The organism is Pseudomonas sp. P97.38, from assembly GCF_001269745.1.
Lineage (GTDB): Bacteria > Pseudomonadota > Gammaproteobacteria > Pseudomonadales > Pseudomonadaceae > Aquipseudomonas > Aquipseudomonas chlororaphis_E.
Genome location: NZ_LHVJ01000011.1, coordinates 287,146 through 344,816, shown reverse-complemented (window position 1 = coordinate 344,816; position 57,671 = coordinate 287,146). Strand labels below are relative to the sequence as shown.

The 57,671-nt window shown below is 63.7% G+C and carries 46 protein-coding genes (2 of these 46 only partly in view); 19 read left to right on the top strand and 27 right to left on the bottom strand.

Annotated elements, in window-relative coordinates:
- The 6 genes from AD664_RS07010 to AD664_RS06985 all read left to right on the top strand — a co-directional run.
- Positions 1 to 370 carry the 3' portion of a Gfo/Idh/MocA family oxidoreductase gene (locus AD664_RS07010; protein WP_053145424.1) on the top strand. The gene continues 683 nt to the left of window position 1, outside the view, so the window shows 370 of its 1,053 coding nt (coding positions 684-1,053); its start codon lies beyond the left edge, outside the window; it ends in the stop codon at positions 368 to 370.
- Positions 371 to 706: 336 nt separating this feature from the next.
- Positions 707 to 1,633 carry a sugar ABC transporter substrate-binding protein gene (locus AD664_RS07005; protein ID WP_042731371.1) on the top strand — a complete coding sequence of 309 codons (927 nt, stop codon included), beginning with the start codon at positions 707 to 709 and terminating at the stop codon, positions 1,631 to 1,633.
- Positions 1,634 to 1,713: 80 nt separating this feature from the next.
- Entirely contained in the window at positions 1,714 to 3,267 is a 1,554-nt protein-coding gene (locus tag AD664_RS07000; protein ID WP_053145422.1) for a sugar ABC transporter ATP-binding protein, read from the top strand.
- A 146-nt stretch (positions 3,268 to 3,413) separates the two neighbouring features.
- Complete coding sequence (locus AD664_RS06995) at positions 3,414 to 4,436, top strand: ABC transporter permease (RefSeq protein WP_042731369.1); 1,023 nt, start codon at positions 3,414 to 3,416, stop codon at positions 4,434 to 4,436.
- 327 nt (positions 4,437 to 4,763) lie between these two features.
- A complete protein-coding gene (locus tag AD664_RS06990) occupies positions 4,764 to 5,168 on the top strand; it encodes a TraR/DksA C4-type zinc finger protein (protein ID WP_003202859.1) in 405 nt (134 codons plus the stop codon).
- Between the two features lie 170 nt (positions 5,169 to 5,338).
- On the top strand, positions 5,339 to 6,943 hold the full coding sequence (locus AD664_RS06985; RefSeq protein WP_047738869.1) for a methyl-accepting chemotaxis protein: 1,605 nt from the start codon (positions 5,339 to 5,341) through the stop codon (positions 6,941 to 6,943).
- A gap of 156 nt (positions 6,944 to 7,099) precedes the next feature.
- On the opposite strand, the gene AD664_RS06980 is transcribed toward AD664_RS06985, so the two are convergent.
- Together AD664_RS06980 and AD664_RS28140 are read right to left on the bottom strand one after the other, a co-directional pair.
- Positions 7,100 to 7,336: a DUF2789 family protein gene (locus tag AD664_RS06980; RefSeq protein ID WP_053145420.1), complete on the bottom strand. Its 237-nt coding sequence runs from the start codon at positions 7,334 to 7,336 to the stop codon at positions 7,100 to 7,102.
- A 94-nt stretch (positions 7,337 to 7,430) separates the two neighbouring features.
- A complete protein-coding gene (locus AD664_RS28140; RefSeq protein WP_371260948.1) occupies positions 7,431 to 7,667 on the bottom strand; it encodes a hypothetical protein in 237 nt (78 codons plus the stop codon).
- Between the two features lie 425 nt (positions 7,668 to 8,092).
- On the opposite strand from AD664_RS28140, the gene AD664_RS06970 reads away from it, so the two are divergent.
- The 3 genes from AD664_RS06970 to AD664_RS06960 all read left to right on the top strand — a co-directional run bounded on the left by AD664_RS06970 (position 8,093) and on the right by AD664_RS06960 (position 10,311).
- Entirely contained in the window at positions 8,093 to 8,542 is a 450-nt protein-coding gene (locus tag AD664_RS06970) for a hypothetical protein (protein WP_053145419.1), read from the top strand.
- Between the two features lie 187 nt (positions 8,543 to 8,729).
- Positions 8,730 to 9,740, top strand: a complete 1,011-nt coding sequence (locus tag AD664_RS06965) for an ABC transporter substrate-binding protein (RefSeq protein WP_047738866.1) — start codon at positions 8,730 to 8,732, stop codon at positions 9,738 to 9,740.
- Positions 9,741 to 9,873: 133 nt separating this feature from the next.
- On the top strand, positions 9,874 to 10,311 hold the full coding sequence (locus AD664_RS06960; RefSeq protein WP_042730573.1) for a DUF3995 domain-containing protein: 438 nt from the start codon (positions 9,874 to 9,876) through the stop codon (positions 10,309 to 10,311).
- Between the two features lie 164 nt (positions 10,312 to 10,475).
- On the opposite strand, the gene AD664_RS06955 is transcribed toward AD664_RS06960, so the two are convergent.
- From AD664_RS06955 to AD664_RS06925, 7 genes are all read right to left on the bottom strand, one after another.
- Positions 10,476 to 10,829 (bottom strand): Na+/H+ antiporter subunit G, encoded by a 354-nt coding sequence (locus AD664_RS06955; protein ID WP_053145418.1) that lies wholly within the window; start codon positions 10,827 to 10,829, stop codon positions 10,476 to 10,478.
- A complete protein-coding gene (locus tag AD664_RS06950) occupies positions 10,826 to 11,104 on the bottom strand; it encodes a K+/H+ antiporter subunit F (RefSeq protein ID WP_024780040.1) in 279 nt (92 codons plus the stop codon). Before AD664_RS06950 ends, AD664_RS06955 begins: the two co-directional genes overlap by 4 nt.
- Positions 11,101 to 11,589 (bottom strand): Na+/H+ antiporter subunit E, encoded by a 489-nt coding sequence (locus AD664_RS06945; RefSeq protein WP_053145417.1) that lies wholly within the window; start codon positions 11,587 to 11,589, stop codon positions 11,101 to 11,103. Before AD664_RS06945 ends, AD664_RS06950 begins: the two co-directional genes overlap by 4 nt.
- The gene (locus AD664_RS06940; RefSeq protein WP_053145415.1) at positions 11,586 to 13,271 is read right to left on the bottom strand and encodes a monovalent cation/H+ antiporter subunit D; all 1,686 of its coding nucleotides are present in this window, start codon (positions 13,269 to 13,271) and stop codon (positions 11,586 to 11,588) included. The genes AD664_RS06945 and AD664_RS06940 overlap by 4 nt, the downstream gene beginning before the upstream one ends.
- Positions 13,268 to 13,612 carry a Na+/H+ antiporter subunit C gene (locus AD664_RS06935; protein ID WP_003180540.1) on the bottom strand — a complete coding sequence of 115 codons (345 nt, stop codon included), beginning with the start codon at positions 13,610 to 13,612 and terminating at the stop codon, positions 13,268 to 13,270. The genes AD664_RS06940 and AD664_RS06935 overlap by 4 nt, the downstream gene beginning before the upstream one ends.
- A complete protein-coding gene (locus AD664_RS06930; RefSeq protein WP_053145413.1) occupies positions 13,612 to 16,533 on the bottom strand; it encodes a monovalent cation/H+ antiporter subunit A in 2,922 nt (973 codons plus the stop codon). Before AD664_RS06930 ends, AD664_RS06935 begins: the two co-directional genes overlap by 1 nt.
- Positions 16,534 to 16,661: 128 nt before the next feature.
- A complete protein-coding gene (locus AD664_RS06925; RefSeq protein WP_053145411.1) occupies positions 16,662 to 17,666 on the bottom strand; it encodes a DMT family transporter in 1,005 nt (334 codons plus the stop codon).
- A 12-nt stretch (positions 17,667 to 17,678) separates the two neighbouring features.
- Here AD664_RS06925 and AD664_RS06920 point away from each other — a divergent pair, with 12 nt between their 5' ends.
- Entirely contained in the window at positions 17,679 to 18,242 is a 564-nt protein-coding gene (locus tag AD664_RS06920) for a helix-turn-helix domain-containing protein (RefSeq protein WP_042730567.1), read from the top strand.
- 18 nt (positions 18,243 to 18,260) lie between these two features.
- Positions 18,261 to 19,709: an FAD/NAD(P)-binding protein gene (locus AD664_RS06915; RefSeq protein ID WP_053145409.1), complete on the top strand. Its 1,449-nt coding sequence runs from the start codon at positions 18,261 to 18,263 to the stop codon at positions 19,707 to 19,709.
- A 51-nt stretch (positions 19,710 to 19,760) separates the two neighbouring features.
- Here the strand turns inward: AD664_RS06915 and AD664_RS06910 are convergent, their stop codons facing one another.
- The 5 genes from AD664_RS06910 to AD664_RS06890 all read right to left on the bottom strand — a co-directional run bounded on the left by AD664_RS06910 (position 19,761) and on the right by AD664_RS06890 (position 30,387).
- The gene (locus tag AD664_RS06910) at positions 19,761 to 22,562 is read right to left on the bottom strand and encodes an RHS repeat domain-containing protein (protein ID WP_256207079.1); all 2,802 of its coding nucleotides are present in this window, start codon (positions 22,560 to 22,562) and stop codon (positions 19,761 to 19,763) included.
- Positions 22,559 to 26,890 carry a SpvB/TcaC N-terminal domain-containing protein gene (locus tag AD664_RS06905; RefSeq protein ID WP_053145407.1) on the bottom strand — a complete coding sequence of 1,444 codons (4,332 nt, stop codon included), beginning with the start codon at positions 26,888 to 26,890 and terminating at the stop codon, positions 22,559 to 22,561. The genes AD664_RS06910 and AD664_RS06905 overlap by 4 nt, the downstream gene beginning before the upstream one ends.
- A gap of 169 nt (positions 26,891 to 27,059) precedes the next feature.
- Positions 27,060 to 28,175, bottom strand: coding sequence for a Gfo/Idh/MocA family protein (locus AD664_RS06900; RefSeq protein ID WP_053145405.1), 1,116 nt, complete (start codon positions 28,173 to 28,175; stop codon positions 27,060 to 27,062).
- A gap of 351 nt (positions 28,176 to 28,526) precedes the next feature.
- Entirely contained in the window at positions 28,527 to 29,294 is a 768-nt protein-coding gene (locus tag AD664_RS06895; RefSeq protein ID WP_053145403.1) for an SDR family oxidoreductase, read from the bottom strand.
- A 25-nt stretch (positions 29,295 to 29,319) separates the two neighbouring features.
- On the bottom strand, positions 29,320 to 30,387 hold the full coding sequence (locus AD664_RS06890; RefSeq protein WP_053145401.1) for a phosphotransferase family protein: 1,068 nt from the start codon (positions 30,385 to 30,387) through the stop codon (positions 29,320 to 29,322).
- 173 nt (positions 30,388 to 30,560) lie between these two features.
- On the opposite strand from AD664_RS06890, the gene AD664_RS06885 reads away from it, so the two are divergent.
- Positions 30,561 to 30,956 (top strand): DUF4280 domain-containing protein, encoded by a 396-nt coding sequence (locus tag AD664_RS06885; RefSeq protein ID WP_053145399.1) that lies wholly within the window; start codon positions 30,561 to 30,563, stop codon positions 30,954 to 30,956.
- Positions 30,957 to 31,128: 172 nt separating this feature from the next.
- On the opposite strand, the gene AD664_RS06880 is transcribed toward AD664_RS06885, so the two are convergent.
- From AD664_RS06880 to tssB, 10 genes are all read right to left on the bottom strand, one after another.
- The gene (locus tag AD664_RS06880) at positions 31,129 to 31,671 is read right to left on the bottom strand and encodes a toxin-antitoxin system YwqK family antitoxin (RefSeq protein ID WP_053145397.1); all 543 of its coding nucleotides are present in this window, start codon (positions 31,669 to 31,671) and stop codon (positions 31,129 to 31,131) included.
- 13 nt (positions 31,672 to 31,684) lie between these two features.
- The gene (gene tssI, locus AD664_RS06875) at positions 31,685 to 33,694 is read right to left on the bottom strand and encodes a type VI secretion system tip protein VgrG (RefSeq protein ID WP_053145395.1); all 2,010 of its coding nucleotides are present in this window, start codon (positions 33,692 to 33,694) and stop codon (positions 31,685 to 31,687) included.
- A 4-nt stretch (positions 33,695 to 33,698) separates the two neighbouring features.
- Positions 33,699 to 34,346, bottom strand: coding sequence for an endonuclease/exonuclease/phosphatase family protein (locus AD664_RS06870; RefSeq protein WP_172679700.1), 648 nt, complete (start codon positions 34,344 to 34,346; stop codon positions 33,699 to 33,701).
- A gap of 54 nt (positions 34,347 to 34,400) precedes the next feature.
- The gene (gene tssH, locus AD664_RS06865; RefSeq protein WP_053145393.1) at positions 34,401 to 36,944 is read right to left on the bottom strand and encodes a type VI secretion system ATPase TssH; all 2,544 of its coding nucleotides are present in this window, start codon (positions 36,942 to 36,944) and stop codon (positions 34,401 to 34,403) included.
- A 1-nt stretch (position 36,945) separates the two neighbouring features.
- A complete protein-coding gene (gene tssG, locus AD664_RS06860; RefSeq protein WP_053145391.1) occupies positions 36,946 to 37,971 on the bottom strand; it encodes a type VI secretion system baseplate subunit TssG in 1,026 nt (341 codons plus the stop codon).
- Positions 37,935 to 39,725, bottom strand: coding sequence for a type VI secretion system baseplate subunit TssF (gene tssF / locus AD664_RS06855; RefSeq protein ID WP_053145389.1), 1,791 nt, complete (start codon positions 39,723 to 39,725; stop codon positions 37,935 to 37,937). The genes tssG and tssF overlap by 37 nt, the downstream gene beginning before the upstream one ends.
- Complete coding sequence (gene tssE, locus AD664_RS06850; protein WP_053145387.1) at positions 39,709 to 40,152, bottom strand: type VI secretion system baseplate subunit TssE; 444 nt, start codon at positions 40,150 to 40,152, stop codon at positions 39,709 to 39,711. The genes tssF and tssE overlap by 17 nt, the downstream gene beginning before the upstream one ends.
- 12 nt (positions 40,153 to 40,164) lie before the next feature.
- Complete coding sequence (locus AD664_RS06845) at positions 40,165 to 40,662, bottom strand: Hcp family type VI secretion system effector (protein WP_024776584.1); 498 nt, start codon at positions 40,660 to 40,662, stop codon at positions 40,165 to 40,167.
- A 176-nt stretch (positions 40,663 to 40,838) separates the two neighbouring features.
- A complete protein-coding gene (gene tssC, locus AD664_RS06840) occupies positions 40,839 to 42,320 on the bottom strand; it encodes a type VI secretion system contractile sheath large subunit (RefSeq protein ID WP_053145385.1) in 1,482 nt (493 codons plus the stop codon).
- A gap of 30 nt (positions 42,321 to 42,350) precedes the next feature.
- On the bottom strand, positions 42,351 to 42,911 hold the full coding sequence (gene tssB, locus AD664_RS06835) for a type VI secretion system contractile sheath small subunit (protein WP_053145383.1): 561 nt from the start codon (positions 42,909 to 42,911) through the stop codon (positions 42,351 to 42,353).
- A gap of 223 nt (positions 42,912 to 43,134) precedes the next feature.
- On the opposite strand from tssB, the gene AD664_RS06830 reads away from it, so the two are divergent.
- The 5 genes from AD664_RS06830 to tssA are packed head-to-tail and all read left to right on the top strand — an operon-like array spanning position 43,135 to position 50,681.
- Positions 43,135 to 43,587, top strand: coding sequence for a hypothetical protein (locus AD664_RS06830; RefSeq protein WP_053145381.1), 453 nt, complete (start codon positions 43,135 to 43,137; stop codon positions 43,585 to 43,587).
- A 49-nt stretch (positions 43,588 to 43,636) separates the two neighbouring features.
- Complete coding sequence (tssK, locus tag AD664_RS06825) at positions 43,637 to 44,968, top strand: type VI secretion system baseplate subunit TssK (RefSeq protein WP_053145379.1); 1,332 nt, start codon at positions 43,637 to 43,639, stop codon at positions 44,966 to 44,968.
- Positions 44,969 to 44,986: 18 nt separating this feature from the next.
- On the top strand, positions 44,987 to 45,748 hold the full coding sequence (locus tag AD664_RS06820) for a DotU family type IV/VI secretion system protein (RefSeq protein ID WP_053145377.1): 762 nt from the start codon (positions 44,987 to 44,989) through the stop codon (positions 45,746 to 45,748).
- The gene (locus AD664_RS06815) at positions 45,745 to 49,602 is read left to right on the top strand and encodes a type VI secretion protein IcmF/TssM N-terminal domain-containing protein (RefSeq protein ID WP_053145375.1); all 3,858 of its coding nucleotides are present in this window, start codon (positions 45,745 to 45,747) and stop codon (positions 49,600 to 49,602) included. The genes AD664_RS06820 and AD664_RS06815 overlap by 4 nt, the downstream gene beginning before the upstream one ends.
- Positions 49,599 to 50,681, top strand: a complete 1,083-nt coding sequence (gene tssA, locus AD664_RS06810) for a type VI secretion system protein TssA (protein WP_053145373.1) — start codon at positions 49,599 to 49,601, stop codon at positions 50,679 to 50,681. The genes AD664_RS06815 and tssA overlap by 4 nt, the downstream gene beginning before the upstream one ends.
- Before the next feature lie 40 nt (positions 50,682 to 50,721).
- Here the strand turns inward: tssA and AD664_RS06805 are convergent, their stop codons facing one another.
- On the bottom strand, positions 50,722 to 51,675 hold the full coding sequence (locus AD664_RS06805) for a 2-hydroxyacid dehydrogenase (protein WP_053145372.1): 954 nt from the start codon (positions 51,673 to 51,675) through the stop codon (positions 50,722 to 50,724).
- Positions 51,676 to 52,041: 366 nt separating this feature from the next.
- On the opposite strand from AD664_RS06805, the gene AD664_RS06800 reads away from it, so the two are divergent.
- On the top strand, positions 52,042 to 53,322 hold the full coding sequence (locus AD664_RS06800; protein ID WP_053145371.1) for a serine/threonine transporter: 1,281 nt from the start codon (positions 52,042 to 52,044) through the stop codon (positions 53,320 to 53,322).
- Between the two features lie 261 nt (positions 53,323 to 53,583).
- Here the strand turns inward: AD664_RS06800 and acnB are convergent, their stop codons facing one another.
- Positions 53,584 to 56,184 carry a bifunctional aconitate hydratase 2/2-methylisocitrate dehydratase gene (acnB, locus tag AD664_RS06795; RefSeq protein WP_042729181.1) on the bottom strand — a complete coding sequence of 867 codons (2,601 nt, stop codon included), beginning with the start codon at positions 56,182 to 56,184 and terminating at the stop codon, positions 53,584 to 53,586.
- Between the two features lie 407 nt (positions 56,185 to 56,591).
- Between acnB and AD664_RS06790 the strand changes: the two genes are divergently transcribed.
- A complete protein-coding gene (locus AD664_RS06790) occupies positions 56,592 to 57,062 on the top strand; it encodes a DUF1289 domain-containing protein (protein ID WP_053145370.1) in 471 nt (156 codons plus the stop codon).
- 140 nt (positions 57,063 to 57,202) lie between these two features.
- Here AD664_RS06790 and AD664_RS06785 read toward each other — a convergent pair whose 3' ends face one another.
- Positions 57,203 to 57,671, bottom strand: partial view of a universal stress protein gene (locus tag AD664_RS06785; RefSeq protein ID WP_053145369.1) — the 3' portion only. 395 nt of this gene lie beyond the right edge of the window; only the last 469 of its 864 coding nucleotides appear in the window; the start codon falls outside the window, past its right edge — the gene reads right to left on this strand; it ends in the stop codon at positions 57,203 to 57,205.

Genomic DNA, 57,671 nt, shown 5'->3' with positions numbered 1-57,671 from the left:
GCGCCCGCGTTTTCGGGTCAGCGGCACCCACGGCTGCTACACCGTTGACGGCCTGGATGGCCAGGAGGCCCAGGCGCTGGCCGGATTGAGCCCGGCCAGCGCGGGCGAACGCTGGGGCGCCGAGGAACATCGGCGCTGGGGCTGGTTCGAGCACGGCAACGAGCGGGAGAGGGTGACCTCGGAACGCGGTTGCTGGATGACGTTCTACCAGCGCCTGCAAAGTGCCCTGCAAGGGGACGGGCCGTTACCGGTGCAGGCCCGCGATGCCCTGGCGACCACGCGCATTCTGGACGCTGCCCGGCAGAGTGCCGAGCAGGGGCAGGTGGTGATGCTGTCCCCGCCCGTGGGCCATGGAATAAAAAACGAATAAAATTCTAAAACAGGTTGATATGGAAAATATTTTCCAATAAAGTCATTTCCAGGTTGCCGACATCCGGTTCCCATCCGAGCAAGCAGGTCTTAAACGGGTAGGGGACTTCACAAAAACAAGAAGCACAGCCAGGTACCGTCGATGAAAACCTTCAGCCGCTCTGCGTTTCAATTGCCAAGCCTGTCCTCTGTCGTATCCCTCTTCGGGTCCCTGTGCATCCAGCGCAAGGGCGCCGTGGTCTGTTGCATCCCCGGCGCGCCCATCGTGCGTTTGCCGCGTTCCTGATCCGCTACGCCTTATCCATAAAACCAACAAAAAAGTGGAGAAAGACCGTTCATGAAGACCAAGACCCGTATCGCCTCGCTGGCCCTGTCATTGATGCTCACCAGCGGCGCAGCCCTGGCGGACCTGAAGATCGGCGTCAGCATGTCCCAGTTCGATGACACCTGGCTGACCTACCTGCGTGAATCCATGGACAAGAAAGCCAAGTCCCTGCCGGACGGCGTCAGCCTGCAGTTCGAAGACGCGCGCAGTGACGTGGTCAAGCAACTGAGCCAGGTGGAAAGCTTCATCAGCCAGAAGGTCGACGCCATCATCGTCAACCCGGTGGACACCGCCGCGACCCAGCGCATCACCAAGGCCGCCGTGGCCGCCGGCATTCCGCTGGTCTACGTCAACCGGCGCCCCGACGATCTGAAGCTGCCGGCCGGCGTGGTCACCGTCGCCTCGGATGACCTGGAGGCCGGGCGGATGCAGATGCAGTACCTGGCGGAAAAAATGGGCGGCAAGGGCAACATCGTGATCCTGCTCGGTGACCTCGCCAACAACTCCACCACCAACCGCACCAAGGGCGTCAAGGAAGTGCTGGCCAAGTACCCCGGCATCAAGATCGAGCAGGAGCAGACGGGCACCTGGCTGCGCGACAAGGGCATGACGCTGGTCAATGACTGGCTGACCCAGGGTCGCGAATTCCAGGCAGTGGTCGCCAACAACGACGAAATGGCCATTGGCGCCGCCATGGCCCTCAAGGGCGCCGGCAAGGAGAAGGGCAGCGTACTGATCGCCGGGGTCGACGGCACGCCGGACGGCCTGAACGCGGTGAAGAAAGGCGAGATGGCTGTCTCGGTGTTCCAGGACGCCAAAGGGCAGGCCGACGGCTCGATCGACACGGCGGTGAAGATGGTCAAGAAGCAGCCGGTTGAACCCGCCGTGTGGGTGCCTTATCGCCTGATCACCCCGGAAAACGTCGACCAGTTCAAGTGAGGCCTGCCGTCCCCGCGGTTCCACCACAATAATAAGCAGGCAGGGTCGCGTCATCGACCTTGCCGAGGGAGTACCTGATCATGTTCGCTTCAGCGACTGCTTCGAGCCCCCCGGCGATGAGTGTCCAGCCGGGCGTAATACCTGACGAACCGTACCTGCTGGAAGTCGTCAATGTCAGCAAAGGCTTTCCCGGCGTGGTGGCCCTGTCCGATGTGCAACTGCGGGTACGTCCAGGCTCCGTGTTGGCCCTGATGGGCGAGAACGGCGCTGGCAAATCCACCCTGATGAAAATCATCGCCGGCATTTACCAGCCCGACGCGGGTGAATTGCGCCTGCGGGGCAGGCCGGTGACGTTCGACACACCCCTGGCGGCCTTGCAGGCCGGGATCGCGATGATCCACCAGGAACTCAACCTGATGCCGCACATGAGCATCGCCGAGAACATCTGGATCGGCCGCGAGCAACTCAACGGCCTGCACATGATCGACCATGGTGAGATGCATCGCTGCACCGCCCGGTTGCTGGAACGCCTGCGTATCAACCTCGACCCCGAGGAGCAGGTGGGCAACCTGAGCATCGCCGAGCGACAGATGGTCGAGATCGCCAAGGCCGTGTCCTATGACTCGGACATCCTGATCATGGACGAGCCGACGTCGGCCATCACCGAAACGGAAGTGGCCCACCTGTTCTCGATCATTGCCGACCTCAAGGCCGAGGGTAAGGGCATCATCTACATCACCCATAAAATGAATGAAGTGTTCGCCATCGCCGACGAAGTGGCGGTGTTTCGCGACGGCGCCTACATCGGCTTGCAACGGGCCGACAGCATGGACGGCGACAGCCTCATCTCGATGATGGTCGGGCGTGAGCTGAGCCAGTTGTTCCCGGTGCGGGAAAAGCCCATCGGCGAGCGCGTGTTGTCGGTACGCGACCTGAGCCTGGACGGTATTTTCAAGGGCGTGTCCTTCGACCTGCACGCCGGCGAGATCCTCGGCATCGCCGGGTTGATGGGGTCGGGCAGGACCAACGTGGCCGAGGCGATTTTCGGCATCACGCCGGCGACGGGCGGTGAAATCCTGTTGGACGGCCAGCCGGTGCGCATCAACGACCCGCACATGGCCATCGAGAAAGGCTTCGCCCTGTTGACCGAGGATCGCAAGCTCAGTGGCCTGTTCCCGTGCCTGTCGGTGCTGGAAAACATGGAGATGGCCGTGCTGCCCCATTACGTCGGCAACGGTTTCATCCAGCAGAAGGCCCTGCGCGCCCTGTGCGAAGACATGTGCAAGAAGCTGCGGGTCAAGACGCCGTCGCTGGAGCAGTGCATCGACACCTTGTCCGGTGGCAACCAGCAAAAGGCGCTATTGGCCCGCTGGCTGATGACCAATCCACGCATCCTGATTCTCGACGAGCCAACCCGTGGCATCGACGTCGGCGCCAAGGCGGAGATCTACCGGCTTATCGCCTACCTGGCCAGCGAAGGCATGGCGGTGATCATGATTTCCTCCGAACTGCCGGAAGTGCTGGGCATGAGCGACCGGGTCATGGTGATGCACGAAGGCGACCTGATGGGCACCCTCGATCGCAGCGAGGCGAGCCAGGAGCGGGTCATGCAATTGGCGTCGGGCCTGTCCTGATGCAGCCCGTTCAAAAAATAAAGTCGAGCGCAATTGTGGCGAGGGAGCTTGCTCCCGCTGGGCCGCGAAGCGGCCCCGTTTTCTAGGGTTGCTTACACATCCCAAAAGCAATCCCCCTCGCCAAAGAACAAAAAAGGTGAATGGCTATGAACGCAATACTGGAAAACAAACCCGCCGCCGCACCGGCCAGGACGCGCCGACGCCTGCCGACGGAGCTGAGCATCTTCCTGGTGCTGATCGGCATCGGCCTGGTGTTCGAGCTGTTCGGCTGGATCATGCGTGACCAGAGCTTTTTGATGAACTCCCAGCGCCTGGTGCTGATGATCTTGCAGGTGTCGATCATCGGCCTGCTGGCCATCGGTGTGACCCAGGTGATCATCACCACCGGTATCGACCTGTCGTCCGGCTCGGTGCTGGCGTTGTCGGCAATGATTGCCGCCAGCCTGGCCCAGACGTCGGACTTCGCCCGGGCGGTGTTCCCTTCGCTGACCGACTTGCCGGCGTGGATCCCGGTGGTGGCCGGGCTCGGTGTCGGGCTGTTGGCCGGGGCAATCAACGGTAGCATCATCGCCATCACCGGCATCCCGCCGTTCATTGCCACCCTCGGCATGATGGTCTCGGCCCGTGGCCTGGCGCGCTACTACACCGAAGGCCAGCCGGTGAGCATGTTGTCGGATTCCTACACGGCCATCGGCCATGGCGCGATGCCGGTGATCATTTTCCTGGTGGTGGCGGTGATCTTCCACATCGCCCTGCGTTACACCAAGTACGGCAAGTACACCTACGCCATTGGCGGCAACATGCAGGCGGCGCGCACCTCGGGCATCAACGTCAAGCGCCACCTGGTGATCGTCTACAGCATCGCTGGGCTGCTGGCAGGATTGGCCGGGGTGGTGGCCTCGGCGCGGGCGGCGACCGGGCAGGCCGGCATGGGCATGTCCTATGAACTGGACGCGATCGCGGCGGCAGTGATCGGTGGCACCAGCCTGGCGGGTGGGGTAGGGCGCATCACCGGGACGGTGATCGGGGCGCTGATTCTCGGGGTGATGGCCAGTGGATTCACCTTTGTCGGTGTCGACGCCTACATCCAGGACATCATCAAAGGGCTGATCATTGTGGTGGCGGTGGTCATCGACCAGTACCGCAACAAACGCAAGCTCAAGCGTTAAACAGCCCTGTGCTGCGACAAAGCGCCACGCCTGACCCGCGTGGCGCTGCCATTTGTCTTCTTAATACAGCCATTGCAGCGAATTTCTTGTTATAAACGCACTCCGATGACCGCCGAAAGCGTGTCAGAGAACATTTCCAGGGGTTGTCGGACATTTTCCCTATGTTTTCGGTTGCTGAGGCCTCCACTCGGCCTTAGACTGCCGCCCCTCGTAAATTGAGTGCCGGGTGGCGCTTGGAATAGACGGCGCCTTCCTGACGAGCGTGGCAGCTGCGCTGCGGGACGCTCCATAATTCGCCTTAATGCACGTTTTTTTATAGAGATATCAATGACAAAGGAAAAGTTGCTGGCCATGCCGGCGGATGACTACATGAACGCCGAGCAGCTGGCTTTCTTCACCAAGCTGTTGCAGAACATGAAAGTCGAAACCCACGAGCGCATCGAACAGAACCGAATCGCCATTGAGAGCCTGGACACCCCGGCTGACCCGGCCGACGCTGCTTCCGTAGAAGAAGAGCGCACCTGGCTGGTCAACGCCATCGACCGTGACCAGCGCATGCTGCCGCAACTGGAGCAGGCCCTGGACCGCATCAACGACGACAGCTTCGGCTGGTGCGACGACAGCGGCGAGCCTATTGGCCTCAAGCGCCTGCTGATCAGCCCGACCACCAAGTACTGCATCGAAGCCCAGGAACGTCACGAGCAGATCGATAAGCACCAGCGCCAGGCCTGATCCCTTCTCTTGAAAGATCGCAACCGTGCGCCGCAGGTTGCGATCTTCGCTCAATATCTCACCCTCCCTGCCGTTGACCTGATGCAAGAACCGCGACTAATGGACCATGGATAATGGCCTCATAGTGGCGTTTAATGCGCTCATAACAACGATAAGCGTGGGTGACGAACATGGCGACAGAAGGATCTCTGGCGGGTGCGGTGCCGGCCTCGGTACCGGTGACGAAAGGCCTGGCACGCTGGCTGACGCCGACCTTGCAGAGCCTTGCCCTGACCTTGCTGTTGTGTGGCATGACCCTGGGCGGCTGGTCGCTGTACCTGGGCCTGCCGTTGGTGATGCTCATCGTCTGGTTGCCGCGCCTGCGCTCGCGGGTGGCCACGGTCCAGGCGCCGGCGACCGACCGGCTGTCCGAGCTGACTCGCGACTTGTCCTACACCACCAGTCATAACGCGCTGTCGGCCGCCGGTGTCGCCTATTCGGTCAAGCAACTGGCCGGCAAGGTCCAGTCGCAACTCGATGCGGCGGCGCGGATCGTCAGCAACGCCGAATCGATGATTGCCACCGAACAGGCGACTTCACACCTCAGCCAGCAAGCCCTGGGCGCCGCCAGCGAGGCCCATCGCAGCAGCGTGGCCGGGCGCAGCGAGCTGGTGGAGTCCATCAGTCGCATGCACCAGCTCAGCCAGCGGGCCAACGACAGTCGCGAGTTGATCGAAGCCTTGAGCGTGCGCAGCGATGAAATCCAGCGGGTCAGCCTGGTGATCCAGTCGATTGCCAGCCAGACCAACTTGCTGGCGCTGAACGCGGCCATCGAAGCGGCACGGGCCGGCGAGCACGGCCGCGGGTTTGCGGTGGTGGCCGATGAAGTCCGCGGCCTGGCCGGACGTACCGCGGCGGCGACCGGCGAGGTTGGGGTGATGGTCGCGGACATCCAGCAGCGCACGGCCCAGGTGGTGGAGCAGATCCGTCAACTGGCCGATGACCTGGACAGCGGCGTGCAGCAGGTCGAGCACACCGGCCAGCATCTGGAGAACATTGCCCGGCTCGCCGAAGGCGTGGAAACCCAGGTGGGCGCTATCGCCCAAGGCACCGACGCCAACCGCGAGCAGCTCGACAGCCTGTTCCATGCCATCGAGCAAATGCGCGGCGACCTGTCCATCAGCGACCAGCAGACCCAGCGCCTGGCCGAGGCGGCGGTGCAGATGGAGGGCCAGGCCGAATCCATCAGCGAGCGCCTGGCTGAGGTGGGCCTGGATGACTATCACCAGCGCGTCTATGACCTGGCGCGGGAAGGGGCGAGCCAGATCGCCGCGCAGTTCGAGGCCGATATCGACCAGGGCCGCGTCAGCCTGGATGACTTGTTCGACCGCAACTACCAGGCCATTCCCAACACCCAGCCCGCCAAGTTCCAGACCCGCTTCGATCGCTACACCGACCAGGTGCTGCCGCCGATCCAGGAACCGTTGCTCGCCCGGCACGAAGGCCTGGTCTTCGCGATCGCCTGCACCCAGCAAGGCTATGTGCCAACCCACAACAAGGTGTTCAGCCAGCCGTTGACCGGCGATCCCCAGGTGGACACCCTGAACAACCGCACCAAGCGCAAGTTCTCCGACCGCACCGGCATCCGCTGCGGCAGTCACCAACAACCGGTGCTGTTGCAGACCTACACCCGTGACACGGGCGAGCTGATGCACGACCTCTCCGTACCGATCATGGTCAAGGGCCGTCATTGGGGTGGGTTGCGGTTGGGTTACAAGCCTGAGAAAGCGCGGTAGAAGGACCGCCTGGATCTGGACTCGGGTACACACCCGTGGCGAGGGAGCTTGCTCCCGCTGGGCCGCGAAGCGGCCCCGTCATTGGCGGCTGCTGCGCAACCGGGCGGGAGCAAGCTCCCTCGCCACAAACCCGGTCGGTATTGAATGGGCTGGGGGTTATTTACCATCGTGCAAACGCACGTTCAGTTGGTCCACCAGGACCGCTTCTTCACCGTCGGCCAGCAGCCATTCACGCAGCAGGGCTTTCTGCTGATCCGACCAGAAGTCGGCCTCCACCAGCTTGATCTCCGGCGCCAGCGGGTGGGCCACGATGAAATCGTCGATGGCTTTGCCGCCCGAGGGCAGGCCGAGTTGGTCGAACAGGGTACTGAGCTCGTGGGAAGGCTGTTCCATGGGGTTCTCCTTTGGCGGGCGCCGTCATGACGCCTGGGTTGCTTCTTTCTATCAGAGACAAGCGAGCGCCAGGAGTTCGATCGACATCAGGCCTTCATGCACTCTGTTCGAGACGCCTGGCCAGGTAGCAGGCCTCGTTATGGTCAGTGCGGAAACCTCTTACACGCCCAGTCGATGTTTCTTCAATGTGAAAGAAACACTTTCCGGCCAGGACAACCCGATAACGCGGTTGAATCAACGAAATGGGCAGGCAATCGACACCGTCGAAGGTGTCGGCTGTGTCGACGACACAAGGGACGATAGGGGGCAGGAGCGGGATGAAAGTAGCCATGCGAATTCCTTTTCTATGGTTTACCGACGAATTGTCGAGTGCTGCGAGTAGTCTCCACGCCTTCGGCTGCTCTAGAATCGGCAGTGTCGTGTAGACGGCTGCGCCTATCTAAAGCAATTTTTTTTGGGCTCGATGTCAGAAAAATGCTTTTCTAAGTGAGAAATTTCCCTAAAGTTAGTCGTCCCACTTTTCCGATGCTCAGCGTGGCGTTTTCCTTCAGCCTCTGACGCCCCCTCGGGAAAGACGGCGAGCGCGGCAACCTTTAGTCTGCTCTCGGCCGGGGATGGGGTGCGCCGTTCATTTCGAATTTCAAAGACAGGTCCATTGCGACACTACAGTCGGCACGGGTTCTCGTGGTCCGTCCTTTTAGCGGGTGGGCCGTTTTCAAAGATGGGGATGTTTCCTTGGCAGTAAGTAATCTGGACATGCATGCGTTGTTTGTACTCGGTGACCTGCGGGCAAAACTGGTCAAACTGTTCCAGTCGCGTTTCGTCTACATCACCGAGCAGACCCCGGAAGGGATCTATGTCGCCGAAATCGACACCGAGTCGGCCCTGGTGGTCGATGACAAGCCCAGGCTCGAACTCAAGATCGGTGATCATTTTCGCGCGGCGGTGTTGCCCAGTCGTGAGGGCGGCAAGTTTGAAATCCGCTTTCGCGAAATCAAGTTGACGGTCTATGGCCTGGGTGACTATGCCTTCGTCACGACGCCCGCGGGCCATGCGATCCTGTTCAAGGAAGGCCATAGCGTGGTGACGGTGTTCGCCGCCCACGAACAATTGCAGGAAGGCCTGACCAAGACCCTGAAAGCCGTCACCGCCAAGGCCGCCAAATGGCGCAAGGGCGAGCTCGTGACCTTCAAGGCCAGCGAGTGATACGGCTTCACCGCTGAAAATGCCTCGAAAACCGTTTGCGCGGTGGCCATTGCACCTGGTTCGCTTGCAGTTTCTCAGGGGCCCGCTGGAACCTCGGCTACAGTCAATTGACTGAACTATTCAGAGGCTTGCGTTCGCTGACGCAGGGCCGTTCGGTTATGTCTGTATCTGGCACGAGGTGCAAAGCATGAAACGAGTTCGACAGTGGCTGGCTGCCTGGGCCACCTTGGCTGTGTTGGGGGCGCCGTTTCCGGCGTCGGCGGCTTCGGCACCGATCCACTTCGCCGACCTGAACTGGGAAAGCGGCAGCCTGATCACCGATATCCTGCGGATCATCGTCGAAAAAGGCTACGACCTGCCGACCGACACATTGCCGGGGACCACCATCACCCTGGAAACCGCCCTGGCCAACAACGACATCCAGGTCATCGGTGAAGAGTGGGCCGGCCGCAGCCCGGTGTGGGTCAAGGCCGAGGCCGAGGGCAAGGTGGTCGCCCTGGGCGATACGGTCAAGGGCGCGACCGAGGGCTGGTGGGTGCCCGAGTACGTCATCAAGGGCGACCCGGCCAAAGGCATCAAGCCCGTGGCGCCGGACTTGCGCAGTGTCCAGGACCTGGCGCGCTACAAACACGTGTTCAAGGACCCGGAGAGCCCGGACAAGGGGCGTTTCCTCAACAGCCCCATCGGCTGGACGTCCGAGGTGGTCAACAAGCAGAAGCTCAAGGCCTATGGCCTGACGGACAGCTATGTGAATTTCCGCAGTGGCTCGGGGGCGGCGCTGGACGCTGAAATCACCTCGTCGATCCGCCGGGGCAAGCCGATCCTGTTTTATTACTGGTCACCCACGCCCTTGCTTGGCAAGTTCAAGCTGGTGCAGTTGCAGGAGCCGCCGTTCGATGCCGAGGCCTGGAAAACCCTCACCGATGCCGACAACCCCAATCCGAAGCCGACCCGGTCCCTGGCCTCGAAACTGTCGATTGGCGTCTCCACGCCGTTCCAGCAGCAACACCCGGACATCGCCGAGTTCTTCGCCAAGGTCGATTTGCCCATCGATCCGTTGAACAAGGCCCTGGCAGACATGAGCGAGAAACGCACACCACCGCGCGAGGCCGCCGAAGCGTTCCTCAAGGCGCATCCGCAGGTCTGGCAGGCCTGGCTGCCCAAGGAGGTGGCGGACAAAGTCGCGGCCAGTCTCTAAAGAATGGCCAGCCGTTCGAACTCTTGATCCTGGGCAATGCGTCTTTCGCCGCAAACGGGCAGTCTGCGCCCGTCCGGCGAATTGCCAAATTCGAGCTAGGATGATTGTTCAACCTTTTTCAGGAGGCTGGCGAATGACCCTTTTCTTGGCTCGGTCGCTGGTCGCAGTGTTTGCGACCATCAGCTTGATTCACTTGTATTGGGCCCTGGGTGGGCGTTGGGCGGTTTTGGCGGTGGTGCCCCAGGTGCCGGCCAAGCACGGCGAGGCGCTGCGACCGGCGTTTGATCCGTCGGGCTGGTTGACGTTGCTGGTGGCCCTGGCGCTGCTGTTGATCGCCGTTCTGGTGAGCCTGCGCGGTGGCCTGTTGGCACCACCGGTCACGCACCGAGCGCTGCAATGGCTGATCAGCGCGATCGCCCTGCTGATGTTCGCCCGCGCCATCGGCGAGTCGGAGCTGGTGGGTTTCTTCAAGGAGTTCAAGGAATCGACGTTTGCCAGGCTCGACACCTGGATCTATTCGCCGTTGTGCGTGGTGCTCGGGGCCGGGCTGCTGGCGGTGGCGTGGGTCTGAGGACAAGGCTGTTGTGGCGAGGGAGCTTGCTCCCGTTGGAGGGCGTAGCCCTCCCAGGCGTCTGAGCGCATCACCGGGATAACCATCGGGGCCGCTGCGCAGCCCAGCGGGAGCAAGCTCCCTCGCCACAAACAGAGGTAAGTGAGCAGAGTTTGGCGGGCTGTTCAGTCGGTCCGGCGACTGCTCACCTCCGCTGGCACATCATCCCCAGCCATGCGTTTGCGAAACAGCGCCGCCCGGGCCAGCAGCAGGGTGGTCACCGGTACGGTGATCGACAGCAGGATCGGGATCAGCCAGGCGTGCAACACCGGCCCAGACTTGAGCGCCGAAAAGTACAGGATCGAGGCCAACGCCACGCACCAGGCCCCCAGGGTGGACGCCAGGGCCGGCGGATGCATGCGTTGGAAATAATCCTTCAGCCGCACCAGGCCGATCGCCCCGGCCAGGGCGAACAGGCTGCCGAGCACCAGCAGGATCGCCACCGGGATTTCGATCCACATCGATAATTCACCGTTCATTCGATCACCTCGCCACGCAGCAGGAACTTGGCCAGGGCAAACGAGCCGACAAAGCCGAACAGGGCGATCAGCAGCGCCGCCTCGAAATAGGTGTCACTGGCGTAGCGGATGCCCAGCACCAGCATCATCAGCATCGCCACGATGTACAGGTAGTCCAGGGCCAGGACCCGGTCCTGCGCCGACGGCCCCTTGAACAGCCGCAGCAGGGTCAGCACCATCGCCAGGGAAAACAGGAACAGGCTCAGGAGAATCGCGTTGGACAGCAACGGGCTCATTCGAAAATCTCCATCAATGGGCGCTCGTAGGTGGCCTTGAAGTGCGCGATGAAGGCCGCCTCGTCGTCCAGGTCGAACACATGCAGCAGCAGGATGCTGCGGTCCAGGGCCAGTTCCGACCAGACCGTGCCGGGCACCACCGTGGTGATCATCGACAGCGCGGCCAGGCCGTTGGCATCGTTCAGGTCCAGCGGCACCTTGACGAAGCGCGAGCGCGGCGGGCGGCGACTGGCGTTCAGCACGCCCCAGGCCACTGCGAGGTTGGACACCAGTACGTCGCGGCCCACCAGCAGGAACAGCCGCAGCATCACCCACGGTCGGCGGATGCGGATCGGTCGCGGGCGCAACGGGCGCATCATCAGCGGGGCCAGGAAGCCCAGCGCGGCCCCCAGCAACAGGTGGCCGGGGCTCAGGGACAGGTTCATCACCAGCCATAGCAACCAGAGTGCCAGGGACAGCCAAGGGGCAGGGAACAGGCGCTTCATGGCTGCACCTCCAGCGTCGCGGCGCGCGCTTCGGGGCTGGGGATGGCGCGGGTGGCGAGCACTGACATCACGTAATGTTCCGGGTTGTTCAGCGCCTCGGCAGCGGATTGGGTATAGCGCAGCAGCGGTTCGGCCTTGAAGGTCAGCGCGATGCCCAGGCCCAGCAGGACGATGATCGGCAGGCATTCGAAGGGCCGCAGCAACGGCGACGGTCGTTCCTGTGGCGTCCAGAAGCGTTGCACGCCCAGGCGCGAGAACGCGATCAGCGAGGCCAGCCCGGACAGGATCAGCAGCGCCAGCAGGCCCCACGCCTGGTTCGACACCGGCGTCTCGGCGCTGGCCCCCAGCCCTTGGGGATTGAGCAGGGCGCTCAGCAGGCCCAGCTTGCCGATGAACCCGGACAGCGGCGGCATGCCGATGATCAACAGTGCACAGAAAATGAAGCTCAGGCCGAGGAACGCCATGGTCCAGGGAATCACTTGCCCGACCACGGCTTTCTGCTCGTCATCGAGGTTGATGCCTTTGGGCGGCTGCAAGGATTCCAGCGGGCGCGGCAAGTTGTCGAAATCGTCTTCCAGGGCCAGTTCATTGGCCGAGCGCGAGCGTTCGATCAGTTCGGCCAGCAGGAACAACGCGCAGAGCGCCAGGGTCGAGCTCACCAGATAGAACAGCGCCGCGGCCACCAGGTTCGGTTGGGCGAAACCGATGGCCGCCAACAGGATCCCGGCCGAGACCAGGATGCTCAGGCTGGCCATGCGCTCCAGTCGCTGGGCCGCCAGGATGGCGATGGCCGCGCAGACGATGGTCGCCATGCCGCCGTAGATCAGCCAGTCGGCGCCGAAATACGCCGAGGCGCCGGCCTGGCCGGAGAACAGCAGGGTCCACAGGCGCAGGATGGTGTAGACGCCGACCTTGGTCATGATCGCGAAGAGCGCGGCCACCGGCGCACTGGCCGCGCTGTAGGCCGGCACCAGCCAGAAGTTCAGCGGCCACATGCCGGCCTTGGCCAGGAAGGCCACCGCGAGGATGCCGGCACCGGCGTGCAGCAGGCCGCGGTCGGCTTCCGGCACCAATGGCACCTTCAACGCCAGGTCGGCCATGTTCAGGGTGCCGGTGACACCGTAGATCAGCGCCGCACCGATCAGGAACAGCGACGAGGCCAACAGGTTGATGGAGATGTAATGCAGGCCCGACGACACCCGCGCCCGTCCCGAGCCGTGGAGCATCAAGCCGTAGGACGCCGCCAGCAGCACTTCGAAGAACACGAACAGGTTGAACAGGTCGGCTGTCAGGAAGGCACCGTAGAGGCCCATCAGCTGGATCTGGAAAAGCGCGTGGAAACTGGCGCCGGCGCGGTCCCAACGCGCGGTGGCGAACAGCAGGGCGCTGACGCCGATGATCCCGGTCAGCACCAGCATCAGCGCCGACAGGCGATCGACCACCAGGACGATGCCGAACGGTGCCTGCCAGTTGCCGGGCAGGTACACGCCAATGGAGGCGGGCAGGTCCTGGCCCTGGGTCCAGGCCAGCAGCATCACGGCGATGCCCAGGCCGAGCAGGCTGGAAAACAGGTTGATCCGCGCCTTCAGCGGGCGGTGTTTCTCGCCGAGCATCAGCATCAATGCCGCCGTCAGCAGCGGCAACAGGATCGGGGCGGCGATCAGATGGGGCGTCAACGTCATTCCCGGGGCTCCCGACCGTCCACATGGTCGGTGCCGGTCAGGCCCCGGGACGCGAGCAGCACCACGAGGAACAGCGCGGTCATGGCGAAGCTGATCACGATGGCGGTCAGGACCAGGGCCTGGGGCAGCGGGTCGGTGTAGTGCAACAGATCCTGGGGGACGCCGTCCTTGATGATCGGCTCCTTGCCGATGAACAGGCTGCCCATGCTGAAGATGAACAGGTTGACGCCATAGGACAGCAGGCACAGGCCCATGACCACCTGGAAGGTCCGGGGCCGCAGCACTAGCCAGACACCGGAGGCGGCGAGCACGCCGATTGCGATTGCGATGACTTCTTCCATCAGGCAGTGGCTCCTTTGAGAGGGGCGGCTTTGGCCTGCAGGCCCGGTTTGTGCGCGCGCACCGATTGGTGGGCCAGGGCGGTGAGGATCAAGAGGGTCGAGCCGACCACCACGGCGTATACGCCAATGTCGAAGAACAGGGCGCTGGCCAGGTGAATGTCACCCAGCAGCGGCAGGTCGAAGTGCCAGGTGTGCGTGGTCAGGAACGGGTAGCCGACGGCCATCGCCCCCAGGCCCGTGGCGGTGGCGAACAGCAAGCCGGTGCCCATCCAGCGCAACGGCCGCAGGCTCATCTGGGCCTCGACCCACTGGGTGCCGGCCACCATGTACTGGAGAATGAACGCCACCGACATCACCAATCCGGCGACGAAACCGCCGCCCGGTTGGTTGTGGCCACGCATGAACAGATAGAACGAAACCACCAGGGCAATCGGCAGCAGCAGGCGCACCAGCACCGACGGCACCATCATGAAGCCCAGCGCGGTGTCGCTGGCCTGGCGCGGGTTGACCAGGTCGGTGACCACGTCCGGCGCCAGCAGGCGTTGTTGCGCCGGCAACTGCATGCTTTCCTTCGGCGGGCGGAAACGTCGCAGCAAGGCGAACACCGCCAGCGCCACCGCCACCAGCACGGTGATTTCCCCCAGGGTGTCGAAGCCGCGGAAGTCCACCAGCATCACGTTCACCACGTTGCTGCCGCCGCCCTCGGGCAGGGCCCGGCTCAGGTAGAACGAGGAAATGTCGTTGGGCGTCTGGCGCGTCAGCATCGCGTAGGACAACAACGCCATGCCGCCGCCCACCGCGATGGATAGCAACAAGTCCCGCAGGCGGCGAATGCGTGCGCGGCGTTCGCTGTTGGGCAACGGCGAGGCGTCTTCGATCCGTCGCGGCAGCCAGCGCAGCCCGAGCAGGATCAACACCGTGGTCACCACTTCCACCACCAGTTGGGTCAGGGCCAGGTCGGGGGCGGAGAACCAGACGAAGGTCACGCAGGTCATCAGCCCGCAGACACTGACCATGGTCAGGGCCGCCAACCGGTGGTACTTGGCCTGCCAGGCCGCGCCCACGGCACAGGCGATCGCCAGCACCCACAGGGTGACGAACACGATGGAGCCGGGGATCTTCGGCCGATCACCCCAGACCAGCGAGCTGTGCAGCATCGGGATCAGCCCCGCCAGCAGCGCGGCCAGGACCAGCCAGAACAATTGGGCTTGCAGGCGACGGGTGCTGATCCGCCGCTCCAGGCGCCGGCCCTGGCGCATTATCAACACCAGGCAGCGCTCGAACAGGCGCTTGCCGCTGAGTCGGCCAATGAATGGCGGGTGCTTGATGTGCCCCAGCCTGAACTGATTGCGCAGCAGCAGGTACAGCACGATGCCGCCGGACATCGCCACCAGGCTCATGATCATCGGCGCATTGAGGCCGTGCCAGATCGCCAGGCTGTACTCGGGCAGCGTGCCGCCCACCACCGGCAATGCCGCCGCCGCCAACAGGGAACCGACCACCTGGGCCGGGAAAATCCCCACCAGCAGGCAGGTGAACACCAGCAGTTCCACCGGTGCGCGCATCCAGCGCGGCGGCTCGTGGGGGGTGTGGGGAAGGTCGGTGGCGGCGGGGCCGAAGAACACGTCCACGGTGAAACGCAGGGAATAGGCGACGCTGAAGGTCCCGGCGATGGTGGCGATGATCGGCAGCGCCAGTTCGACCCAGGCCGTGGCGGAAATGAACACCGTCTCGGCGAAGAACATTTCCTTGGACAGAAAGCCGTTGAGCAGCGGGACCCCGGCCATTGCCGCGCTGGCGACCATGGCCAGCGTCGCGGTGAACGGGATCAACCGGACCAGGCCGCTGAGCTTGCGGATGTCGCGGGTGCCGCTTTCGTGGTCGATGATCCCGGCCGCCATGAACAGCGAGGCCTTGAAGGTGGCGTGGTTGAGGATATGGAACACCGCCGCCACGGCCGCCAGCGGGCTGTTGAGGCCCAGCAGCAGGGTGATCAGCCCGAGGTGGCTGATGGTGGAGTAGGCCAGCAGGCCCTTGAGGTCATTCTGGAACATCGCGCAATAGGCGCCCAGCAGCAACGTACAGGCTCCGGCGCCGCCGACGATGTAGAACCATTCTTCACTGCCCGACAGCGACGGCCATAGGCGCGCCAGCAGGAACACCCCGGCCTTGACCATGGTGGCCGAGTGCAGATACGCCGACACCGGCGTGGGCGCGGCCATGGCGTGGGGAAGCCAGAAATGGAAGGGGAATTGTGCGCTTTTGCTCAAGGCGCCGATCAGGATCAGCGCCAGCAGGATGGGGTAGAGGGCATGGGCCCGAATCAGTTCGCCGGCGGCCAGGACCTTGTCCAGGTCATAGCTGCCGACGACATGGCCGAGCAGCATCACCCCGGCCAGCAGACAGAGGCCGCCGGCCCCGGTCACCATCAAGGCCATGTAGGCGCCACGGCGGGCATCGGCGCGATGGTGCCAGTAGCCGATCAGCAGGAAGGAAAAGAGGCTGGTCAGTTCCCAGAAAAACACCATCTGGATCAGGTTGCCAGAGATCACCAGGCCGAGCATGGCGCCCATGAACGCCAGGAAAAACGCGAAGAAGCGCGGCACCGGATCGTCCGGCGACATGTAGTAGCGCGCGTACAACGACACCAGCGTACCGATGCCCAGCACCAACAATGAAAACAGCCAGGCGAAGCCGTCCAGACGCAGGGCGAAGTCCAGGCCCAGGCTCGGCAGCCAGGAATAGGTCTCGCGGATCACACCGCCGTCGGCGATCTGCGGGTACAACAAGGCCACCTGCACGGTGCCGACCAGGGCCACGAGGCCTGCCAGCAGCGATTCGGCGTTACGGGCGTTATGCGGCAGCAGTGCCGCGACACAGCTGCCGATGAAGGGCAAAAGCAATAGAACTATCAGTGACATAGGCTTCTATTCGGCGGTAGGTTCTCAAGGATCATACGTGCCCTGACCCGGATCACCAACCGCGAGGGTGTCGCAGAATCCTACAAGATAGGTGGAGTTTTCCGACTTTGCCGGTTCAGAGGGCTGTCTCAGCCCTCGCGCTCCAGAACTTCGTCCGCCTCGATCACGCCTTTGCCTCGGGTTTTCAACTCACTGACGATCACCGCCGCCACGATCAGCGCCGCGCCGAACAAGGCGATCGCCGGCAACCGCTCGCCCGCCAGGCGCCCGGCGATACCGGCCCAGACCGGCTCGCCGGCGTAGATCAGCGTGGCGCGGGTCGGCGAGACACTTTTCTGCGCCCAGTTCATCGCCACCTGGATCGCTGCGCTCGCTGCCCCCAGGCCGACGGCGCTGAACAGCAGCAGCCAGGAAAATTCCGGAAGCCTTTCCTGGGTGGGCACCACCATCAGGAACGCCAGCACGGCGGTGCTTGCCAGTTGCACCACGGTCACCCGGCGCACATCGACCTGGCCGGCATAGGCGCTGATCAGGATGATCTCGGCGGCAATCGCGATGGCGCTGATCAGCGTGGCGATTTCACCGGCGCTGAAATTCAACGAGGCCCCGGCCGGGCCCGATACCAGCATCAACCCGGTGAACGCCAGCGTGATGCCGATGCTGGGCATCAAGCCTGGCCGGCGGCCCAGCACCAGCCACTGCAACAGCGGTACGAAAGGCACGTAGAGCGCGGTGATGAACGCCGACTGGCTGCTGGGGATCGTCTGCAAGCCAACGGTTTGCAAGCCATAGCCGAGCATGATCGCCACACCGATGAAACCTCCGGCCTTGAGTTCGAACAGGGTCAGGTTTCGCAGGTGACGCCACGAGAACAGCGCCACGAACGCCGCCGCCGCGGCGAAGCGCAAGCCGACGAAAAACATCGGCCCGCTGACTGTCATGGCGTGCTGCACCAGCAGGAATGTCCCGCCCCAGATCATGGTAATCAGCACCAGCACGCATTCGGCCTTGCTGAATCGAGAGAAGCGGGGAGAAGCTTGAGGGGAATTCACCGATGCCATGACCTTGCGCGCTACATGAGGCAGACGCACAATGCGTCCGAAGTTGGGCAGTATAATGCGCAGCCCCAGCATGTGAGCAATATAGTGCACAAAGAATCCGGCCAGCGGGCGTCCGTCCTGCAACACGTCAGCCAGAATGTCCGTCGCCTGCGGCACGCCGCGCAGCTCAGCCAGAGTGCATTGGCGGAGCGGTCCGGGGTCAGCCGGCGAATGCTGGTGGCGATCGAAGCCGGCGAGAAGAATGTCAGCCTGACCACCCTGGACCGCGTCGCCGAAGCCCTCGACGTGGCCTTCAGCGACCTGATCCAGGCCCCCGATGCCCGTGACCCCAGCCGCATCAATGAACTGGCCTGGGCCGGTACTTTCCCCGGCAGCAAGGCGGTGTTGCTGGCCAAGGCCACCGCCAGCCGCGAGGTCGAACTCTGGGAATGGCGCCTGGAGCCCGGAGAGCATTATCCTTCTGAACCCGACGCCGACGGTTGGAGCGAGCAGCTCTATGTCTTCGAGGGTTGCCTGACGCTGCTGCTGGGCGACGAAGCGCGGCAGATCGGCGCCGGTGAGTTTTTCATGTTCGCCAGCAACCAGCCCCACGCCTATCGCAATGAGGGGCCGGTGGCGGTGCGATTTGTACGCAACGTGGTGATTTGAAGCCTGGGGGAGAGCGGTATGCAGACAGCGCCGGAGCAACAGGCGAACGACATCGCCCGTGAAGCCGATGTGATCATTGTCGGCGGCGGCCTGAGCGGTGCCTTGCTGGCGGCGCAATTGCTGCGCCTGCCGGGCCGCCGTGAGGTCCTGGTGGTCGAGCCACGCAGCGAGCTGGGCCGAGGCGAGGCCTACAGCGCCGTGGAACTGGGGCATACCCTGAACGGTAACGCAGCGCGGATGAGCGTCGATCCGGACAACGCCGATGACCTGACGCAATGGCTCAGCGCGTTCATCGAGGCCGGTGGCTGGCCCGAGTCGGACCAGCAGCACGTGCCGATCAGCGAACTGTTTCCACCACGGGGAATCTTTGGCCTGTACGTGCAGCAACGCCTGGACGAGGCTCGGGCGGTCGGCGCGCAGCACGGCTCCGTGGCCGAGCACGTGCGCGGGGAGGTGGTGGATCTGCAGCTTGTCGAGGGGGCGGTGTTGCTGACGCTCAATGACGGCCAGGTCCTGCGCGGGCGTTTCGCCGTGCTGGCCACCGGCATGTTCCCGGCGGCGCGCACGCCTCAGACCGAATCCAGCGGCTTGAATGCCGCCGCCCTGGACCCTTGGGACGTGGCCGCGATGCGCCAGCTCGATCCCCAGGCCACGGTGTTGATCATCGGCTCGGGGCTGACCATGGTCGATGCGGTGGTGTCGTTGGAACAGGCCGGGCACCGTGGGCCCATCGAAGTGTTTTCCCGCCATGGGCTGTTGCCCCATGTGCGCCGCCAACCGCCGGCGTGGGCGGACTTTCTTGCCGAAGACCACAGCCTGCGTTCGCCGCGCCAACTGATGCGCGCGTTGCGTCACCAGTGCCGCCAGGCCCAGGCCCAAGGCATCGATTGGCAGGCGCCGCTGGACACGGTACGCGCGCATATCGGGCGCTTGTGGAGCCAGGCCAGCGATGTACAGCGCCGACAGTTCGTGCGGCATGTCCGGCCCTGGTGGGAGAGCCATCATCACCGTTCGCCGCCGTTGAGTGCCGAGCTGGTGGCGCGTTTGCACGAAGAAGGGCGGTTGCGGATTCAGGCGGCGTCGTTCAAGGGGCTGGTCGAGTCGGCCGGGGGCCCCGTCGCAATTCGCCTCCGTCGGCGCGGCGAAGCCGGGACGACCGTGGTACAGGGCGCTGCGTTGATCAATTCCAGTGGCATCGAATACGACTGGCGCCGGGTGGCCCGGCCGTTGCCGCAGCAACTGTTGGCCCGTGGCCTGATCCAGCCCGGCCCGCTGGCCCTGGGTATCGCCGCAAGGCCCGACGGCGCGGTAATCAACGCCCGAGGCGAACCCGCCGACCGGCTGTTCGCCATGGGCCCGCCGCTGCGGGGGATGTGGTGGGAAAGTACCGCCGTGACTGATGTGGCGAGTCAGGCGAAGGTGTTGGCAGGGCGGTTGGTTGGGCTGCGAACCTTGACTTCAGATTAAACGCGTCCCCCCGGTGGTGGGGGACGCAAATCGTTTCACCCGTGGCACAGCCTAGGCGGCTTTACGTCCGAAAGCCCGCTGTAGAAAACTGCGTTTCACGCCAAAGTTCAACACTTCGCGATCAATCCCTCGCTGTACCGCCGCTTGCGTGTCTCTGATTCTTCCCAGAAAAGCGTTAGTTTCACCTTTTGACAAAGTTGAGTATTTTTCAGTAATCAAGCTTTTCCATTCCTTAATGCTGACGCTATTGAATTTCTCCCAACGCTCTGCGTCGAAAATATTTGCCAAATTGATAGTTTGCAGGTTGAAAACCGGGTTTTTTTGCTCGGAAAATGCAGCCTCATGATCGATCAAATAAACATTTTGATGAGCGTCCCACAACTGATTGCCCGAATTATCATCGAATTCATTGATCAGAAAATAGAAAAGCTTGGCGGACTCAGGCAGCGCTTTTTGTTCTTGAGTATTTTTTTTTATATTGATGACTCGTTGTTGAATCATTGATTTGGCTTTGTACTGGGTGGGTGGTACAAAATGAAAGCCCAGTCGTTCACTGACCTCATAAGCAAACGCCTCACTTTGGGATTCTTTCGGTGATTGCATTTTCTTGATGAGAAACTGTATTCCTTCCACGTCCGAATCAGCCTGATAAATGCTATTGCTGCTCCTTGACTGAAACACGGTCGTAGACGTCATATCAACCGAGGGTATAAGAGAATGCACCCATGCATTGATTACCGCAGCATCAGGAGCAGACTCGGCGCGCGCTCTTGAAAGAGCCTCGGGGTATCGGGCTTCGTTGACGAGCCCTCGAACTGCATCCGAAGCGATCAAGGCGGCTGGAAATTTCACGCCGCCTTGCTGATCAATAAAGTTCACGGGTGAGTTCGAGACAAAACAAAATAAATTCAAACCGTCCACGTTCCCCAGTGGATCTGGACTGATCCAACATTGCAACCAGGATGCGTAATACCTGAGCCCATAATAATAAAGCCCCGTCGCATCCCGCTCTTTCCCCGAATAACGCACTGTCTTGTAACTGGCCTCCACCTCACTGCGCCCGGCAAACCAGGCCGTACCGCCGAAGGGATGGTAGGTTTCCTGGCTGATCACCCCGGCCTCGCCATCCAGCTCCAGGCTGCTGGAACCCAGATGGTCGGTCAGGTTATAGCGATACTGATCGTTGCTTATACCGGTGGGTGGTGTGGTTTCCCAGTGCAGCACCTGCATGGCGCTGCGTCCGGCTTGCACGCAGATCACTTGCAACACTTCGCCCGTGCCTTCGTGCGTACGAATTTCCAGGCCTGGCAAATAGCGAACTTCCGAAATCAGCGAACGGGCATTGGTTTGGCTGGAGCGGACCTTGCGTCGCCGCATGCCATCGCCACCATAGAAGTACAGTTCGCGGTCATCGTCAGCGCTTTCCCGTTCGACGGGGCGCACCTCGTGCAGTTGATTGCGCAGGTTCCAAGTCATCGCTTGCCCCGGTTGCAGTGCCAGCAAGTTGCCGTTGCCATCGAACGCGGCGGCAATGTCTTCTTCGGTCGGCGGCCGGTCATCCAGGTCAGGCAGGCAACGGTTGCTGTGGCGAGCGGCCGTCAGTGTGCGGCTGTGGCGTTGCGGGCCGGTGTGGACCAGTTCCAGCAGGTTGCCACCTGCGTCGTAGCGGTAAGTTTGCTGGTAATTGGCGACTGCGCGTGGATCCGCGAAGCGGTCGAATTGCGGGCCTCGGCTGACGCTCCCGGCTTCCCAGCCGGTTGCCCTGATCAACTGATAGAGGCTGTCGTGCTCATAACGGTTGGCCGGTTCCACCCGCTGGTTGGCGAAGTAGCGAATGGGCAAGGCAGCGTCTTCGATGCTCAGCACATTGCCCACCGGATCGTAGGCGTAGCGAAGATCCTGCAGCGGACCCTCGGCATTGCGCTCGGCGTGCAACCGCAGAAGGCGTCCGTCCTCGGCACGGTAACCGAGGGTGCTGACAACGCCGTTACCGGCCGTTTTCTGTTCGACCTGGCCATAGGCGTTGTAGGCGATATCACTGACCAGCGTCTGAGGCGATGCCTGGCCGCTCAGTTGCAGATGGCTCGCGAACAGCAGGCCATCGACGGTGTAATCGAACAGTTGCCGATTGCCCTTGGCGTCCATCTGTTCCAGCACATCGCCCAGCGGACTGAAACGCGTCGCGCTGGTGGCCGCCTGCGCCGTCGGCTCCAGCAGCGTATCGCGCTCAGGCAGTGTGGGCGGCCAATCCGGCGTTTGCAGCGAGTGTAAAAACCGCTGGGTCTGTTCGAGCACGCCACCGGTCAGGGCGTACTCGTCCAATGTTTGGGTGCCCGCCGGATCATCATGCCGGATCATTTGCCCGCATTGATTGCGAGCAGCGAAATCGGTACTGGCATCAGCGTATTCATAACGTTCAATGCAACGCGAGGCTTCGCCCTGGCCCTGTTCGTAAATGGCCAATGGCCGCAGCAGATCGTCGTATTCGACCCATTGCTCAGTCTCTCGGCTGTCCCAGGTTTGGACCCGTTGGTCGCCATCGCCGAACAGGCTGATCCGTTCACCGGCATCGACACTGATCGAGCCCAGCACCTTGGCGGACAGCGAGTGGCGGTTGATCAGGTTGGGCGGCGTGGAGGCGTCTTCCCCAGTGAGCTGCCACAACCTCGGATCCCATTGTCCGGCCAGGCGACCCATCGCGTCATAGGCACTGCGGTTGACCCGCTCTTGGGCCTGCACGCCTTCGACGGATCGATAGTAATCCACCGTCCGCACGACAAGCCCGCGTGGGTCGGCGACCGTCAGCGTCGGCGTGTAGGCATGAACGCGCCCGGCTGCCTGGCTGTTCATCATGCACCCCCCGACGCCTTGTTCAACTGGGATTCTTCCAACGTGTCATTCTCATCCTCGGCAATGCCGTACCACCCCAGGTAACGTTGACGCCGCCAATAACCCATGGCGGTGATCGTCAGGGTCGGGCGTCCGAGAGGGTCGTAGAACTGCTGGTCGCAATGGCCGAACCGACGAAACGACTCATCGTTGACGTAGCGATAGCCATCGGCGAAGTACGGCCGGTAGACGCGCACCGCCAGCCCTTTGTTGTTGTATTCGACCCGTTCACTGACCCGCCAGCGCTCGGCGGCCGGCGCGCTCACCGGCTGGTCGTCGTCAAGCACCAGGCCGCCGTCCTCGTCAATCTGATAGGCCATGCCTGGTTCGACCTTCTGCTTGCTCTGCAGGCGGCGGCCAAAGCCATCCCAGCACTGCACGGCGATACGGATCTTGCGTCCGGGGTTGTCCGGTGGTTGCGGGTAGCGGTCGGCTTGCAGGATGGCCACGTGGACCGGTTCACGGCGCTGCATCCAACTGAAGGCATCGCGAAAACAGACGCTGGCCGCGCCTTGCAGGGCGGCGTCGGGGGCGGCGATGGCTTCGGCGGGCAAACGGATAACCGGCTGGTACTCGTCTATCGGATCGAACCCGACCTCGATGCCACGCTCAGTGCCATGGAAACTGCTGGCCAACAGTTCACCGAAGCCGTCAAAGCAAGCTTCCTGGGTGTTCTGGTTCGGATCGACGATGCGCCGGGGCAACAGGAACCGATAGTCAGCTTCGGCCATGCGTGTGCTGCATCCGTCAGCGGTGGTGACGCTGAGCGGCAGGCAATGATAGGGATCGAACACAACGTCCGTCGGCCCCTGGTTTTCAGTGGGGCGAACGCTGATCAATCGGTAGAACCCCTCCAGTGCGGCGTAGGTCATGAACCCCTTGCGCGTCGACCACAACACCCGGTCCGGTTCCGGCGGCAGGGCGGCGACCATGGGGCGGTAGCCGAGCCTGGGCAGTTTTTCCGCCAACTCATCGGGGCTGAGCACTGCCGCATAGGCCTGGAGCGCCGTCTCATCCAATTCGGCGGTTTCAAGGTAGTCGGCCAGTGCCTCGAAACTGGCCTGGCCAGCCGGCAGTGTCTGGCCGGCGTGTTGATAGCGCTGTTCGGCCAGTGCGCTCAGGACTCGCGGCCAGTCGTCCGAGGCCGGTGCATCGAGGCGCTCGAGCAGGCCTTCGTAGCTGATGTCTTGCGGTGGCAACGCGGTCTTTGGCAGAACCAGGACGTTGCCTCGGGACAGGTAGGGCAAGCTCCGGCGAACGGCTTGTGGATCGTCCAGATGAATGAACCGGGCCCGGTTTTCCTCCAGGTAGTGAAAGCGCTGCGCGTCGTCGTGGGCGGCCCGCCACCAGGTTTGCTCATGGGCTTCGCTGAACGGCGGTTCGTCATTGATATCCTTGCGCCGGGCATAGTGGACGGTCACGTCATGGATCAATCCCCCGTAGGAGTCCCAGGCCAGGTTGATGTGGTGCTGACAGCGCGGGTCGTCGGGTTGGCGTTCGTAGGTGTAGGCGATCGACTCCAACTCCAGCGGCTGCATCCTGCAATAGGGCTGGTGCTCGTCGCGCAGTTGCAACAGGCGCACGGCGTATCGGGATTGCTGCACCGAATAGGGCCGGGCTTGCAGCGGGTCATCGTCGGGGCCGAATACCTCCACCCGTAGCGGACTGCCTGCCAATGCGTAGGCCATGTCGTGCAGGGTCTCGTCATTGGCATCGCTGATGATTTCGTCCTTAGCGTCAGTTTTGGCAGCCAGCAGCAGGGCGCTGCCCAAGGGCACCGCCGCGTTGTCCGAAGGGTCGTAATCGAGCCCCGGCAGGTCGGGCATGCGCCCGGTGTGAAACCAGCTCTTGCGCAGCACCGGCGCGGTAAAGCCGGCTTGGTGTTGTTCGTCACCGGTGGTTTCGCTGTCGGTTTGCATGACCAGGCCAAAGCCGCGGAACTCGCGTTCCTGGCCGTCGTAAAAGCCCTGTCGGTACTCAAAGAATTGGGTCAGTTGATTGCCGGTGATTTCATCCAACTGGATCTGCCGGACGGACACGGGCATCGGAAACGGCACATGGCTGGCGACCTCCAGGTTCGCGGCCAGCAAGGCCTTTTTCTCATCGAGCCATTCCTGGGCCGAGCTGCGGTAGATCACTTCGCCGGCCGCGCCCATATTGTTGTTCGTGCGGTGCAGCAGGTACGGCTTGGCCTGGACAAAATCGCAGCGCCAATGGTGGGGCTTCATGTGCGGTACGGTCAGCACCAGGCTGGAACAGCCGAGGCCTTGCAAATCGGCGGCGCTGACTTGGCACAGTCGGTCATAACGCACGCCCGGTGGCCAGGGAAGGATCCGTGGGGTGGTCTCGAACCCCATGCCGGTGCGGTTCATGAAGATTTCAGCGTGTTCGTGGGTGAGATAGATCAGGTCGGCGGCGCCGGAACCGTCCAGGTCGGCAAGCAGTACCCGCGAAGCGTCGAAAGATTTGTAGGCGTAGGGGAGGTTTGCGAGGTGAATGCCCGGGTCGAAGCGACCGTGACCGCGATTGGGCCAGCAGACGATTTCGTTGTGGCGAATGCGCACCAGATGTTGCTGGCCTGTGCCCAGCACATCACTGAAGGCCACCAATTCGGTCTGCGCCTGGCTCAACAGGGGCAAGCGATCGTCGGGGGCTGTTTCGACGAAGTGCGTGACATCCTGGCCCGCTGCGAAACCTTCCTCTCGACGGTTGGCATACAACCGCACGCTGCGTGGGCCGATCAAGGCCAGGTCGGACAAGCCACCGCCCATCAGGTCGGCCAGTTGGCTTTGCGGATGAAAGAACTCCACGGGGAAGGCGCCGAAGGCGACGAACGTCGACCAGTGGCGATCCGGGGTGAGGGTGAAAAAGCCACTGACGCCGGGTTGTGCGATCACCCAATCCAGCCGGCCATCGCCGGTGAGGTCCATCAGTGACTGGCGCACCGGCTTGCGGCTGTCCATCACCGGTATGGCATCCAGGCGTTTCCAAGTGTCGTAGCTCACTTCATCAGCGGTTTGCGCCGTTTGCGCGCGCAGCGGCTCGCGATAGTACCAAGCCTTGTCGCTGCGATAGAGCACGCCGGGGATACCCTCGCCATACAGGTCAACCAACTGATATTGCTGGCCGTCGTTGAGGCCAGGCATGGCATCGAATGGCTGATACTCGGTGGCTTCGGTGGAAAATGCCGAATAGCTGAACGCCACCGGTGGGCGCGACTCGATTCGGCCCTGCTGGTCGTAGCCTTGCTGGTGCGCAGCGCACAGCAGGCTGTAGCCCAGGTCCGTGGTGTGGTACTCAAATAGCAGCCGCTGCACCAGCAGCGGTGCGCTCCCCAGCTCGGCGAACTGGTGGAACATCAGCACTTGCCGGCACAGGCGCAGGTTGCCCAGCAGGAAGCCATAGCCGTAGGTGGCAAAAGGATCACTGCGCACGGGCCACTCGCCCGTCGGCTCGTACGTGGGAATGTCCGTCAGCCCGGTGTCGCGCTCGCCATAATCGAAGATCAGGTCGAAGTGCCAGCGAGCTTGCCGGAGCGCTGTCGGTGCCCAGTGATAAAGGTGAGCGTTCGCCTCGGCATTGCCATAGCGCACTCGGCTCAGGTAGCACTGCGCGCGAAAGTCGCGGGGCGTATCGGCGGGCATGCCAGCATGATCTTCGCCAGCGTACTCATAAAGGATATGTTCGCCATGGGCATTGAGGCTTTCTTCCAGCAGCCACTCGCCGACACGCAGCGCGTCTTCGAGGTCGGTGCTGCGTGAGGAGGCGTTGAAACCGTACAAGTGCAGGCTGCCGTCGGCCCCGTGAATCAACCAGAATCCTGGGTGGTCTTCGGCTGAACGCCAATGTTCAATCCGTTCGAAGGTGCCCTCGATGCGTGGGAAATAGCGCGCCACCTGATAGACCGTACCCAGTTCCAGGCCTTGATAGGTGTCCACCGGTCGGCGAATGATCTGTGCGTCATCGTCGCGCTCCGGCATCCAGACGGTGCCGTCCGGGCCGAGCATGACATCGTCATCGGTGTAGGCCGGGACCCCTTTGCTTGTCCGCCGTGCCACGCAGCCCAGCGACAGTACCCAGCCGATCCCGAACAAGCTGTTGCCCACGCTGCTGCCGTAACCGAGCTGCAGGGCCGGGGCGAAACCGCGCCCTGGAGAGATCGGCAGTGGCAAATCGTAAAACGCCTTGCCGGTGGAGCCCACTTCGCCCCAGCCGCTGCCGATGCTCTGAATGGCACCGCCGCCCTTCGGCAGTGAAGGAGGGGTGATGCTCAAGCGGTCCGGTTGGTCCATCGCCAGGCTCTGTGCGGGTGTGCAGAGCGCTAATGTTGCGCGGATCAGGGGCTCTCCAGCCACTGTCAGAGTTGACAGTCTTCTAGCCATCAATGGAATAAGAAAATGGTGCGGGAGGTATATCCCCCCCCGCGCGAGCGCCGTTTACCTGCAGCCGGGGCTCAACCTTTCATTGTTCATCCACGTTGACCCAACGCTGCTCCCGCGCCGCCAGGCGAATCGCAGCCGCCAGGCGTTCCACCGCCCAGGCCTCTTCGAAGTCCGTGCCGTGGCCTGCTTCGCCGGCCAGGGCCATGAGCAGTTCCTGCACCTCCAGCGTTTTCAGTTCGTTGTAGCCCAACTGGTGCCCGGCGGCCGGACTGAAGGCGGCGTAGCCGGGGAGGTCCGGGCCGGCCAGCAGGCGCTGGAACCCGGTTTCGCCGGCGCGGCACAGGCGCAGTTCATTGAGCCGTTCCTGATCGAACGCCAAGGTGCCCAGGGTGCCGCTGATCTCGAAGGCCAGGTGGTTCTTGTAGCCGTGCTTGAGCCAACTGCTGCTCACCGTGCCACGTGCGCCATTGGCGAAGCGCAGCAGCGCGTGCACATGGTCGTCCACCGCGATGGTGCGCTGTTCGCGATTGCCAGCGCTGGCGGGGCGCTGGGTGTGCACGGTCTGGCTGACGGCACACACCGCCTCGACATCGCCCAGCAGGTGCCGGGCCATCGCCAGCAAATGGCTGCCCAGGTCCGCCAGGGCACCGCCGGCGTGGGCCGCTTCGCAGCGCCATGACCAGGGGGAGGCCGGGTTGGCCATGAAGTCTTCGCTGAACTCGCCCTGGAAACTGACGATCGAGCCCAGCTCCCCGCGCTGGATGATCTCCCGCGCCAACTGGATGATCGGGTTGTGCTGGTAGTTGTAGCCGACCCGGGTGACCACGCCCGCCGCCTTGGCCGCCTGGCGCATCTGGTCGGCCTGGTCGAGGGACACGGCCAGGGGCTTCTCGCAATACACCGGTTTGCCCGCCGCCAGCGCCGCCATGGCCATGGGGAAGTGCAAATGGTTGGGAGTGGTGATGGCGACCAGATTGACCTTGGGGTCTTCGATCAACCGTTGCCAGTCAGTGTGGGCCGTCTCGAAGCCCCAGCTCTGCGCGCATTGCCGGGCGCGCTGCGGGTCGGCGTCGGCCAGGGCCGCCAGTGTCAGGGGGTGGGGAAGGTCAAAGACCGCCTTGGCCTGGTGGAACGCCAAGGCATGGGCACGGCCCATGAAGCCGGTGCCAATCAGACCGATGCCGATTTCGCGCATGAGAAGAGCCCTTTGAGTTGTTATTGTCAGAGGGCTCTTTATGGAATAAATATTCGCTAATTGCAAATATTGGAATAAATATTCATTTGCGCGGTGGAAAAAACCCGGTGGGGAGCAGGCTTGCCCGCGAAGAGGCCGGGCCTGTCCAGCATCTTCATCGACTGATCCACCGCTTTCGCGGGCAAGCCCGCTCCCACAAGGGATCTACGGTGAACACCCATCCTGTGGCCGCCAAGGATCAACCTGTGGGAGCGGGCTTGCCCGCGAAGAGGCCGAGCCTGTCCAGCATCTTCATCGACTGATCCACCGCTTTCGCGGGCAAGCCCGCTCCCACATTTGGGACATGCAGTATCAGGAAAGAAACCCGCCATCCACATTCAGTGCCACGCCTGTGGTGTAGCTCGACGCGTCGCTGGCCAGGTACAGCACCGTGCCAGCCATTTCGCTTGGGTCGGCCACGCGCTTGAGCGGGATCTGGGCCAGGGCGGTCTTGAGGATGGTGTCGTTCTTGACCAGCGCCGAGGCGAACTTGGTGTCGGTCAGGCCCGGTAGCAGGGCATTGCAGCGGATGCCGAACTGCGCGCATTCCTTGGCGAAGACCTTGGTCATGTTGATCACCGCCGCCTTGGTCACCGAATAGATGCCCTGGAAGATCCCTGGCGAGATGCCGTTGATCGACGCCACGTTGATGATGCTGCCGCCGCCGTTCTCGCGCATCAACTTGCCGGCTTCCACCGACATGAAGAAGTAGCCGCGGATGTTCACGTCCACGGTTTTCTGGAAGGCGCCCAGGTCCGTGTCCAGGACGTTGCAGAACTGCGGGTTGGTGGCGGCGTTGTTGACCAGGATGTCCAGGCGCCCGAACTGCTCGCGGATGCCCGCGAAGACCTGGCTGATCTGTTCCATTTCACCGATGTGGCAAGCGATGGCGGTGGCCTTGCCGCCCGCGGCGACGATGGCGTCGGCCACCTGCTGGCAGCCGTCGAGCTTGCGGCTGGACACGATCACGTGGGCGCCTTGCTGGGCCAGCAACTTGGCGATGGCCTCGCCGATGCCGCGACTGGCACCGGAAACGAAAGCGATTTTACCGTCGAGGTCGAACAACTGAGTCTTGGACATGCGGTTTCCCTTGTTATAGGTGCGCTCAGAGCGTGGATTTGCGGATGACCTGCAGACTCATCTGCTCCAGCAGCTTGTTCATCTGAACGAACTGCGCGAAGCGTTTGTCCTGGGTCTGGCCGTGGTAGAAGCGGTAGTAGATCTGCTGGACGATACCGGCCAGGCGGAACAGGCCGTAGGTGTAGTAGAAGTCGAAGTTGTCGATGCGAATGCCGGCGCGTTCGGCGTAGTAGTCGACGAACTCGCGGCGGGTCAGCATGCCGGGCGCGTGGCTGGGCTGGCGCCGCATCAGTTGCACCGGCGCCGGGTCGTCGGCCTCGATCCAGTAGGCGAGGCTGTTGCCCAGGTCCATCAGCGGATCACCCAGGGTGGTCAGTTCCCAGTCGAGCACGCCGATGATCTGCATCGGGTTCTCGGGGTCCAGGATGACGTTGTCGAAGCGGTAGTCGTTGTGCACGATGCTGGACGTCGGGTGGTCGGCGGGCATCTTGTCGTTGAGCCAGTCCTTGACGGCCTGCCATTGCGGCGCGTCGGGGGTCAGGGCTTTTTCGTAGCGTTCGCTCCAGCCACGGATCTGCCGGGCCACGTAGCCTTCGGGCTTGCCCAGGTCCGCCAGGCCGCAGGCGTTGTAGTCGACCCGGTGCAGTTCCACCAGCCGGTCGATGAAGCTCTTGCACAGCGCTTCGGTGCGGGCGGCGTCGAAACCCAGTTCCGGCGGCAGGTCGGAGCGCAGGATGATGCCCTTGACCCGTTCCATCACATAGAACTCGGCGCCGATCACCGACTCGTCGGTGCAGTGCACGTAGGCTTTCGGGCAGTACGGGAAGCCCTCGCGCAACTGGTTGAGGATGCGGAATTCGCGGCCCATGTCGTGGGCGGACTTGGCCTTGTGGCCGAACGGCGGGCGCCGCAGGACGAACTCCTGTTCGGGGTACTCCAGCAGGTAGGTCAGGTTCGACGCGCCACCGGGGAACTGGCTGATCCGTGGCAAGCCGGTGAGGCCCGGAATGTGGGCCTTGAGGTACGGGTCGATCAGACTGGCATCGAGTTCTTCACCGTCGCGCACGCGGGTGGACTGATCAGTAAACGCCATGCTTATCCCTTCTGCTTATTTTGGAGGCCATCGATCATTGGCTAATCTAATGGCGCGTGGGAGGCGTCACAAGCACGCCAGGGTCTTATAGGTTAGCGTGTTGCTGGATAATCAGCGGGCCTGATGCGTCCAGGTGAGCTATGGTTTCGGGGTCGCTTCAAGGAGTCGCCGCGATGGGATGCCCGCAGGTCTGCAGCACCGCCACCTTGCAATGCAGCTTCGGCGCCGCGCCAGCGGTGCTCAACGTATTGCCGGTCAACCGAATGCTGACTGGCGGGATGCCGGCAGCGAACATCATGGATCACATTCCGTTGGTGAACGTCACCACGTTCGGCATGTGCATGAGCCTGGCCAACCCCACCGTCGCCGCCGCCACGGCCGCCGCCCTGGGCGTGCTCACCCCCATGCCCTGCATCCCCGCCACCGCCACCCCCTGGATCCCGGGCGGCCCACCGACCCTGTTGCTGGGCAACATGCCGGCCATCGGTGCCAACAGCACCCTGATGTGCTCCTGGGCCGGGGTCATCAAGATTGTCGTGCCGGGGCAGGTGCAGATGTTGATTCCCTGACTGGCTGGGTTGGCAGCTATCGGTGGTCTCCTGCGCAGGTGTGAGCAATGGCTGCGTACACCCCAAATCCCTGTGGGAGCGGGCTTGCCCGCGAAAGCGGCGTGTCTGCCATGAAGATGCTGAATGTGCCGCCCTCTTCGCGGGCAAGCCCGCTCCCACAGGGGGAGGGGCTTCAAGCCTGCGCCGGGTCGTTCCAGCGCCGCAGCCACCAGCGCAGCCGGGAGATCGGTTTGCCTTCGGCATCCAGCGGGCGGCCGTCTTCGGCGTAGGCGTGGGCCGGCTCCATCAGTTGGCCATTGAGGTAACGGGCTTCGACGGCGGGGTTGCCGTTGGCGTGCAGGCGACGGTAACGGCCGTCGCGTACGCCGTCGCGATAGAACTCGGCCTCGGCCAGTTGCCCGTCAGGGAAGTAGTTATTGGCTTCGCCGTGGAGCAAGCCGGCGCGGTAGGTGGCCTGGCGCTGCAAACCGCCTTCGGCCGCATAAAAACTCGCCACACCCTGCAGCTTGCCGTTGACGAAGGGCAGCACCGCCGAAACCTTGCCGTTGGGGTGATACAACGTACTGGTGCCTTGTAGTTCACCGCGGTGGTAGTTGAGTTTCGCCTGGGGGCGGCGGGCTTCTTCGATGTGCAGTGGGCCGTCGAGCCGGCCCTCGATCAACTGGCCGTTCAGTTGACTGTCGCCACGTTCCACGTCGAGTGTTTTCGAGGCCATCGATGCGCTCCCCTCAGTTGACTTTCACCAGGCCGCCTTTGATGGTCAGCATGCCACCGCCGTCCACGGTCTGTTCGGCGGCGGCCTTATTCACCAGGCTGATGCCGGCGTCGTTGGTCAGGGTGGTGCCGGCCTTGTTTTCCAGTGAAGTGCCGGCCTGGTTGCTCAAGGCCGTGCCGGCCTTCTGGCTGATGGACGTACTGGCCTGGGCCGCCAGGTCGGCGCCGCTCTTGATCGCGAAGCTGCCGCCGCTTTGCAGGGTCAGGGTGCCGCTGACCTTGATCGTCAGGTTGCCGTCCACCGTGAGGTCGTAGTTGCCGGTGACCTTGTGCGCGTAGTTGCCGCCGGTGCTGTGGGTCTGGTCCGAGCCCACGGTCACGCTGCGGGTGTCCTTCACGTCGAGGCTGTCGCTGCCGGTCTGGATCGTCACGCTGCGTTTGCCTTTTTCCAGAGTGACGGTCTCGTCGCCGTCCTTGACCGTGCGGGTGCGGGCGTTCTGCACCGTGAGGGTTTCATCGTGGCCAACGGTGGCGGTGGTGTCGTTGAGCACGTTGATGTTGAAGTCCTTCTGGGCCTGGAGGAACACTTCTTCGGCGTCCTTCTTGTCCTCGAAGCGCAACTCGTTGAAACCGCCGCCGCCCTTGGACGATTGGGTCTTGATCCCGGATTGGGTCTGGTTTGCCGGCAGCGCATAGGGCAAGGCGTTGTCGCCGTTATAGACGCAGCCGGTCACCAGCGGACGGTCCGGGTCGCCGTCGATGAACGTGACGATGACCTCCTGGCCGATGCGCGGTACGAACTGCATGCCGAACCCCTTGCCGCTCCAGGGCAGGACCACGCGTACCCAGCAGGAGGAGGTTTCATCGTTCTTGCCGGTGCGATCCCAGGGAAACTGCAACTTGATCCGCCCGTATTCATCGGTCCAGATTTCCTCGCCGGCCTTGCCCACCACCACCGCGGTCTGGGGGTGCATGAGCGGTTTTGGCGTCAGGCGGGCCGGTCGGTAGGCCGTGGCCTTGGGAATCGCCTCGAACCGATTGTGGTAGCTGTCGTGGCTGGCCTCGTGGCTGACCGAGGTCACCACCCAGTCGATGTTCAGCGCCGGGTCTTCATGCCCGGCCAGGGTGAACCAGTACCCCGGCACCAGCCAGCGGCAGTCGCTTTCGCCGACAAACCGCTGCGCCTGGCTGCGCAGGCCGTCGATTCGCTGCTTGGTCAGTGCGTCGCCCTGGGCCTTGGCGGTGTAGCCGCCCGGATGCTCGTACATCGAACTCGGCCCGGCCACGGCTTCGGCCTGGCTGTAGAGCGATGTGGTGGGGGTGGTGAATTCGTAGTCGGTCGCCTGGTAGACCCCGGCCACCGCTTGCAGGGACACGTGCCCGGCCCGGATGCCATGCAGTTCGCGGTCGCCAATTTTCTGCCCGAGGTAGTTCACCGTCGGTCCGTTAGGGATCGGCGCGAAGGCGTCATTGTTGTCGGCCAGTACCAGCGTGTGCGTGCCTTGCGCGTGGGTGAAGAACCAGAAGATCCCGTCCTCTTCCAGCAGGCGCGAGACAAAGGCCAGGTCGGTTTCGCCGTACTGCACGCAATACTCGCGGGGGCTGTAGCTGCCGGTGAGCTCGAGCTTGAAGTCGGTAAAGCCGTGGGCTTTGAAAATCGTCGTGACGATGTCCGATGTCGCGAGGTTCTGGAACACCCGATTGTTGCTGGCCAGCCCCAACCACCAGAGCCAGGGCCTGAGCAGCAGTTGATAGCGCTCGGCGGTGGCGTCGGCGGGCAACTGGCGGATTTCGGCCACCAGCAGGTCCAGCGGGCGCAGCAGCGCGTCCTTGTGCAGGGTCGTGGTGACGTGGCTACCGATGGCCGTGGTGAGGGTCAATGGGGCGCCGTCGTTGAGGCCGTTGAGGACGTGCGAACCCAGTGCGTTGAGACGCTCTTCGCCGGACAGCGAGTCCGGGTACAGTGCGGCCAGCGTCGCGGCAGTGAGGGAAAGGGTGGTGTTGCTGTCGGTGGAGCGGGGCATGCGCTCAGCCTCTGACATCGAACAGGATGGGGCGGTGATCGGGGCCGGACATATCGAACACGTGGGCGAGCCCCGTGATGTCGACCGGCGTGACAGCGACATCCACGGAGGCCAGCACCCAGTCGAGGATGCCGCCCTTGCTTTGGGTTTGTTGGCCGCCCCAGCACTCATAAGCCAGCCCGGCGGTGTCGAGTTCTCCCACCTTTTGGTAATCCAGGTTCAGATCGCCGGTCGCCACCCACTTGCCGCCCAAGGCGGTGCAGGACTTGAGCTGGCTTTTGGTCACACCGTTCTGTCCCGACTTGAAATGGGCAAGAAATACGTAGCCGGTGTAGCCCTTCACGCCGTGGGCTTCGACGGCAATCAGGTCCCTGTTCAAGGTGAAGAGGCTGCCCTGGCTGACCACCTGCAACCTCTCGAAGCTTTTGACCAGGACGATGTAGGCATTCGAATGACCGCCGGTGAAGGAATAGACGCTGTAGTTTTTGTAAATGGCAGCCAGGTTCGAACGGTAGTTATCGATCTGCGCCGAATGTATTTCACACAGGAAAACGATGTCCGCGTCCCAGTAATTGCTGGAGCAGCAGTTGTGAAGAAAGATATCCACCTGCGTCTGCTTTTCCAGCGTGGAGGACTTGCCGTTTTTTTCCACGTTGAAACTGCCAATTCTCATAAGGCCACCCCCTGCGCTGCATCGGCGTTGCGTTTATTCCAACGCCCACTGCGCCAACTTCCCCGTCACCTGCGTCATCAGCACATTCTCGATATCCCGCGCGCCGGCTGCGCTGCATTTGGCGAGCACGGCCTTGACGATGCCGGGGTCGAACTCGAACGGCTTGCCCGTTGCCGCCTTGTAGCGTGCACGCAGTTTTTCCAACTTCGCCAACACGATCCCCTCCAGCGTTGCCTCATCCAGCGGCCGGTACGCCACCACCGTCATGCGCGCCAGGAAGGCCGGACGAAACGCTTGCAACAACACCTTGCGCAAGGCTTCGTTGAAGGCATCGCTGCCCAGTTGTGCAGCCGGGGTGTCCAGCAGCAATTCGGCACCGACGTTGCTGGTGGCAAGCATCACCGTGTTCTTGAAGTCCACCACCAGGCCGGTGCCGTCCTCCATCAGGCCCTTGTCGAAGACGTTGTAGAACGCTTCGAGTACATCGGGGTGAGCTTTCTCGATTTCGTCCAGCAGCACCACCGAATAGGGTTTGCGCCGCACCGCTTCGGTGAGCACGCCACCGCTGCCGTAGCCGACGTAGCCGGGCGGGGCGCCTTTGAGCTGGCTGACGGTGTGGGCTTCCTGGTATTCCGAAAGGTTGATGCTGATCAGGTTGCGTTCGCCGCCGTACAAGGCATCGGCCAGGGCGTAGGCGGTTTCGGTCTTGCCCACGCCGGTGGGGCCCACCAGCAGGAACACCCCGACCGGTTTTTGCGGGTCGGTGAGACCGGCGCGGTAGGCTTGCAGGCGTTGGGCGATGGTGTCGAGCGCCGGGCCCTGGCCCATCACCCGTTGCCCCATGCGCTGGCCCAGGGTGCGCACGGCGTGGGCCTCGTCGGCGAGCATCTTGCCCACCGGGATGCCGGTCCAGCCGGCGATCACGGCGGCGACGGTCTTGCTGTCCACCTGTTCGGGCACCAGGGGATCGTCCTGGCGAATGGCATCGAGGCCGGCTTCCAGGCGCAGCAGTTCGGCGCCCAGGTGATCGATGCGGTTATCGACTTCGGTGTCGGGTTTTTCAGCATCGGCCCGTTCGCTCAGGGCCAGCAGTTCGCGCCGGGTGTCGAGCAGCTCGCGCACGGCTTCGCGTTCTTCGCCCCAGCGGGTTTCCAGCTCACGGATGGCCTGCACGTTGCTGGCCGATTCGCTTTCCAGCAGGGTGATGCGTTCGCGGTGATCCAGGCCGGTGGCCTGCTCGCGTCGCAGGCGCTCGACTTCATCCTTGAGGCTGTTCTGGCGGTGCCGCAGGCTTTCCAGCGGCGGCGGTACGTCGTGCTGGCCGAGGGCGACCCGGGCGCAGGCGGTGTCGAGCACGCTGATGGCCTTGTCCGGCAACTGGCGTCCGGAGATGTAGCGATGAGACAGCTTCACGGCTTCGTGGATGGCCGCGTCCAACACCTGCACGCCGTGGTGTTGTTCCAGTTTGGTGGCGACGCCACGGAGCATTTCCACGGCGGTGGGTTCGTCCGGTTCTTCGACCTGCACCAGCTGGAAGCGGCGGGTCAGGGCCGGGTCTTTCTCGAAGTATTTCTTGTACTCCAGCCAGGTGGTGGCGGCCAGGGTACGCAGTTCGCCCCGGGCCAGGGCCGGCTTGAGCAGGTTGGCGGCATCGCTGCCACCTTCGGCACCGCCGGCACCGATCAACGTGTGGGCTTCGTCGATGAACAGGATGATGGGTTTTTCGGCGCTGCGTACCGCGTCGATCACACCCTTGAGGCGTTGCTCGAATTCACCCTTGACGCCCGCGCCGGCCTGCAACAGGCCCAGGTCGAGCACCCTCAGCGTCACCTCTTGCAATGACGGCGGCACATCTGCGGCGGCGATGCGCAGGGCCAGGCCTTCCACCACGGCGGTCTTGCCGACGCCTGGGGCGCCCACCAGGATCGGGTTGTTCTGTCGACGCCTGAGCAGAATGTCGATGCATTGGCGGATCTCGCCGTCGCGTCCGACGATCGGGTCGATGCGGCCTTCCCGGGCGTCGGCGGTGAGGTCCTGGGTGTACTGGTCGAGTACCGGGTCCTGCTTCTGCGGTGCCTCGCCAGGCTTGGCGGCGCGTACGCCGCCGGTATGCTCGCGGGAGCTTTCGGTCCACTCCAGCAGGTGGGTGCGCAGGGCGTCCCGGGGGATGCGCAGCAGCGATGAGGCACTGTTGAGCAGCAGGCCGCGGCGCTCGTCGCGATCGAGCAGGGCCAGCAACAACAGCCCGGAGCGGATGCTGTCCAGGCCCAACACGCTGGCCTGCACCACGGCATCCTCCAGCAGGCCGATGGTCTGCGCCGACAGGGCGGGGGTGCGAGTGCTGCCGGACTTGAACAGGTCCAGGGCGCGGTTGGTTTCGGCCGCCACGGCGTCGCGTTCCAGGCCGAAGCGCGGCAGCAGGCAGGCGAAGTCGCCCCCTTCGATGTCCAGCAGCTCCAGCAACAGGTGTTCGATCTCGACGTAATGATGGCCGCGTTGCAGGCAGCGTTGCGCGGCCCGTTCCAAGGCGCGGCGGTTGTCCGGGTTGAGGCGTCCGATCAGGCTGGCCAGTTCCATTTCAGGCGATCTCCGGCTGACGAAGGCGGGTTTCGATGCGTTGCACGGCCAGGCTCGGCTGGCGTTGCAGGCCGCCGTTCCAATTCAGGCGCGGCGCCGTCGGGTGGCCGAGTTGCAATGGCCCCGCGCCACGGACCAGCAGCACCAGTGTGCAATCCAGGTCTGGGCCGAAATACAAGGCATAGAGACTGGCGAGCAGCGGATGGACGTCGCCGTCGGGCAGTAACCCGTTGGCTTGAGCGGTGTTCAGTGGGCCCAGGGTCAGGCGCACGCCGGCATGCTCGTCCCAGACCCGGGTCCCGGCCACCGCCGTGCGGCCCAGGCACAGGTTGCGTCCTCCGGCCTGCAAGCGGCTGCGGCTGGCCGGCGGGATTTCCCGCCATCCTCCGGCATAGCCGGTCAGTTCCACCGGCAGGCCGAATTGCTCACGGACAATGGCCGCGAAGCCGGCCAGGGAACGACGGCCGTCGGCGTACAGCGCGGTGCAGGCGAGCACGGCGCAATCGGGAGCGGCCTGGCGCTCCTGCAGGGCCTTGGGCAGCAGGCCGGTCAGCGCCCGCAACTGCGCCTGTACGGCCGAAGCTCCAGGGGCGGTAAAGCCCAGTGCAATGCGGTGCTTGCGCATCACCTTGTACAGCAGGCTGAGCAGGCGATGCTGGAACAGGTCGAGAAATTCCGCTGGGGCGTGGTCCCGCGCCCGTGCCCGTTGCTGCAGCCATTCCTGGTAGGCGTAGGGCAGCGGACCGTCCGGGCCGCCGAGGCCGAAGATCGGTGTGGTCAACGTCGGTGGTGAGTCGGCGTCCTGCTCCAGGCGCTCGACTTCGCTGGCGGCGAACACGGGCGTCAGCGGCCCGCGCAGGCGCAGCGCCTCGGCGTGCGGGGCAGTGCCGCTGCCGAGGGTTTCGGCCTGGGGATGCTCGCGTTCCAGCACCAATAGCGCCTGGAGCCATTCGAAGCGTTGTGGGTCGCGTCGCAGGCGTTGGCTCAGGTTCAGAGCGTCAGGGGCTTGCCGGCTTGGGGTTGCCATGTCTTCACCTCCTTGTCGGACTGGACCAGCACCGTGCGCACGAAGCGGTTGGCGGTGGCGTAGAGGGAAAAGAACTGCGCCAGCACCCCGGAGAACAGCACGGCGCTGCTGCCGACGAAATGCTGCGGGTCCAGTTGCAGGCGCACCTCCAGGCCATTGCGCCAACCGCGCCAAGCGTCCTGGCCGACATGGGCGATGACCCGTTCGCAGCCCAACCCCAGCACGCCGTCGATCTGGCGCCGGGCGTTGGCCTCGTCGCGCAGGTTATGCAGTTCGAGGATTTCACGCAGGGCATCGAGCGCCTGCGGGCCTTCCACCAGGGACAAATGGTTGAGGGTCAATTGCGACACCAGCCGCCAGCGCGATTCGCCGTCCAGCCGTGGCAGGCTCTGGGGGCTGGGTGGGTTGCGCAGGCGGGCCCAGGCCACCGGGCCCGGGCGCTCGAAGCCCAGCGGGGTGCCGGCGGGCAAGCTTTGGGCCAGGTGTCGGTTGGTGCAGAGTAATTCGGCGGTGAGGCTGTAGTCGCGGGTCTCGGCCAGTGGGTCGAACCGGGTGTCCACCAGGCTGACCATCAGGTCGGTGCCCAGCCGGTTCGGGCTCATGCCGCTGACCCGCCGCGCATGCCAGTAGCACGACGGCTCATTGCCGTGCTGGCTGCCGTAATAGGCCGGCACCGTGCGCACACCCTGGCTGGAGCTGGCGCGCATGCCACGGATGCTGTGGATCTCGACGCTGTTTTCCCGGTGACTGTCGGCCACCAGGCGGTATTCACTGCGAGTGCCGTCCGGGCGCAGCGGTTCCGAAGTCCTGGGGAACAGGTTGATCACCGGGGTGCAGCCCAGCGCGATGTCGCTGGCCTGGAGCGGCAGGCGGCTGGCCGGAGCGCGGTCGAACACGATGTAGAGGTACAGGGAGGCGACGTCGCTGTTCGCGCCGGCCAGTGGCAAGTCGAAGAAGCCGAATTTGTCGGGGAAGGCAAAGTACTCGGCCAGCAGACGCATGCCCGGGTGCACGCCGTCCTCGTCCGGCAGCAAGGCCTGGTCGCTGCCGAAACCGACAATTTGCGGCAGGCCGGCCAATGGCTCCGGCACGCTGCCGGGTGGCCCGGCGAGGACCTTGATAGCGTGGGCGCCCAACAGGTCATAGAGCCAGGCATTGATGATCGGCGAGGCGGCCAGGTGCACCCGCAAGTGCTCGATCCCCAGTGTCGACCACTGGCTTTCACCCAGGCAACGCAGGTTCAGGCGCAAGGCCGACCGGGCCTGGACCACCCCGGTCAGCGCCTGGGCCTCGTCGCTGCCCAGTAGCAGCGCCTCGCTGATTTCCAGCGGCCACAGGTGCACGGCGGCGGTGGTGCGAAAGTGAATGCTCTGGCCCTTGTCAGTGGTGACGAACAACGGCGTGTCGCGGGGCAGGGGGTAGCCCTCGTCGAGGTTACCCTTGCTCGGGTCGGGTTCGAACTGGACGATGGCACACGATGGCAACGGGCGCATGGCCAACGGGTAGAGCTGTTCGAGCAGGGCGTCGCTGAACTCGGCGTAATCGTCGTCCAGCCGACGTTGCAGGCGCGCCGCCAATAACGCGAAACCCTCCAGCAGGCGCTCGACGTGGGGGTCCGGGCATTCGCCGGGGGACAACTCCAGGCGCCGGGCGACCTTGGGGTAGCGTTCGGCGAACAGGCTCCCGGCGTGACGCAGCCAGGTCAGTTCGCGCTGATAATAGTCCAGCAGTTGCGGGTCAATCGAGTCGCTCATGGCGCACCTCAAGGCCGTCGTCGGCGGGCTCGATCACAAAGGCCACCGGCCAGGCGTGGGGGGCGCCGCGTAGTTCGCCCAGCAGCCGGATGCACAACTGTTGTGGCTGACCGGGCACCGGGCAGACCTGTACCTCGCCCAGGCGCAGGCGAGGTTCGAAGTGGCTGACCGCCTGGCGGATCTCCCGGGTCAGTTGGCGCCGGTCATCGCTGCGTTGCTGCTGCAGCGCGGTCCAGTCGGCAATGCCGTAGTCGAGGATGCTCGGCGGCTCGGTCAGTGCCCGTGGCCCGCGCCGGGTGTTGAACAGCCGCGACAGTTCGGTGTGGACCGAGTCCTGCAACGCCTGGCGATCGAACGCCCGACCCGTGTCGTCCGCCGGGCTGGCCAGGCGTTCGAACAGCGGCGGACGAAACCCGAAGCCGGCCATGGCGCAGCCTCCTTACTTGGTCATTTTGTTGGCCGCCAGGTCCCAGGTCGTGCCCGCCGTACCTTCCTTGGTGCCGTCGTCTTTCTGGGCGGTGAGCTCCCATTTGATCTTGGTGAAGTTCAGCGACAGGGTTTCCACCGGTTTGCCGCCGGTGCCGCCGCTGACACTGACGTTGGACAGCACGACGTTGGTGAGGGTGTAGACGATGAACGGCATGATCTTGCCGCTGCCCTCGGCGGCGTTGCGGCCGATGGTGATGACGGCCTGGGGGATCGGCTTGCCGGCGCAGCAATACTCGTTGAGCGAGGGCGTGGAGCTGTCGATGAACTTGGTCAGGGTGAACTCACCGATGTGCGGGCGGCCGGAGGTGCGCTCCGAGTTGCTGACGTCATTGGTGACCTGCATGGCCACGTTGTGGCTGTAGGACATGACCTCGATCTTGTCCGTGAAGCCCTCCAGCAGGCTGTCGCCCTTGATGTCGCCGCCGAGGTCGAGAATGATTGCATCCATGGTGTGGGACTCCAGAGAAGGGATATCGATTGATTAGGGCCAAGCACTGAATCTGTGGCGAGGGAGCTTGCTCCCGCTGGGCTACGAAGTAGCCCCAAAAATCTTGGGAGCGCTCCGCACTCCAGCGGGAGCAAGCTCCCTCGCCACAGGTTTCTCTGTCACGGTCCTATGCGTCGTCAGGCCGCAACCGGTGGCGGCAGGGTCGCCACCAGGCGGATCGACGCGGTCAGTTCCTCGAGCTGGAAGTGCGGCCGCAGGAACACCGTGGCCTTGTAGGCGCCCGGCTTGCCGGCCACTTCCGTCACGTCCACCCGCGCCTCGCGCAACGGGTACTGCGCCTTGATCTCCTGCGGCGCGTTGTCGTTGATCAGGACGTAGTCGGCGATCCAGTTGTTGAGGTAGGTCTGCACGTTGTCGCGGGTCATGAAGCTGCCGACCTTGTCGCGCATGATCACCTTCAGATAGTGGGCGAAGCGCGAGGCCGCCAGCACGTACGGCAGCATCGCCGAGATGCGCGCGTTGGCGTTGGCTTCATTGGTGTTGTAGAGCTTGGCCTTGTTGGTGGTCTGGCCGCCGAAGAACACCGCCACGTCGCTGTTTTTCTTGTGGCACAGGGAAATGAAACCGAGGTCGTTGAGTTCTTTTTCGCGGCGGTCGGTGATCGCCACTTCGGTCGGGCACTTGAGCGAGAGGTCCCCGGAGCTGGTGCGGAAGGTATGGGCCGGCAGGCCTTCCACCGCGCCACCGCCCTCGGCGCCGCGGATCGCCGCGCACCAGCCGTACTTGGCGAAGGCCTCGGTGATGCGTTGCGACAACGCCCAGGCGGCGTTGCCCCACAGGTACTTGCTGTGGTCGGTGCCGTTGACGTCTTCGACGTAGTTGATGCCTTCCACCGGCAGAGTGTCCGGCCCATAGGGCAGGCGCAACAGGAAGTGCGGCAGCACCAGGGACACATAGCGCGAGTCTTCGCTTTCGCGGAACGAGCGCCACTTGATCAGTTCCTGGCTCTCGAAAATCTTCGACAGGTCACGGGGCACCGCCAGTTCGGTGAAACTGGTCATGTCGAACAACCGGGGGCTGGCGGCGGCAATGAACGGCGCGTGAGCCGCTGCCGCCACGTTCGAGAGTTTTTCCAGCAGGCCGATGTCCTGCGGGTGCCGGCCGAAGGTGTAGTCGCCCACCAGCAGGCTGAACGGGTGCCCGCCGAAGGTGCCGTATTCTTCTTCGTAGATCTTCTTGAACAGCGCGCTCTGGTCGAATTCGACGGCCTTCTCCAGGTCGTTCTGCAGCTCTTTCTGGGTCACGTTGAGCAGGCGCAACTTGAGCCGGGTGCTGGTTTCAGTGTTCTGCACCAACAGGTGCAGGCCGCGCCAGGAGGCTTCGAGTTTCTGCAGCTCGGGATGGTGCAGCACTTCGTTGAGCTGGGCGCTGATCAACTGGTCGATCTGGCTGATGCGGTCATTGATCATCGCCACGGTGTCCTTGTCGATGGCCATGCCTTCGTCGAGGACCTGGGTGGCGAATTCGGCCAGCATGTCGCGGGCATAGTCCTGCTGGCTGTCGTCGTGGGCCATGCGGCCCTCGGCGATGATCTTGTCCAGCAGGGACAGGGTCTGGGTCGTGCTCTCGCTGGTTTGAGCGCTGGATGAAGCAGGCATGGCTTTATCTCCCTTGAATGATGAGCACGATCAGGCCTGTGGTTCGGCGGGGGCCGGGTCATCGTTGGCGGCTACGGCGGGCAGTTCCGGCGGGGCGTCCTGGGGCCGCGCCGACTTGATCTCCTGCAGGCCTTCGGTGTTGGCGATCACGTCGCGCAGCAGCTTGTCCAGGTCGTCGTTGCCATCGAGCTTGGTCAGCAGGTCGCGCAGGCGTTGGCGGGCTTCGAACAAGCGCCGCAGCGGGGTGACCTGTTCCACGACCTTGACCGGGTCGAAGTCGTCGATGTGGCGGAAGTTGAGTTCGATGTTGAGCTTGCTGTCGTCGCCGCTGAGGGTGTTGTTCACCTGGAGCGTGGCACGTGGGGAGATGGAGGCGAGCACCTCGTTGAAATTGTCCCGGTCGATCTCCGTGAAGCGCCGCTCATTGAGCTTGGGCAACGGGTCCAACGGCTTGCCCGAGAGGTCGGCCAGGATGCCGACCACCAGGGGCAATTCCTTTTTCTCGATGGCGTTGCCGATTTCCACGTCATAGGTGATCTGGACGCGGGGAGGACGAACTCGGTCGAGCTTGTGCTGGGTACTTTCTGCCATGGTGGCCGTCTCCGATGCATGTGGGGCGCAATGCATCGGGAGGCCCGCTCATCGCAATCCCTTGCTGATCCACAGGTTGCAAATGAAGGGCAGAAAACCTGTCATTCCCTTGACGAACCTGGCGCATTCGACCGTGCTGGCCGAACTATCCAAGACGCTAGAACAGGTCTATAAAAATGCAAGCAAAAACAATTTTTGACCGCTGAGAAAAGGAAGATTCATTTTGCGTGTGTTTTTTTCCGGATTTTTTTTGAGCCTGGTGCTCACCGGTTGCTCGCTCTTTGCTCCCAGCGTCGACCTGGACAGCCTGACCCTGGACGTCGCTTCCGGGGCCAATGACAACACGCCGATCGCGGTGGATTTCATCGCCGTCGAGGACCCGGACCTGCTCAAGCAGTTGTTGGGGATCACCGCCCGCCAATGGTTTGCCGAACGCGAACAGTTCCAGCGCGACTATCGTCAACGCATGGCGGTCTGGGGACTGGAGCTGGTGCCGGGGCAATTCATCGACCATCAGCCCTTCCCCTTGGAGGGGCGGCGCGCCGCTGGACTTTTGGTCTTCGCCAGCTATAACACTCCCGGAGCCCACCGGCTTCGGTTGGACGACCAGCGCACGGCCTGGCTGAAGTTCGAAAGTCGTGAGATGACACTGGTCAATGACGGCCAGCCCGAGTGACCGCGGGCCGCCCTGGGGGCGGCGACATTGAGATGTCGAAGGGAGTCGTATGAGTCTGTTACCTGACGCGGTGTGCTGGCATGAGGGCATGCAATTGCTGCCCCAGCATTTTCAATTGCAGGGGCTGCGCGCCGAGGCCCTGGCCGCGCATTTCGCCGGTGCCTGCAACCCCTGGTTCTGGGGTGTGAGTCAACTGGACGTCGACCCCTCGGCCCTGAGCGCCGGCCAGGTGCGGCTGCTGCAACTGCAAGGCACCTTGCCGGACGGGTTGGCGGTCAACCTGCAGGCCGGGGTCGGGCCGACCCTGGAGCTGGACATCAACGAGGCGGTCAACAAGACCGACGATGCCACCGTGACCGTGTACCTGGCCGTCAGTCCGCTCTGGCGTGCCGGGCAACTGCTGCCGCTCAAGGGGCGCCTGCAATCGGTGGTCGGCGAGGCATTGCCAGACCTGACCAGCGGCGAGTTTCCCGAGTCGATCACGGTCTGGCGACCCAACCCCAGGCTGTGCACGCAGTTGAGCCGGGCCGACTCGATCTGCCTGCCGCTGCTGCGCATTCGCAAGGAGGGCGGCGGCTTCTGGCGCGTGCCCTACACGCCACCGACGCCGGTCTTGTTGCCGGAATCGCTGTTGGGCCGGCGCATCGTCGGGCTGTGTGCCCGGGCGCGGGAAAAATGCATGTTCCTCGCCGGCCGGTTGCGCCAGGCCCAGGCCGCCGGCAACCAGGACGACGCCCTGGAGATCCGTCGACAATTGACGGCGCTGTGGGCGCGGCTGCCGGAAGTCGAAGGGGCGCTGAACACCCGGGTGGCGACGCCGCAATCGCTTTACGGCGCGCTGTTGGGGTTGGCTGGCGCGTGGTCGGCCCTCGATCCGCTGGCGGGCGTGCCGGCTTTCGCGCCGCTGGATTTCCTCGAATTGCAACGCGGCTACGAGCCGTTGCTCGACTGGCTGGAAACCACCCTGGAGTTGATCCGCGCCGGCTATCGCAGCCTGGCCTTCGAACGTAACGAACAGGTCTTCTCGATCCAGTTGCCCGACGACCAACCGACCCAACGCCTGGTGATCGGCCTGCGCATGCCCAACGGCGCCAGCGAGCAGGCGGCGGGCGAATGGCTGCGTGGCGCGATCATCGCGTCCGCGCCCCACGTGCCGCTGCTGAGCCGACAGCGCATGAGCGGGTTGCCCCACCAGGCCATGAGCCGCAATGAGCAGGTCGCCTACAGCGTCGGCGACGACACCCGTCTGTTTGTGGTGGCCGCCAGCGGGCAATGGTTCGACGGGCAATTGCCGCTGCACATCGTGGCGCCGGCGTCGGCCCAGGCCAGCAGCCCGTGGCAAGTGGTGTTGTTCGTGGCGCAAGCCGGTGAAAGTGCCTGATCGCAAAAGGGGAGTCGTATGCCAGACGGAAGTGGCGGGGCGGTTCGGGGTCTGCACGAGGCGCCGCTGAGCAGCGCTTTTCGCCAGGCCTGGCTGAAGTGGTCCCAGGAATGGCAGGACCTGCCCAAGGAAAGCGACCCCGCCGTCGTGGTCAGCCGCGTGGTGGAGTTTTCCGGGCGCTGCGCCCAGCGCCTGTGGCGAATGGCGTTCGCCACCGTTGGCGACGCCGCGAGCGAGCAGGTCAAGTCGGTGGTCTATGCCTTCGTCGCCCTGGTGGACGAAACCCTGCTGTTCACCCCGTGGCCAGGGCAACTGGCCTGGCAGCAGCATCCGCTCGAATCGCGAATGTATTCCAGTCGCCAGGCCGGCGAGCGCTTGCCCGCGGCGATCAAGAAACTGCTGGATGAGCAGATGCCCGGCACCCGCGACCTGGCCAATGTCTACCTGCAATGTTTGATCCTCGGTTTCCAGGGCCGCCTGCGGGGCGAGCCCGGCCAGGTCCAGCATGAAAAATGGCGGGTGGCGCTGTTCACCTTCGCCTGGCAGCACGAACCGGATTTTGTCGATGTCAGCGAGCGCCTGGCGCTGTCGGCGGCGGCGCCACCGCTGCGGATGCCGGCACAGCAATCGCTGCCGGACGGCTTGCGCCTGGGCCTGGCGATCCTGGCGATGGTGATGTTGCTGACCGGATTGGGGCAGGTGTTCTGGCGCGACATCCGTGGGGCACTCGAACCGGTGCTGCAACTGAACGAGTCGGTGGTCCAGGAGCAGGACTCATGAGCCCCTTGAGCATCGTCGCGCTGGTGGTGCTCGCCATTCTCCTGGTGCTGTTGGTGGTGGCAGCGGTCTGGTGGCTGCGCACCCAGGGCGGGGCGGCGATCCGCAGCTTCTATGGGGCCGTGCGCCACATGGAGCAGGAGCAAGGCGTGCGGGACCGCTACCAGATGCCCTGGCTGATGATGCTCGGCAACGACACTGACGGGGCCCAGCTGTGCGCCCAATGGCGCCTGCAACCGACGGACAAGGCGGCGTGGTTTGGCCGCTGGTGGTCGGATGCCGAGGGCGCGGTGCTGGTGGTGCCCCAGGCGTTGTTCCTGCCTGACGAGGGCATGAACCGGCAGCGCGGCAACTGGTGGCGCCTGCTGGGACTGCTCCTGCGCTTGCGCAGCAAGCGACCCCTGGATGCGGTGATCTGGACCGTGCCGTTCGACCGGCTCGACGACATCGAGCACACCGCCGACTTGAGCCTCAAGGTCCGGCGCAGTTTCATCGACCTGCTGCAGCGTTTCGGCCTGAGCCTGCCGGTGTACGTGGTGATTACCGGGATGCAGGAACTGCCCGGCTTTCAGGAACTGATCAGCGCACTGCCCGCCGAGGCACGGGAATCGACGCTGGGCTGGTCGTCACCCTACCTGCCGGACGCAGCGTGGCAGTCGCAATGGAGCGACCAGGCGCTGGATCAGGTCAACGCCGCGCTGTCGCAATCGATCATCGAGATCGGTGCGCTGTCGGGCCAGTTGAGCAGCGATCTCTATGGGCTGCCGGAGCGCTTCGAAGGCTTGCGCCGAGCCTTGCAGATTCTTCTGGAACCGGTGTTCCAGGGCAATGCCCAGGGCGAGGCGCCGCGTTTGCGTGGTGTGTATTTCACTGCCAGCCAGGCACTGGCCACTGGCGCCGACGCCGTGACCGCCAGCGACAGCGTCCTGCGCCAGACGGTGTTCGCCCGGCAGTTGTGGGCACGGCGGTTGGTGGCCGAGCGCGGCCTGGCCCAGCCGGTGCCACGGCTGCTGCGTCTGCGCCAGCGTTGGCATCGGTTGGCCGGTGCGGTGGCGCTGGTGGTTGGATTGGCCTGGATGGGGGGCATGGTCTGGGTCTGGCAGGACTCGATCGAACAGGCCGAGGAGCTCTCGCAACTGATCCTCAGTACCCACAAGAACCACTGGGTGCTCGACCCGGACAAGCCGCGACTGGAACCGACCCGGCACAATGTGCAGAACTATTGGAACATGCTGGAGAAAGCTCCGCGCTGGCGCTTCGTCTCGGTGGCGTTCCCGACGTCGTGGTTTTCCTCGGTGGACACGCAATTGGAGGAGGGCTTGCGCCTGACGGCCCGACACCATTGGATACTGCCGCTGCGCGACCTGCTGGCGGCGGACCTGGAGCAGCTCAAGGCGATTCGCAACACCGAGCGACGTGGCAACGTGCAAAGTGAAGACCCGGCGCAATGGCAGAGCTACGTGAAGGCCAAGGACCTGGTGGAGCGGGCGGTACGCCTGGAGCAGCACAACCAACTCTTCAACCAGGCGGTGAACAACCCCAAGGCGCCGCTGGATGAACTGGTGCAACTGAGTGACAACGCGTTGTCGCTGAACCTCAACACCGGCACCTTGAGCCGCGCACGTTTCTACAACCGGGTGCTGTTCGACGCCCACAACGATGATTTGAAGGGGCTGGACCTGAACGCCGCGCGACCGGTGGTCTCGGACAATTTCACCGGCCTGATGCAGCGCTGGCTCGATCATTACTTCCTGGCGGACAACTTCGTGCGCCAGGCCGGCTACCTCAAGCTGCACCTGCAACGGCTGGAGGCCGGTGGCGGCAACTCCTTGAGCGAGCTCGAAGACCTGATGGCGCTGATCGACGATCTGCAAACGCTGGTGAGCCTGACCAATGCGGCCTGGGGGCGCGGCAAGGGGCAGGACCTGGTGCCCGGTTACACGCAACTGATGGACAAGGTCGGCCACAGCACGCTGCTTGGGCCCGACATCGAGCAGGACCTGGAGAGCCAGGCGGCGAAATTGCAGCAGAGTTTTCGCGACCAGTGGATTGTCCAGGCCGGTTCCCGGGACAACTTGCTGGTGCAGCAGGGCAGTGGGCTGTTGGTGTTGCAGGATCACGTCACGGCGCTGAACGGCGCGGTCCAAGCCTTGTTCAAACGTGATTTCGTCGCGTTGGCCTTGCAGAAGGCCCCGTCGGACAGCGACACCGATCCAACAGGGCAGGGCAGCGGCAGCGATGACTTCAGCGTGGCCCTGAATTACTTCGCCAGCTACAAGAGCTACACCAACGAGGAACTGTCGCGCATCCCGCCGGTTTACCGCGAGGCCCTGATCCAGGCAGCTGAAGGCGCCGCGGCCCGGGCGATGTGGCTGAGCCTGGATGAGAGCGACGAACAGTTGCCGGGCATGCCCTTCAACGTGCAGACCAGCCAGGCAGTGGCCTTGCAGAAAGCCTTCATGGACGTGCACCGCAGTGATCTGGCGACGCGCTTGCAGCGCTTGCTCAATCGCCGCGCCCTGGCGCAGATCAGGAGCGCCCAGCAGGAGATCGAAGCCCAGCCGCTGTTCAGCCAGCGGGCGGATGTCCAGCGCTGGAACGGGTCGAAGAACTTTGGCCTGCAACTGTACGGCGCCACCGATCCCCAGGACCTGAAGCTGAACCTCAACCAGCAGTTCGCCGCCATGTTGCAGATCGCCGAGCAGCGTATGCCGGCGCTGGAATGGCTGATCGTCCAGCAGGACAACCTGTCGGCCCTGGAGCATGACCAGGTGGCGCGGTTCATGGCCCTCAATGACGAGTTGCTCAAGTACAAGAGCCAGAATCCGGCGAGTTCGGCGGCGCAGTTCGAACAGTTGGTGAGCCGCGACTTCATCGAGATGGACACGGCGTCTTGCGCGCAGATCCTGCAGACCTCCAACCTGTCCGGTGGGCGCGGTGACGTGGCCCAGCGCGCGGTCGCGTTGCAGCAGAGTGCCTTGCAACGTTGCCTGTACCTGCAGCAGGACCAGGCGGCGACTGCCTGGAATGACCTGGCCAACTACTTCAATCAGTACCTGGCCGGACGCTTTCCGTTTTCCCAGGATGTGCGCGCCAGCGACGCCGACCCGGCGCGGGTGCAGCGATTGCTGGAGTTGATCGACAGCCGCTTGCCCCTGGCCCAGGCCGGGCTGACCCTGAGCCAGACCCCGGACCGCCTGGCCGCCGAAGACTTCCTCAACGGTTTGAAACAGGCCGGTACCTGGCTCGGGCCGCTGTTCGTGCGGGACAAGAGTGGCCTTCTCGGCGTAGAGATGGACGTGCGCTGGCGCACCGATCGCGAACAGGAACGCGGCGCCGATCAGGTGATCGCCTGGGGCTTGAGTGCCGGCAACCAGCAGATCAACTACCCGGGCGAGGCCCAGCAGAACCTGCGCTGGATGGTCGGGCAACCTGTCAGCCTGACGCTGCGCTGGGCGCGCAACGGCTACCAGCGTCCGGCCAACGATCCCCTGCAGCCGAACCTGGTGGTGCGCGACCTGGAAGCGGGTTGGCAGTACCAGGGGCCGTGGTCATTGCTGCGCCTGATGCGCTCGCTGGTGTCGGCCCAGCGCCAACCCAACGTTGACTACACCGATTTCCCGTTGACCTTGCAGTTGCCGGTGATTGCCCGCAACCCGACGCAGGCCCCGCAGCCTCAAGGCCTGGCCCAGGATCGTGTCGCCCAGCAAACCCTGATGTTCGTGCGCCTGTCGCTGATGAGCCAGGGCTCGAAGCTGCCGTTGTCGATGCCGCCGCTGCCGACCCGGGCGCCCCGTTCGCCGTTCATGGCGACCTCGTCGACATCGACCATCGCCACCCGTGAGGAAGCCCCATGAGCTTGCCGATCAGCCCATTGCCCGAATTGGTCACGCAACTGCTGGAACCGCTCGACGCCCAGGCGCCCTGTGGCCAGGATCTGCGCTACGAATCGGTGTACGACCGATTGCGCGAGTTGCGCCGCGAGGACGACACCAGCCTGCCTGCCGGTGTCTGGGAGTCGCCGATCAAGCGCGCCCAATGGCCGGAGCTGGAGCGGCTCGCCACCCTGATGCTGCTTGAGCGCAGCAAGGACCTGATGATCAGCGCCTGGCTGGGAGAGGCCTGGCTGCACCTGTCGGGCCTGGAGGGCTTGCCGAGCGGCCTGGCGTTGGTGGCGGGCCTGTGCGAACGCTACCCGGAGCACTTGCACCCCCAGGCCGAGGACGGCGACTGCTCCTGGCGGGTGATGCCGTTGGAGTGGTTGGTACGACGCTACAGTGAGGTGCTGCTGACCCGGGTGCCGTTGCTCAATGGCGATGACCCGACCTACGCCAATTTCTGCCTGCATGACTGGCAACGCCTGCAACGTCAGCAGGTGCTGGGCAATGACAGCAAGAGCGCCAAGGTCGCGGTCGAGACGGCGCGGACCGATCAAAAGAAACTCGACGAACTGATTCGCGGCACGCCGTTGTCGTTCTGGTTGCATCGCCAGAGCAGCCTGATGTTGAGCCTGCAACACCTGCAACGGCTCGAAGCCTGGAGCGATGCCTGCCTGGGTCAATTGGCCCCGAGCTACAAACCCCTGCAGGATGTGATGCAGGCCTGGCTGGCCTTGGTAGAGGAGTTCATTGCGATGCACCCACAACAACCCAGCGTCGCGCCGGCACCCGCTGCGCCGACGGCGGCGACGCCGACCGAGCCGTCACAGGTGGCGCCGGCCCAGGTCTTCCAGGAACCGGCCAACCGCGAAGAAGCCTATCGCCAACTGCTGGTCATTGCCGGTTACCTGGCTCGCACCGAGCCCCACAGTCCAGTGCCCTATTTGATCCGGCGGGGCGTGGAGTGGGGCAACAAACCGTTGAGCGAGCTGCTGGGCGAGTTGATCAGCGCCGACGCTGAATCCCGGCGGCTGTGGACGTTGCTGGGGGTACTGTAAACCCTGTCCTGTGGCGAGGGCGCAAGCGCCTCTACCACGATCAGTTGTAGGGCTCGGGCAGCGGGACCGGGGTCAGCACCGGTTTGCCTGAAAAGAACGCGTCCAGGTTCTGGCCGACCAACTCGACCGTGCCACGGGTCGCTTCCGGTGACAGGCCGGCCACATGGGGAGTCAGGACCACGTTGGGCAGGCTTTTCAGCGCATCCGGCACTTCTGGCTCGTGATCGAACACATCCAGGGCCGCTCCGGCGATCCGCCGGTGTTCAAGGGCGCTGATCAATTCTGCGGTGACAACCACGCTGGCTCGGGCGATGTTCACCAGAAAACCGTTTGGGCCCAGGGCATCGAGGGCCTGCTTGTTGATCAACTGGCGCGTATCCAGGCCGCCGGGCGTGGCGACGACCAGGAAATCCGAAGCCCGTGCCAGTTCCGTCGGCGTGGCGCAGAAGGTATAGGGCACGTCGTTGCGCATCCGGCGATTGTGGTAGCTGACGCTCATGTCGAAGCCGAGGGCGGCCCGTTTGGCAATCGCCATGCCCACGGCGCCCAGCCCGAGCACGCCCAGTCGCTTGCCGGCCAGGGACGGGCGCATGACCTTGGACCACTCGCCCCGGCGCACGCTGGCGTCGGCCCGGGGGATGTCGCGCACCAACGCCAGCAGCAGTGCCATGGCATGGTCGGCCACCGAGGAGGCGTTGACCCCGGCGCCGTTGGTCACCACGATGCCGCGGCTGCGCGCTGCCTGCAGGTCGACCTGCTCGTAGCCGGCGCCGATCACGCAGATGATCTGCAGGTTGGGCAGGGCGGCCATTTCCTCCGCCGTCAAGCCCAGGGGGCCGCGGGTCAGCACCGCGTTGAACCGTTCGCCATGTTCGAAAATCGCGGCCTTGCGCTCGGCCGGCGTCGGTGCCAGTTCCAGGTGATAGCCCTGGCGCTCGAGGATCGGCAGGTATTCATTGACGGTTTCAACCAGTACCAGGACGGTGACGGGCATGCTGTGCTCCTTTGGGCTTTGGCGCGATCGGGCGGGCTCAATCAGCGTGGGAGCGAGCCTGCTGGCGAAAGCGGTGGGTCAGTCGATTCAATGCTGGCTGACACGCCACCTTCGCGAGCAGGCTCGCTCCCACAGGTTTCGTGCATTCTGTCCTGAGTGTAGGAGCTGGTGTAAAGCGGCGATAGCCTGGCCAGCGCGTGCCCCGGCATTTTTGTTGTGATGGGCAACCACTCCTCAGCTAAGCCTTTGCTTCTGCTCGCTAATCCCGGACAATCGCGCCCCTGTTTCGGCCAGGGCGCTGCCTGTCGGGCTTTTCCGACTCGTCCTGGCCGGGTGCATGTGACCGGAACGCGGAGATCCGACCGGATGAATGATCAGGCCAATAGCGTCCAAGAGCGCTTTGAAACGACAGCCCCAGCCACTCTCGATCAATGGAGTCGCCAGGACACGACCTGGATGCTCGGGCTGTTTGGCACCGCCATCGGTGCGGGCACGCTGTTTTTACCGATCAATGCGGGCCTCGGCGGTTTCTGGCCGCTGCTGATCCTGGCCCTGCTGGCATTCCCCATGACGTTCTATGCCCACCGTGGGTTGACCCGCTTCGTGCTGTCCGGTCGTGATGGCGCCGACATCACCGAGGTGGTGGAAGAGCATTTCGGCATCAAGGCCGGTGCGCTGATCACGCTGCTGTACTTCTTCGCGATTTTCCCGATCCTGCTGATCTACAGCGTGGCGCTGACCAATACCGTGGGCAGCTTCCTGGAGCATCAACTGCACATTCAGCCGCCTCCCCGGGCGGTACTCTCGCTGGTGCTGATCCTCGGTCTGCTGGCGGTGGTGCGTTGTGGCGAGCAGGTGATCGTCAAGGCGATGAGCCTGATGGTCTACCCGTTCATCGTGGCGCTGCTGTTCCTGGCGGTGTTCCTGATCCCGCACTGGAATGGCGGCATCCTGAGCACCGCGTCGACGGTGCCTGAGCCTTCCGCGCTGCTGCACACCTTGTGGCTGGCGATCCCGGTGATGGTGTTTTCGTTCAACCATTCGCCGATCATCTCGGCGTTTGCGGTGGACCAGAAGCGCCGTTACGGCGCCAATGCCCAAGCGCGCAGCGCGCAGATCCTGTCGCGTGCCCATGTGTTGATGGTGGTGATGGTGCTGTTCTTCGTGTTCAGTTGCGTGCTGACCCTGTCCCCGGCGCAACTGGCCGAAGCCAAGGCGCAGAACCTGTCGATCCTGTCGTACCTGGCCAACCACTTCAGCAACCCGACCATTGCCTTTGCGGCGCCGTTGATTGCGTTCGTGGCCATCTCCAAGTCGTTCCTCGGGCACTACATCGGCGCGAGTGAAGGCCTCAAGGGGCTGATCGTCAAGAGCGGCCGTCGTCCCGCTCCCAAGACCCTGGACCGCCTCACGGCCGCGTTCATGCTGGTGGTGTGCTGGATCGTCGCCACGCTCAACCCGAGCATCCTGGGCATGATCGAGACCCTGGGCGGCCCGGTGATCGCGGCCATCCTGTTCCTGATGCCGATGTACGCCATCCGCAAAGTCCCGGCCATGGCCCGTTATCGTGGCCGGGCGTCGAATGTCTTTGTGGTGTTGGTGGGCCTGGTGGCGATCACTGCGCTGGTCTACTCCCTCGCTGCCTGACCTGCAACCCTCACCTTGTGGGAGCGGGCTTGCTCGCGAAAGCGTTGGATCAGTCACGAAGATGTAGGCTGAGCTGACGCCTTCGCGGGCAAGCCCGCTCCCACAGGGAGTGGGGGTGAACCTGATTCTCACCAACACCACAAAACCACTGTAGGAGCGGGCTTGCCCGCGAAGGCGATGGTTCGGCTGGCACCAACCTACAGGCATAAAAAAACGCCGCCCCTCGCAAGAAGGGCGGCGTTTCAGTCGAGCGTCTAGGCCTTAGGCTTGAACGACCGGGATGTTGGCGTTTGCAGCCGCTTCACGGAACTCGGCGATCTGGTCGAAGCTCAGGTAGCGGTACACGTCCGCTGCCATGCTGTCGATCTTGCCGGCGTATTCCAGGTACTCCTCGACGGTCGGCAGGCGACCCAGGATCGAAGCCACGGACGCCAGCTCGGCCGAAGCCAGGTAGACGTTCGCGCCGTCGCCCAGACGGTTCGGGAAGTTACGGGTCGATGTCGACACCACGGTGGAGTTCGGCTCCACGCGTGCCTGGTTACCCATGCACAGCGAGCAACCTGGCATTTCCATCCGTGCACCGGCCTTGCCGTAGATGCCGTAGTAGCCTTCTTCGGTCAGCTGGTGAGCGTCCATCTTGGTCGGCGGCGACAGCCACAGGCGGGTTGGCAGCTGGCCCTTGACCTGATCCAGCAGCTTGCCGGCGGCGCGGAAGTGACCGATGTTGGTCATGCACGAACCGATGAACACTTCGTCGATCTTCTCGCCAGCAACGCTGGAGAGCAGACGGGCGTCGTCCGGGTCGTTCGGCGCGCAGAGCACGGGCTCGCTGATGTCGGCCAGGTCGATTTCGATGACTTCGGCGTATTCGGCGTCGGCATCGGCTTCCATCAGCTCAGGGTTGGCGATCCAGGCTTCCATCGCTTGCGCACGACGTTCCAGGGTCCGGGCATCGCCGTAGCCTTCGCCGATCATCCAGCGCAGCAGGGTGATGTTGGACTGCAGGTACTCGGTGATCGACTCTTTCGACAGCTTGATGGTGCAACCGGCGGCGGAACGTTCGGCCGAGGCGTCGGAGAGCTCGAAAGCCTGTTCCAGAGTCAGGTTTTCCAGACCCTCGATTTCCAGGATGCGGCCGGAGAAGGCGTTTTTCTTGCCTTTCTTCTCGACTGTCAGCAGGCCTTTCTGGATGGCGAAGTAAGGAATGGCATGAACCAGGTCACGCAGGGTGATGCCAGGTTTCATCTTGCCTTTGAAGCGCACCAGGATCGATTCCGGCATGTCCAGCGGCATGACGCCGGTGGCCGCGGCGAACGCCACCAGGCCAGAACCGGCCGGGAACGAGATGCCCATCGGGAAGCGGGTGTGCGAGTCACCACCGGTGCCCACGGTGTCTGGCAGCAGCATGCGGTTCAGCCACGAGTGGATGATGCCGTCGCCCGGACGCAGGGAAACGCCGCCGCGGGTCATGATGAAGTCAGGCAGGGTGTGGTGGGTGGTCACGTCGATCGGCTTTGGATACGCCGCGGTGTGGCAGAAGGACTGCATCACCAGGTCAGCGGAGAAGCCCAGGCAGGCCAGGTCTTTCAGTTCGTCACGGGTCATCGGACCGGTGGTGTCCTGGGAGCCCACGGTGGTCATCTTCGGTTCGCAGTAGGTGCCAGGACGCACACCGGCTACGCCGCAAGCCTTGCCGACCATCTTCTGCGCCAGGGTGAAGCCCTTGGTGCTTTCGGCAGGTGCTTCAGGCTTCTTGAACAGGTCGAACGGTGGCAGGCCCAGCTCGGCGCGCGCCTTCTCGGTCAGGCCACGGCCGATGATCAGCGGGATACGGCCGCCGGCACGCACTTCGTCGAGCAGGACCGGGGTCTTCATTTCGAACGTGGTGATGACTTCGTCGGTACCGTGCTTGCAGACCTTGCCGGCATGCGGGTACAGGTCGATCACGTCGCCCATGTTCATGTTCGACACGTCGAATTCGATCGGCAGGGCGCCGGCGTCTTCCATGGTGTTGTAGAAGATCGGGGCGATCTTGCTGCCGAAGCAGAAACCACCGGCACGCTTGTTCGGTACGTACGGGATGTCGTCGCCGAAGAACCACAGCACCGAGTTGGTGGCGGATTTACGCGAGGAACCGGTACCGACCACGTCGCCGACGTAGGCGATCGGGAAGCCCTGGCCGCGCATTTCTTCGATCTGCTTCATCGGGCCGGTCTTGCCTTGCTCGTCCGGAACGATGCCGTCACGGGCCATTTTCAGCATGGCCAGGGCGTGCAGCGGGATATCAGGGCGCGACCAGGCGTCCGGGGCAGGGGACAGGTCGTCGGTGTTGGTTTCGCCAGGAACCTTGAACACGCGCAGGCTGATCTTGTCGGCCAGCACCGGGCGCTTCTTGAACCACTCGCCTTCGGCCCAGGATTGCAGCACGGCCTTGGCGTGAACGTTGCCGTTCTTGGCTTTTTCAGCCACGTCGTGGAAGGCGTCGAACATCAGCAGGGTGTGCTTGAGTTCTTCGGCGGCCACTGGCGCCAGTTCGGCGTCGTCCAGCAGCTCGACCAGGGTCACGATGTTGTAGCCGCCCTGCATGGTGCCGAGCAGCTCGACGGCACGCTTCTTGTCCAGCAGGGGGGATTGGGCCTGGCCCTTGGCCAGTGCGGAGAGGAAACCGGCCTTGACGTAGGCGGCTTCGTCGACTCCAGGCGGAACGCGATTGGTGATCAGGTCAACGAGGAAAGCTTCTTCGCCCGCCGGAGGATTTTTCAGCAGCTCGATCAGGCCTGCGGTTTGTTCGGCGTTAAGCGGCTGGGGAACGATACCCAGTGCGGCGCGCTCTTCGATATGTTTGCGGTAGGCTTCAAGCACAGTTATTACCCTCATCAGTGGTCCCAAATGGGTGTCCGGGACGCTCATCCAGAAACCCGCGGTACTCATGCGCGTCGGGGGCTTTTTGGGCCACCACGCCAGAGTTTCCGGGGTTCCTCACAGAAGCTGCTTTCAAAGTTTTACGCCTGCAGAACGGGGAGCTGATGAGGGTTGGCGTTGGGCTTTCCCCGCTGGAAAGACCCTCCGCCAACACCGCTCTGAAGGAACGACTGTGCTCGTGACGCTTTGAAAACAGCTTCTAACGGACATTGGCGCCTTAAAAGGCTGGCTGATTCTACGGCAAAAAAAAATTAAAGGTAAGTTCGAGCGGGAAGTTTGAGGGGTGATCAATCTTAGACAAAGGGCTAACATGCCGGCCTGTCCTGCTTTTGCGTGTGTTTTTGCTTATGCCCAACCAGCTCATCAAGACCCCTTGTGTCGGCCTTTGCTCCACTGTCTACGGTGACCTGGTGTGCCGGGGCTGCAAGCGGTTCCACCATGAAGTGATCCACTGGAACGGCTACAACGAGGACGAGAAGCGCGCGGTGTGGATGCGCCTGGAGCAGTTGCTGGTGCAGGTGATGGTGGCCAAGCTGGAGGTGTTCGACCCCGGCCTGCTGCGCCGGCAGCTCGAAGATCGCAAGATCCGCTTCGTGCCGCACCAGTCGGAGTATTGCTGGGCCTATCAGTTGATCGCCCGCGGCGCGCGGGTCATCAATAATCTGGAAGCCTACGGCATGGCATTGCTGCCGGAGTTCCGCGATTGGGAACTGCCGGACCTGCGGGACGCCATTGATCGAGAGTTTTTCCTTTTGTCCGAAGCCCATTACCAGCGCTACATTGCGCCAGGGTTTCTCAAGGATGCGATGGGGCGCTGACAGCGCTTTCGTGGCCGGCGGCAGGGCGCTTTTGTGGCGAGGGAGCTTGCTCCCGCTGGGTTGCGCAGCGACCCCCCGGCAAGGCGCCTGCTGCGCAGTCGAGCGGGAGCAAGCCCCCTCGCCACAAGGGGTTTATCCGCTCAATCCTTGACCGCCAGCTCCACCAGATGGTCCTCCACCTCCTGCGGCTTGAGCACCAGCACGTCGCTTTCCAGCGTATCGAGCACCGCTTCGGCGGTGTTGCCAATCAGGGCCCCGGACAGCCCGGAGCGGGCCACGGTGCCGATCACCGTCACCGCCGCCTGCAGCTTGTGGGCCATGAACGGGATCAATACGTCCGCCGGGCCTTCGGCGACGTGCAGGTGCTGGTCGTCGATGTCGAATTCTGCCTGGAACGCCCGGCATTGTTCGCGATAACGGGCCTCGATGGTTTCCTTGAGCTGGAAGGTCGGGTCGGCCGCCGAGAGCATTGGCGAGGGGTGGGCACTGATGACGTGCAGGTGCCCCTTGGCCAGGCCGGCGATGTCGTAGCCGTGGTCGATGATGGTGGTGTGCAGGTGGCGGTGCTCGCCGTCGGCATTGCCCACGTCAACGGCGGCCAGGATCACC

Excerpts from the sequence above, each read along its gene's own strand:
- AD664_RS07005 (WP_042731371.1), top strand. The coding sequence starts at position 707 with ATGAAGACCAAGACCCGTATCGCCTCGCTGGCCCTGTCATTGATGCTC.
- AD664_RS07000 (WP_053145422.1), top strand. The coding sequence starts at position 1,714 with ATGTTCGCTTCAGCGACTGCTTCGAGCCCCCCGGCGATGAGTGTCCAG.
- AD664_RS06995 (WP_042731369.1), top strand. The coding sequence starts at position 3,414 with ATGAACGCAATACTGGAAAACAAACCCGCCGCCGCACCGGCCAGGACG.
- AD664_RS06990 (WP_003202859.1), top strand. The coding sequence starts at position 4,764 with ATGACAAAGGAAAAGTTGCTGGCCATGCCGGCGGATGACTACATGAAC.
- AD664_RS06985 (WP_047738869.1), top strand. The coding sequence starts at position 5,339 with ATGGCGACAGAAGGATCTCTGGCGGGTGCGGTGCCGGCCTCGGTACCG.
- AD664_RS06980 (WP_053145420.1), bottom strand. The coding sequence starts at position 7,336 with ATGGAACAGCCTTCCCACGAGCTCAGTACCCTGTTCGACCAACTCGGC.
- AD664_RS28140 (WP_371260948.1), bottom strand. The coding sequence starts at position 7,667 with ATGGCTACTTTCATCCCGCTCCTGCCCCCTATCGTCCCTTGTGTCGTC.
- AD664_RS06970 (WP_053145419.1), top strand. The coding sequence starts at position 8,093 with ATGCATGCGTTGTTTGTACTCGGTGACCTGCGGGCAAAACTGGTCAAA.
- AD664_RS06965 (WP_047738866.1), top strand. The coding sequence starts at position 8,730 with ATGAAACGAGTTCGACAGTGGCTGGCTGCCTGGGCCACCTTGGCTGTG.
- AD664_RS06960 (WP_042730573.1), top strand. The coding sequence starts at position 9,874 with ATGACCCTTTTCTTGGCTCGGTCGCTGGTCGCAGTGTTTGCGACCATC.
- AD664_RS06955 (WP_053145418.1), bottom strand. The coding sequence starts at position 10,829 with ATGAACGGTGAATTATCGATGTGGATCGAAATCCCGGTGGCGATCCTG.
- AD664_RS06950 (WP_024780040.1), bottom strand. The coding sequence starts at position 11,104 with ATGAGCCCGTTGCTGTCCAACGCGATTCTCCTGAGCCTGTTCCTGTTT.
- AD664_RS06945 (WP_053145417.1), bottom strand. The coding sequence starts at position 11,589 with ATGAAGCGCCTGTTCCCTGCCCCTTGGCTGTCCCTGGCACTCTGGTTG.
- AD664_RS06940 (WP_053145415.1), bottom strand. The coding sequence starts at position 13,271 with ATGACGTTGACGCCCCATCTGATCGCCGCCCCGATCCTGTTGCCGCTG.
- AD664_RS06935 (WP_003180540.1), bottom strand. The coding sequence starts at position 13,612 with ATGGAAGAAGTCATCGCAATCGCAATCGGCGTGCTCGCCGCCTCCGGT.
- AD664_RS06930 (WP_053145413.1), bottom strand. The coding sequence starts at position 16,533 with ATGTCACTGATAGTTCTATTGCTTTTGCCCTTCATCGGCAGCTGTGTC.
- AD664_RS06925 (WP_053145411.1), bottom strand. The coding sequence starts at position 17,666 with ATGCTGGGGCTGCGCATTATACTGCCCAACTTCGGACGCATTGTGCGT.
- AD664_RS06915 (WP_053145409.1), top strand. The coding sequence starts at position 18,261 with ATGCAGACAGCGCCGGAGCAACAGGCGAACGACATCGCCCGTGAAGCC.
- AD664_RS06910 (WP_256207079.1), bottom strand. The coding sequence starts at position 22,562 with ATGATGAACAGCCAGGCAGCCGGGCGCGTTCATGCCTACACGCCGACG.
- AD664_RS06905 (WP_053145407.1), bottom strand. The coding sequence starts at position 26,890 with ATGGACCAACCGGACCGCTTGAGCATCACCCCTCCTTCACTGCCGAAG.
- AD664_RS06900 (WP_053145405.1), bottom strand. The coding sequence starts at position 28,175 with ATGCGCGAAATCGGCATCGGTCTGATTGGCACCGGCTTCATGGGCCGT.
- AD664_RS06895 (WP_053145403.1), bottom strand. The coding sequence starts at position 29,294 with ATGTCCAAGACTCAGTTGTTCGACCTCGACGGTAAAATCGCTTTCGTT.
- AD664_RS06890 (WP_053145401.1), bottom strand. The coding sequence starts at position 30,387 with ATGGCGTTTACTGATCAGTCCACCCGCGTGCGCGACGGTGAAGAACTC.
- AD664_RS06885 (WP_053145399.1), top strand. The coding sequence starts at position 30,561 with ATGGGATGCCCGCAGGTCTGCAGCACCGCCACCTTGCAATGCAGCTTC.
- AD664_RS06880 (WP_053145397.1), bottom strand. The coding sequence starts at position 31,671 with ATGGCCTCGAAAACACTCGACGTGGAACGTGGCGACAGTCAACTGAAC.
- tssI (WP_053145395.1), bottom strand. The coding sequence starts at position 33,694 with ATGCCCCGCTCCACCGACAGCAACACCACCCTTTCCCTCACTGCCGCG.
- tssH (WP_053145393.1), bottom strand. The coding sequence starts at position 36,944 with ATGGAACTGGCCAGCCTGATCGGACGCCTCAACCCGGACAACCGCCGC.
- tssG (WP_053145391.1), bottom strand. The coding sequence starts at position 37,971 with ATGGCAACCCCAAGCCGGCAAGCCCCTGACGCTCTGAACCTGAGCCAA.
- tssF (WP_053145389.1), bottom strand. The coding sequence starts at position 39,725 with ATGAGCGACTCGATTGACCCGCAACTGCTGGACTATTATCAGCGCGAA.
- tssE (WP_053145387.1), bottom strand. The coding sequence starts at position 40,152 with ATGGCCGGCTTCGGGTTTCGTCCGCCGCTGTTCGAACGCCTGGCCAGC.
- AD664_RS06845 (WP_024776584.1), bottom strand. The coding sequence starts at position 40,662 with ATGGATGCAATCATTCTCGACCTCGGCGGCGACATCAAGGGCGACAGC.
- tssC (WP_053145385.1), bottom strand. The coding sequence starts at position 42,320 with ATGCCTGCTTCATCCAGCGCTCAAACCAGCGAGAGCACGACCCAGACC.
- tssB (WP_053145383.1), bottom strand. The coding sequence starts at position 42,911 with ATGGCAGAAAGTACCCAGCACAAGCTCGACCGAGTTCGTCCTCCCCGC.
- tssK (WP_053145379.1), top strand. The coding sequence starts at position 43,637 with ATGAGTCTGTTACCTGACGCGGTGTGCTGGCATGAGGGCATGCAATTG.
- AD664_RS06820 (WP_053145377.1), top strand. The coding sequence starts at position 44,987 with ATGCCAGACGGAAGTGGCGGGGCGGTTCGGGGTCTGCACGAGGCGCCG.
- AD664_RS06815 (WP_053145375.1), top strand. The coding sequence starts at position 45,745 with ATGAGCCCCTTGAGCATCGTCGCGCTGGTGGTGCTCGCCATTCTCCTG.
- tssA (WP_053145373.1), top strand. The coding sequence starts at position 49,599 with ATGAGCTTGCCGATCAGCCCATTGCCCGAATTGGTCACGCAACTGCTG.
- AD664_RS06805 (WP_053145372.1), bottom strand. The coding sequence starts at position 51,675 with ATGCCCGTCACCGTCCTGGTACTGGTTGAAACCGTCAATGAATACCTG.
- AD664_RS06800 (WP_053145371.1), top strand. The coding sequence starts at position 52,042 with ATGAATGATCAGGCCAATAGCGTCCAAGAGCGCTTTGAAACGACAGCC.
- AD664_RS06790 (WP_053145370.1), top strand. The coding sequence starts at position 56,592 with ATGCCCAACCAGCTCATCAAGACCCCTTGTGTCGGCCTTTGCTCCACT.